The 57671-nt window shown below is 65.0% G+C and carries 50 protein-coding genes and 1 riboswitch (2 of these 51 cut by a window edge); of the genes, 27 read left to right on the forward strand and 23 right to left on the reverse strand.

Going from position 1 to position 57671, the window contains the following annotated elements; genetic code table 11:
• Together H289_RS0124335 and H289_RS0124340 are read left to right on the forward strand one after the other, a co-directional pair.
• Window positions 1-194, forward strand: the end of a protein-coding gene (locus tag H289_RS0124335; protein ID WP_081633541.1) for an acyltransferase family protein. It extends 916 nt beyond the left edge of the window; the window shows 194 of its 1110 coding nt (coding positions 917-1110); its start codon lies beyond the left edge, outside the window; the stop codon is at window positions 192-194.
• 76 nt (window positions 195-270) lie between these two features.
• Window positions 271-612, forward strand: coding sequence for a type II toxin-antitoxin system HicB family antitoxin (locus H289_RS0124340; RefSeq protein ID WP_020103455.1), 342 nt, complete (start codon window positions 271-273; stop codon window positions 610-612).
• Between the two features lie 200 nt (window positions 613-812).
• On the opposite strand, the gene H289_RS0124345 is transcribed toward H289_RS0124340, so the two are convergent.
• Window positions 813-5054 (reverse strand): alpha-(1->3)-arabinofuranosyltransferase, encoded by a 4242-nt coding sequence (locus H289_RS0124345; RefSeq protein WP_081633529.1) that lies wholly within the window; start codon window positions 5052-5054, stop codon window positions 813-815.
• Window positions 5005-5178: a DUF2613 domain-containing protein gene (locus tag H289_RS32625; RefSeq protein ID WP_020103457.1), complete on the reverse strand. Its 174-nt coding sequence runs from the start codon at window positions 5176-5178 to the stop codon at window positions 5005-5007. The genes H289_RS0124345 and H289_RS32625 overlap by 50 nt, the downstream gene beginning before the upstream one ends.
• Before the next feature lie 118 nt (window positions 5179-5296).
• Here H289_RS32625 and H289_RS0124355 point away from each other — a divergent pair, with 118 nt between their 5' ends.
• The 6 genes from H289_RS0124355 to H289_RS0124380 all read left to right on the forward strand — a co-directional run bounded on the left by H289_RS0124355 (window position 5297) and on the right by H289_RS0124380 (window position 11069).
• Window positions 5297-6484 (forward strand): glycoside hydrolase family 3 N-terminal domain-containing protein, encoded by a 1188-nt coding sequence (locus tag H289_RS0124355; RefSeq protein ID WP_020103458.1) that lies wholly within the window; start codon window positions 5297-5299, stop codon window positions 6482-6484.
• 86 nt (window positions 6485-6570) lie between these two features.
• Window positions 6571-7170, forward strand: a complete 600-nt coding sequence (locus H289_RS0124360) for a TetR/AcrR family transcriptional regulator (protein ID WP_020103459.1) — start codon at window positions 6571-6573, stop codon at window positions 7168-7170.
• A 239-nt stretch (window positions 7171-7409) separates the two neighbouring features.
• A riboswitch (cobalamin riboswitch) is annotated at window positions 7410-7595 on the forward strand.
• 67 nt (window positions 7596-7662) lie between these two features.
• Complete coding sequence (locus tag H289_RS0124365) at window positions 7663-8670, forward strand: ABC transporter substrate-binding protein (RefSeq protein ID WP_029105687.1); 1008 nt, start codon at window positions 7663-7665, stop codon at window positions 8668-8670.
• A 20-nt stretch (window positions 8671-8690) separates the two neighbouring features.
• On the forward strand, window positions 8691-9680 hold the full coding sequence (locus tag H289_RS0124370; RefSeq protein WP_051128588.1) for a FecCD family ABC transporter permease: 990 nt from the start codon (window positions 8691-8693) through the stop codon (window positions 9678-9680).
• Window positions 9677-10495: an ABC transporter ATP-binding protein gene (locus tag H289_RS31250; protein ID WP_020103462.1), complete on the forward strand. Its 819-nt coding sequence runs from the start codon at window positions 9677-9679 to the stop codon at window positions 10493-10495. Before H289_RS0124370 ends, H289_RS31250 begins: the two co-directional genes overlap by 4 nt.
• A 10-nt stretch (window positions 10496-10505) precedes the next feature.
• Window positions 10506-11069, forward strand: coding sequence for a CHAP domain-containing protein (locus tag H289_RS0124380; protein WP_020103463.1), 564 nt, complete (start codon window positions 10506-10508; stop codon window positions 11067-11069).
• 147 nt (window positions 11070-11216) lie between these two features.
• Here H289_RS0124380 and H289_RS0124385 read toward each other — a convergent pair whose 3' ends face one another.
• Together H289_RS0124385 and H289_RS0124390 are read right to left on the reverse strand one after the other, a co-directional pair.
• The gene (locus tag H289_RS0124385; RefSeq protein WP_020103464.1) at window positions 11217-12059 is read right to left on the reverse strand and encodes a MaoC/PaaZ C-terminal domain-containing protein; all 843 of its coding nucleotides are present in this window, start codon (window positions 12057-12059) and stop codon (window positions 11217-11219) included.
• A 1-nt stretch (window position 12060) separates the two neighbouring features.
• Window positions 12061-13410 (reverse strand): 3-oxoacyl-ACP reductase, encoded by a 1350-nt coding sequence (locus H289_RS0124390; protein WP_020103465.1) that lies wholly within the window; start codon window positions 13408-13410, stop codon window positions 12061-12063.
• A gap of 145 nt (window positions 13411-13555) precedes the next feature.
• Here H289_RS0124390 and H289_RS0124395 point away from each other — a divergent pair, with 145 nt between their 5' ends.
• From H289_RS0124395 to H289_RS0124405, 3 genes are all read left to right on the forward strand, one after another.
• The gene (locus tag H289_RS0124395; protein WP_020103466.1) at window positions 13556-14857 is read left to right on the forward strand and encodes an acetyl-CoA C-acetyltransferase; all 1302 of its coding nucleotides are present in this window, start codon (window positions 13556-13558) and stop codon (window positions 14855-14857) included.
• A 267-nt stretch (window positions 14858-15124) separates the two neighbouring features.
• Window positions 15125-15997 (forward strand): SDR family oxidoreductase, encoded by an 873-nt coding sequence (locus H289_RS0124400; RefSeq protein WP_020103467.1) that lies wholly within the window; start codon window positions 15125-15127, stop codon window positions 15995-15997.
• An 8-nt stretch (window positions 15998-16005) separates the two neighbouring features.
• Window positions 16006-16482: a MerR family transcriptional regulator gene (locus H289_RS0124405; RefSeq protein WP_020103468.1), complete on the forward strand. Its 477-nt coding sequence runs from the start codon at window positions 16006-16008 to the stop codon at window positions 16480-16482.
• A gap of 15 nt (window positions 16483-16497) precedes the next feature.
• Here H289_RS0124405 and H289_RS0124410 read toward each other — a convergent pair whose 3' ends face one another.
• Entirely contained in the window at window positions 16498-16821 is a 324-nt protein-coding gene (locus tag H289_RS0124410; RefSeq protein WP_020103469.1) for a DUF488 domain-containing protein, read from the reverse strand.
• On the reverse strand, window positions 16818-17933 hold the full coding sequence (locus tag H289_RS0124415; RefSeq protein ID WP_020103470.1) for a TDT family transporter: 1116 nt from the start codon (window positions 17931-17933) through the stop codon (window positions 16818-16820). Before H289_RS0124415 ends, H289_RS0124410 begins: the two co-directional genes overlap by 4 nt.
• On the opposite strand from H289_RS0124415, the gene H289_RS0124420 reads away from it, so the two are divergent.
• The 3 genes from H289_RS0124420 to H289_RS33800 all read left to right on the forward strand — a co-directional run bounded on the left by H289_RS0124420 (window position 17932) and on the right by H289_RS33800 (window position 20380).
• A complete protein-coding gene (locus H289_RS0124420; protein ID WP_020103471.1) occupies window positions 17932-18897 on the forward strand; it encodes a TIGR03564 family F420-dependent LLM class oxidoreductase in 966 nt (321 codons plus the stop codon). The genes H289_RS0124415 and H289_RS0124420 overlap by 2 nt on opposite strands.
• 61 nt (window positions 18898-18958) lie before the next feature.
• On the forward strand, window positions 18959-19672 hold the full coding sequence (locus H289_RS0124425; RefSeq protein WP_020103472.1) for a VIT1/CCC1 transporter family protein: 714 nt from the start codon (window positions 18959-18961) through the stop codon (window positions 19670-19672).
• 351 nt (window positions 19673-20023) lie between these two features.
• Window positions 20024-20380 (forward strand): hypothetical protein, encoded by a 357-nt coding sequence (locus H289_RS33800; RefSeq protein ID WP_225433808.1) that lies wholly within the window; start codon window positions 20024-20026, stop codon window positions 20378-20380.
• Between the two features lie 277 nt (window positions 20381-20657).
• Here the strand turns inward: H289_RS33800 and phaZ are convergent, their stop codons facing one another.
• From phaZ to H289_RS0124445, 3 genes are read right to left on the reverse strand one after another with little or no spacing between them, the layout of a single operon-like run.
• Window positions 20658-21473 carry a poly(3-hydroxyalkanoate) depolymerase gene (gene phaZ, locus H289_RS0124435; RefSeq protein WP_020103474.1) on the reverse strand — a complete coding sequence of 272 codons (816 nt, stop codon included), beginning with the start codon at window positions 21471-21473 and terminating at the stop codon, window positions 20658-20660.
• Complete coding sequence (locus tag H289_RS0124440; RefSeq protein ID WP_020103475.1) at window positions 21470-23164, reverse strand: PHA/PHB synthase family protein; 1695 nt, start codon at window positions 23162-23164, stop codon at window positions 21470-21472. The genes phaZ and H289_RS0124440 overlap by 4 nt, the downstream gene beginning before the upstream one ends.
• Window position 23165: 1 nt before the next feature.
• Window positions 23166-24668 carry a long-chain-fatty-acid--CoA ligase gene (locus H289_RS0124445; RefSeq protein WP_020103476.1) on the reverse strand — a complete coding sequence of 501 codons (1503 nt, stop codon included), beginning with the start codon at window positions 24666-24668 and terminating at the stop codon, window positions 23166-23168.
• 108 nt (window positions 24669-24776) lie between these two features.
• Here H289_RS0124445 and H289_RS0124450 point away from each other — a divergent pair, with 108 nt between their 5' ends.
• Both H289_RS0124450 and H289_RS31255 read left to right on the forward strand, forming a co-directional pair.
• Window positions 24777-25955 carry a PucR family transcriptional regulator gene (locus tag H289_RS0124450; RefSeq protein WP_020103477.1) on the forward strand — a complete coding sequence of 393 codons (1179 nt, stop codon included), beginning with the start codon at window positions 24777-24779 and terminating at the stop codon, window positions 25953-25955.
• Window positions 25956-26225: 270 nt separating this feature from the next.
• Window positions 26226-27122, forward strand: coding sequence for an endonuclease domain-containing protein (locus H289_RS31255; RefSeq protein ID WP_051128590.1), 897 nt, complete (start codon window positions 26226-26228; stop codon window positions 27120-27122).
• A 194-nt stretch (window positions 27123-27316) separates the two neighbouring features.
• Here H289_RS31255 and H289_RS0124460 read toward each other — a convergent pair whose 3' ends face one another.
• Complete coding sequence (locus tag H289_RS0124460) at window positions 27317-29152, reverse strand: acyl-CoA dehydrogenase (RefSeq protein WP_020103479.1); 1836 nt, start codon at window positions 29150-29152, stop codon at window positions 27317-27319.
• 396 nt (window positions 29153-29548) lie between these two features.
• On the opposite strand from H289_RS0124460, the gene H289_RS0124465 reads away from it, so the two are divergent.
• Window positions 29549-30628, forward strand: a complete 1080-nt coding sequence (locus tag H289_RS0124465; protein ID WP_029105690.1) for an NAD(P)H-dependent amine dehydrogenase family protein — start codon at window positions 29549-29551, stop codon at window positions 30626-30628.
• A gap of 4 nt (window positions 30629-30632) precedes the next feature.
• Here the strand turns inward: H289_RS0124465 and H289_RS0124470 are convergent, their stop codons facing one another.
• Window positions 30633-31145, reverse strand: coding sequence for an arsenate reductase/protein-tyrosine-phosphatase family protein (locus H289_RS0124470; protein WP_029105691.1), 513 nt, complete (start codon window positions 31143-31145; stop codon window positions 30633-30635).
• Between the two features lie 76 nt (window positions 31146-31221).
• On the opposite strand from H289_RS0124470, the gene rfbA reads away from it, so the two are divergent.
• The 4 genes from rfbA to H289_RS31265 all read left to right on the forward strand — a co-directional run bounded on the left by rfbA (window position 31222) and on the right by H289_RS31265 (window position 35704).
• Window positions 31222-32091 carry a glucose-1-phosphate thymidylyltransferase RfbA gene (gene rfbA, locus H289_RS0124475; RefSeq protein ID WP_029105692.1) on the forward strand — a complete coding sequence of 290 codons (870 nt, stop codon included), beginning with the start codon at window positions 31222-31224 and terminating at the stop codon, window positions 32089-32091.
• A 451-nt stretch (window positions 32092-32542) separates the two neighbouring features.
• A complete protein-coding gene (locus H289_RS31260) occupies window positions 32543-33739 on the forward strand; it encodes a DUF1972 domain-containing protein (RefSeq protein ID WP_081633531.1) in 1197 nt (398 codons plus the stop codon).
• A 310-nt stretch (window positions 33740-34049) separates the two neighbouring features.
• Window positions 34050-34988, forward strand: coding sequence for a class I SAM-dependent methyltransferase (locus H289_RS0124485; RefSeq protein WP_196810075.1), 939 nt, complete (start codon window positions 34050-34052; stop codon window positions 34986-34988).
• 101 nt (window positions 34989-35089) lie between these two features.
• Window positions 35090-35704, forward strand: coding sequence for an LbetaH domain-containing protein (locus H289_RS31265; protein ID WP_196810076.1), 615 nt, complete (start codon window positions 35090-35092; stop codon window positions 35702-35704).
• 30 nt (window positions 35705-35734) lie between these two features.
• On the opposite strand, the gene H289_RS0124495 is transcribed toward H289_RS31265, so the two are convergent.
• Window positions 35735-37219: an oligosaccharide flippase family protein gene (locus tag H289_RS0124495; RefSeq protein ID WP_081633533.1), complete on the reverse strand. Its 1485-nt coding sequence runs from the start codon at window positions 37217-37219 to the stop codon at window positions 35735-35737.
• Window positions 37220-37730: 511 nt separating this feature from the next.
• Here H289_RS0124495 and H289_RS0124500 point away from each other — a divergent pair.
• Together H289_RS0124500 and H289_RS32030 are read left to right on the forward strand one after the other, a co-directional pair.
• Window positions 37731-38951, forward strand: a complete 1221-nt coding sequence (locus tag H289_RS0124500) for a glycosyltransferase (RefSeq protein ID WP_020103487.1) — start codon at window positions 37731-37733, stop codon at window positions 38949-38951.
• Between the two features lie 8 nt (window positions 38952-38959).
• Window positions 38960-40126, forward strand: coding sequence for a glycosyltransferase family 4 protein (locus H289_RS32030; protein ID WP_020103488.1), 1167 nt, complete (start codon window positions 38960-38962; stop codon window positions 40124-40126).
• A gap of 4 nt (window positions 40127-40130) precedes the next feature.
• Here the strand turns inward: H289_RS32030 and H289_RS0124510 are convergent, their stop codons facing one another.
• The 5 genes from H289_RS0124510 to H289_RS0124530 all read right to left on the reverse strand — a co-directional run bounded on the left by H289_RS0124510 (window position 40131) and on the right by H289_RS0124530 (window position 44826).
• The gene (locus H289_RS0124510) at window positions 40131-41096 is read right to left on the reverse strand and encodes a glycosyltransferase family 2 protein (RefSeq protein WP_020103489.1); all 966 of its coding nucleotides are present in this window, start codon (window positions 41094-41096) and stop codon (window positions 40131-40133) included.
• The gene (locus H289_RS31275; RefSeq protein WP_029105693.1) at window positions 41096-41977 is read right to left on the reverse strand and encodes a class I SAM-dependent methyltransferase; all 882 of its coding nucleotides are present in this window, start codon (window positions 41975-41977) and stop codon (window positions 41096-41098) included. Before H289_RS31275 ends, H289_RS0124510 begins: the two co-directional genes overlap by 1 nt.
• Window positions 41978-42065: 88 nt before the next feature.
• The gene (locus tag H289_RS0124520; RefSeq protein ID WP_020103491.1) at window positions 42066-42881 is read right to left on the reverse strand and encodes a 2OG-Fe(II) oxygenase; all 816 of its coding nucleotides are present in this window, start codon (window positions 42879-42881) and stop codon (window positions 42066-42068) included.
• Window positions 42878-44227: an acyltransferase family protein gene (locus tag H289_RS31280; RefSeq protein ID WP_051128579.1), complete on the reverse strand. Its 1350-nt coding sequence runs from the start codon at window positions 44225-44227 to the stop codon at window positions 42878-42880. Before H289_RS31280 ends, H289_RS0124520 begins: the two co-directional genes overlap by 4 nt.
• Before the next feature lie 146 nt (window positions 44228-44373).
• Complete coding sequence (locus H289_RS0124530) at window positions 44374-44826, reverse strand: hypothetical protein (protein ID WP_155944251.1); 453 nt, start codon at window positions 44824-44826, stop codon at window positions 44374-44376.
• A 498-nt stretch (window positions 44827-45324) separates the two neighbouring features.
• Here H289_RS0124530 and H289_RS32035 point away from each other — a divergent pair, with 498 nt between their 5' ends.
• The gene (locus H289_RS32035) at window positions 45325-45939 is read left to right on the forward strand and encodes a class I SAM-dependent methyltransferase (protein ID WP_020103493.1); all 615 of its coding nucleotides are present in this window, start codon (window positions 45325-45327) and stop codon (window positions 45937-45939) included.
• 65 nt (window positions 45940-46004) lie between these two features.
• Here H289_RS32035 and H289_RS0124540 read toward each other — a convergent pair whose 3' ends face one another.
• Window positions 46005-46865, reverse strand: coding sequence for a sulfotransferase family protein (locus H289_RS0124540; RefSeq protein ID WP_020103494.1), 861 nt, complete (start codon window positions 46863-46865; stop codon window positions 46005-46007).
• A 599-nt stretch (window positions 46866-47464) separates the two neighbouring features.
• Here H289_RS0124540 and H289_RS0124545 point away from each other — a divergent pair.
• Window positions 47465-48898, forward strand: a complete 1434-nt coding sequence (locus tag H289_RS0124545; protein ID WP_020103495.1) for a hypothetical protein — start codon at window positions 47465-47467, stop codon at window positions 48896-48898.
• A gap of 197 nt (window positions 48899-49095) precedes the next feature.
• Window positions 49096-50067, forward strand: coding sequence for a class I SAM-dependent methyltransferase (locus H289_RS0124550; RefSeq protein ID WP_020103496.1), 972 nt, complete (start codon window positions 49096-49098; stop codon window positions 50065-50067).
• On the opposite strand, the gene H289_RS0124555 is transcribed toward H289_RS0124550, so the two are convergent.
• The 4 genes from H289_RS0124555 to H289_RS0124570 all read right to left on the reverse strand — a co-directional run bounded on the left by H289_RS0124555 (window position 50064) and on the right by H289_RS0124570 (window position 54801).
• Window positions 50064-50645: a hypothetical protein gene (locus H289_RS0124555; RefSeq protein ID WP_155944253.1), complete on the reverse strand. Its 582-nt coding sequence runs from the start codon at window positions 50643-50645 to the stop codon at window positions 50064-50066. The two genes, H289_RS0124550 and H289_RS0124555, sit on opposite strands and share 4 nt — an antisense overlap.
• 294 nt (window positions 50646-50939) lie before the next feature.
• Window positions 50940-52328, reverse strand: coding sequence for a tyrosine-protein kinase domain-containing protein (locus tag H289_RS0124560; protein ID WP_081633535.1), 1389 nt, complete (start codon window positions 52326-52328; stop codon window positions 50940-50942).
• 144 nt (window positions 52329-52472) lie between these two features.
• Window positions 52473-54329: a DUF4012 domain-containing protein gene (locus H289_RS0124565; protein ID WP_020103499.1), complete on the reverse strand. Its 1857-nt coding sequence runs from the start codon at window positions 54327-54329 to the stop codon at window positions 52473-52475.
• Window positions 54330-54375: 46 nt separating this feature from the next.
• Entirely contained in the window at window positions 54376-54801 is a 426-nt protein-coding gene (locus H289_RS0124570) for a hypothetical protein (RefSeq protein WP_029105695.1), read from the reverse strand.
• A 234-nt stretch (window positions 54802-55035) separates the two neighbouring features.
• Here H289_RS0124570 and H289_RS32635 point away from each other — a divergent pair, with 234 nt between their 5' ends.
• The gene (locus tag H289_RS32635; RefSeq protein ID WP_020103501.1) at window positions 55036-57234 is read left to right on the forward strand and encodes an acyltransferase family protein; all 2199 of its coding nucleotides are present in this window, start codon (window positions 55036-55038) and stop codon (window positions 57232-57234) included.
• A 60-nt stretch (window positions 57235-57294) separates the two neighbouring features.
• Here the strand turns inward: H289_RS32635 and H289_RS0124580 are convergent, their stop codons facing one another.
• Window positions 57295-57671, reverse strand: partial view of a type I polyketide synthase gene (locus tag H289_RS0124580; protein WP_020103502.1) — the 3' end only. The gene runs 10678 nt beyond the window's last position; the window shows 377 of its 11055 coding nt (coding positions 10679-11055); its start codon lies off the right edge, out of view — the gene reads right to left on this strand; it ends in the stop codon at window positions 57295-57297.

The raw sequence follows: 57671 nt of genomic DNA on the forward strand, positions 1-57671 counted from the left end.
AGTTCCCGTTCAACGGCCACATGCCGATCGTGCTGATCCTGACCTGGGTTTTCGGGTTCGCGATCGCGGCCGTGAGCTATGGCCTGATCGAGTCGCCCTGCCGCGAGCTGTTGCGCCGCTGGGAATCCCGGCACGCCCCGTCACCGCGGGACAGCGCGATCACGGACCTTCCGGAGCCTGCTGCGGTCGGTTAGCCGCTGCTACGCGCCGCCGCTGCGGCCACGGTCCCACGGATCGGGCCGTGTCGGTCGGGTGCGCCATGCTCGCGCCATGACGCAATACACCTACCGGGCCGAGTGGTCGCCGGAGCGTGGCCGCTATCTGGCCGGATGCCTGGAGTTCCCGCGGCTCTGGGCGACGGGCATGACCGCCGCGACCGCGATTGCCGCAATGGAACAGACGGTGGCCGACGAGGTCCGCGATCTGCTGGCGAGTGAAATGTCGCCGCCCGAATCCATCACGGACCGCAAGTACAGCGGCAAGTTCCTGTTGCGGATGCCGACGGCCATGCACGCCAAGCTCAGTGTCGAAGCGGCTGAGCAGGGCGTCTCACTGAATCAATGGGTGGTCCAGAAGCTGGCTGCCCGGCCACCGTCATTCGACGATTTCTAGCAGTGTGCGGCCGGGGGTTCGGTGTGCCGGCGTGTCGAGTTCTCAGTTGGCCCAACCGATTCCGGAACTCGGTATCGCCCGCGATACCACCTGCCAATCTGTCCTGGTCAGGCCGCGCCTGATACTGCCGGCGATACCGAGTTCCAGATGCGTGTGGCGACCGACAGATCGGTGCGTGTGATGCAGGTGTGACTCGTGAATCACTCGTCGAGCTGGCGCGTCCATCTGGCCGGTGCCTCCCACAGCGACGCCGCGAGCGCGGCCACCGAGATGAGCGCCAGGAACTGAACCCACGGTGAGTGCCCGACGTAGCCGTCCACCGACCGCCACGGGTACGCGCTGAGCACTGCACCCGCGCCGATCAGGCCGCTCGCCGAGGCGATGACGGTCCAGCCGTCCAGCCACCGCACCCGCGATCGCAACAGGTACCGGATGCCGATGGCCACCGCGATGGTCGCCAGACCCGCGAATCCCGCCACCAGGAAACCGAATCCGAAGAGGGCCGCGCCGACGAGCACGGGATGCGGCTGCCAGGTCCGGGTCGGCTCATCGTCGACACGGCGCCGCATCGGTAGCAGCGCCAACAGCGCCAGGATCGGGAGCAGCGCCAGCCCGCCGAACAGGCTGATCCGGTACGGGGTGTTCAGCGGGAACGTCAGCGTGACGATGCCCGCGGTACCGGCGGGCAGCACCCAGCCCTGCTGCCAGCCGTTGATGGTCACCGGCGTGAGGAGGGCACCGTTGGCGGTCTGGGCTGTCCAGCCGGGGTTGACGCTCTCGGGTACGACGAGCACCCGCTGCACCGGGGACGGTGTCACCTGCACCTCGCGGTGGTCGGACGTCCATTTCTTCAGCTGCGCGGGAGTCGTTGGGGCACTGTGGATATGGGCGGCGAGCGGGCCGGTTAGCCGAGCGCCGACGACGGTGAAGAACGGGCCGGGGCTGATCATCAGCTCCTGCTTTCCGGCGGGCAGTTGCAGCGGCGCGGATTGGCACGGTTGGGCTGCGATGGGCTTGCTGTCCAGCAGCGCGCCGACCGTGGTGTGTACCGAGGTCTGCAGGAACTGGCCGGCGATCGCGATGATCGGCCCGCGGCCGCACGGCAGCGTGATGGCGCGGCGCCGGTTGGTTTCGGCGTCGGCGGGGGCGATGGGCACGCCGTGGTCGTCGAGGGCGACGACCTCCGCCAAGCCAGGGGGCTTCACCTGGTCGAATCCCAGTGACGTGCGGTCGATCAGGTCGTGCCAGCCGAGGATCGACAGCTTGATGGTGTCGGTCTTCGCGGGGTTGAGCTTGATGGTCTGCGGCCCGTCGCCGATCCGTCGGACCTGCGGTCCGTTGCCCAGGTCGACGGCGACGACGGTCGGATGCGCCGGCAGCTCGGAGGTACTGGGGGTCAGTCGCAGGGCGCTGACGGTCGTCGGCGCGGGCAGGTGCACGGTCAGGTTGGCGCCGTTGCGGAACTGGACGATGCCCTGCGGGGCCACCCAGGCGGTGCGCGGGTCGCCGTCGGTCGCGGCGTAGGCCGATCCCGCGACGTCGATGACATCCGAGTCGCCCGACGCGCGGGTGGTGCCGGGCTGGCTCACGAGGTCGGCCAGGTGCGGCCCTTGCCGCGCCTGCACCCAGATCGTGGGGACGACGGACGTCGGTGCCGGCACGGTCAGCAGGCGGCTCATGTTGACGGGCTCTTCGGGTGACTGGGCCATGGTGGCGGCACAGCGGACCCCGTTCGGGCCCTCGGCGCAGCCCGGCCGGCCGAGCTGGTCGTTGCCCAGATCCCATTGCGCGACAGCCGATCCCGCCGGCGGCCCGGGTACGTCGACGGTGTGCCGCAGGCTCACGGCGTGGGCGAAGCCGGAGGCGTCGTACTGCGTCACCGAGAAGTCGGTGATGCCGAACTGCACGCCGGGGGAGCCGTCGTCGGTGCCGGTCGCGGTGAACCGGACCCAGGATGTCTCGCCGTAGGGCAGGGCCGCGGTCAGCGGCTTGCCGGGCTGGTCGAAGCGAATTGTGCTGGTGCCGTTGGCTGTTGCCACTTCGATGCGGCGCACCTGGGCGCCGACTGCGGTCGCGCTCGGCGTCAGGGTGATGGTCGCGTTGGTCACCGGATGGTCGAAGTCAACCTGAAGCCATTGCCCCACAGCGGTTTGCAGTGAGCTGGACACCCAGCTGGTCGAGGTGTCGCCGTCGATCGCGGCGGCCGGCCCGGCCGCAGTCGCCACGTTGGGCAGCGCGGTCGAATCGGACGACGAGCTCGACGTGGTGATCCGTCCGCCCGGCCACTGGCCGTAAGCGGTCGTGGCGCCCGGACTCGGGTAGTCCATGACGCGGTTGAAGGTGCGTCGTGGGTCGTCGGGCGCCCGCACCGCCGACGAGTGGTCGTCGACGCGGCCGTAGTCGGTTTCGCGGGCCAGCGGGGTGTCGGTGACGGTCACCTCGGGCGCCGGGAGTCCGGCGCGCTGCGCGTCCTGCGTCAAGATCATGGGGCCCAACGGGTTTCGTCCCATCAGGCGACGGCGCTCATCGATGCGCAGCAGGGATTCGGGCCCGCCGTCGATGCGGGGCATGGTGTCGGTGTCGGCCAGGTAGGGCTGCGTTGTCGCGGCGCCCTTGACCCGGTATATCTCGACGGCGGGGTAACGCGGCCGCAGACCACTGTCTGAGACGAAGCCGTCCAGCGTGCCGGGGCCGACCGGGTCTCCGAACTGGGCGACTTTCGTGAGGCCGGGGGAGCCCTCGATGGCCCGGTGCACCAGCAGCGGCCGAGCCGACCGCGAGTTGTCGGGGTCCAGGTCGTTGCGCACCACGACGAACGAAATGCCTTGGCGGGCCAGGGTATCGGCCAACCCGGCGGACGGCCTGCCGGTGGCGAACAGGCGTTGCACCGAGTCCAGGGCGCGGATGGTTTCGGGCGGTGTCAGCGGAATCGAGTCGCGCACCCCCCACGCGCCGCGTTCCAGGACCTGCAGTGGCTCGTCGTGCGTGTTGCCCCAGACCTGGTTGGCAAAAGGCGCGCCCGGCGCGACGAGCACGCGGCCCGGCGTCTCGGCGTTGTGCGCGTCGAGCCAGTCCGCCGTCTGGTGCCAGTACTGCGGGATGGCGCGGTAGGCACCCGGTGCGGCGAGCCGGCCCGTCCACGCCAGCGACGTCCCGGCGACCAGTGCCGTCAGCAGCACCACGGCCACGGCCATGCGCTTGTCCCGCTCGAGGTGCGCGAACGCGTTGATCCACTCACGGCGCGGTGCGGTGCCCGGCAGCGGAATGCGGCCGAGCACGTGGGCCAGGCCCAGCGCCAGCGGCAGCCGCAGCACGGGCTCGAGTTTGTGGACGTTGCGCAGCGGGGTGCCGGCGGCGTCCAGGAAGGTCTGCACGTGGTGCGCGATCGGCGAGCCCAGGCCGCCCGAGTAGGCGACCGCGAGCAGCAGCAGACCGAACAGCAGCATCGAGATGAGGCGTCCCCGGGCCGGCATGCTGCGCATCGCCAGGCCGGCCATGCCGCCGGCGGCCACGAGCGTCGTGGCCAGTACCGCGACCGATCCGGTCACCAACGACGAACCGGCCGTCGCATTCGTCGCGACGAATGCCGTCCAGCCGTAGGTGCCACGCAGCACCTCGGTCAGCGACAGCCACTGCGTCGTGACGCCCGACGATTCGATGAAGTCCAGAAACGGTGGGCTGATCCGGCCGAGCAGCAGCAGCGCCACGGCCCACCACAGGATCGCGAGCAATGTGCAGCCGAACCACCACGCCGTGAAGCGCCACCAGCGGCGGTTGGGCCGGTGCGCGGCCCACCAGATGAGCGCGGCCAGGCAGCCCGTCAGGGTGGCGACGGCGTTCACCGCGCCCATCAGCGCCACAGCGACGGCCGAGCGGGCCGCCAGCTGCCGAATCCGGGGGTCGCCGCGCAGCGCCAGGATCACCGGCAGCAGCACCCACGGCGCCAGCATCATCGGCAGCGTCTCGGACGAGATGGCGCCCAGCGTGGTCAGCGCCCGCGGGGACAGGGCGAACGCGATGGCCGCGAGGACGCGCGAGGACCGGCTGCCGATGCCGAGCGCTTCCGCTACGCGCACCAGGCCCCAGAAGCCGACGACCAGCAGCAATGCCCACCACAGCCGCTGCGTCACCCAGCCGGGCAGGCCGATGATGTCACCGGCGAGGAAGAACGTCCCGTGCGGGAACAGGTAGCCGTAGGCCTGGTTCTGTGACTGGCCGAAGGGGAGGTCGCTGCTCCACAGGTTTGCTGCCCGCGCCAGGAAGCGCGCGGGGTTGGCGGTGAGATCGAGTTTGGTGTCGGGCGAGACCCGGCCCGGTGACTGGGCGAACGTCAGGACCAGTGCGGCCGCGCTGACGACCCATAGGCAGCGCCGCGAGAGGGGCGCTACGGGATCAGCTGCGGTTGCCGTATTCGACCCGGTTGAGCACCGATGACGCTGGATCGCCCGATTGCAGCGTCGGCTTGGTGTCCTGCTCCAGCATCAGCGTGGTGCCGAAGACCGCTGCAGCGCCGAGCAACAGACCGACCACGATGCTGGCTCCGGCGGGCACGAGGAAGCGGTCCATGGGCCCCAAACTAGCATGGCGACCTGCCCGCTTCTGTGTTCGCCGGCCTGCGCGCAGGTCATCGCGGGGCCAACGTGCCCCGGCTGCGCGACTCGTCACACGGCTAGGCTCGGACCCCATGTCCTTGACCCGAACCCTCGGCGCGCTGGCACTGGTGTCCGGATTGATCGCCGGTTGCTCGTCGTCCTCCGACAAGCCTGCCGCGTCCAGCACACCCAGCCAGCCCAAGAGCACGGCGTCGTCGAGCAAGCCGATGGACGCGCCCGCACCGACCGCCCCGCCATGCGATCCGCACGCGCTGCTGAGCACGCTCACGCTGCGGCAGAAGCTGGCCCAGCTGCTCATGGTGGGCGTCAAGGACGCCGCCGACGCCCGCGCCGCGGTGACGGAACAGCAGGTCGGCGGCATCTTCATCGGTAGCTGGACGGACCTGTCGATGCTGTCGGACGGTTCGATCCCGGCGCTGCAGGCCGCATCCGGCGCGCTGCCGCTGGCGGTCAGCATCGACGAGGAGGGCGGCCGGGTGTCCCGGCTGAAGAAGCTGATCGGTCCGCAGGAGTCGGCGCGCGTGCTCGCGGCGACCAAGACCCCGGCCGAGGTTCAGGCCATCGCCAAGGACCGCGGGCAGCAGATGAAGGACAAGTTCGGCATCACCGTCGACTTCGCGCCCGACGCCGACGTCACAGAAGAGCCCGACGACGAGGTCATCGGCGACCGTTCCTTCGGCTCGGACCCGCAGAAGGTGACCGAGTACGCCGGTGCGTACGCCGCGGGCCTGCGCGAGGCGGGGCTCGTCCCAGTGCTCAAGCACTTCCCGGGACACGGGCACGGCTCGGGCGACTCGCACACCGGTGGCGTCAAGACGCCGCCGCTGGAGGCGCTGAAGGACAACGACCTGGTGCCGTACCGGACGTTGACGACGCAGGAGCCCGTCGCCGTCATGGTCGGCCACCTGCAGGTGCCGGGCCTGACGCTCGGCGACGACCCGGCCAGCCTGAGCAAGCCGGCCTACGACCTGCTGCGCAGCGGCCAGTACGGCGGCCCGCCGTTCGACGGTGTCGTGTTCACCGACGACCTGACCGGCATGGCCGCCATCACCCAGCACTTCGGCGTGGCCGACGCGGCGCTCAAGGCACTGCAGGCCGGCGCGGACGTCGCGCTGTGGATCACCACCGACGGGATCCCGGACGTGCTGGACAAGCTGGAGGCGGCCGCGAAGTCCGGGCAACTGGACCAGGCGCAGATCGACAAGTCGGTGCTGCGCGTCGCGGGCATGAAGGGGCCGGGCGCGAAATGCGTGAAGTGAGCCGCTCCTTGCCCGGCCCGATTTGCCGCACTCCTCAACGCGGCTCGTTCCTCACCGCTTGATCGTCGTCCGGCTACCCTGTTCCGATGGCAGGTGGAACCAAGCGGCTGCCGCGGGCCGTCCGCGAACAGCAGATGCTCGACGCCGCCGTGCAGATGTTCTCGGTGAACGGCTATCACGAGACCTCGATGGACGCGATCGCCGCGCAGGCCGAGATCTCCAAGCCGATGCTGTACCTCTACTACGGCTCGAAGGAAGAGCTGTTCGCGGCGTGCCTGGATCGGGAGCTGACGCGGTTCGTCGACACCGTCCGGGCGGACATCAACTTCGCCCAGAGCCCGCGCGACCTGCTGCGTAACGCGGTGCTGTCGTTCATGACGTACATCGACCGCAACCGGGCGTCGTGGATCGTGCTCTACACGCAGGCCACCAGCTCGCAGGCGTTCGCCCATACCGTGCGCGAGGGTCGCGAGAAGATCATCGACCTGGTGGCGCGGCTGCTCAGCGCGGGTACCCGAAACCCGGAGCCGGACAGCGACTTCGAGATGATGGCCGTGGCCCTCGTGGGTGCGGGTGAGGCCATCGCGTCCCGCGTCAGCGCCGGCGACACCGACGTCAACGACGCCACCGAGCTGATGATCAACCTCTTCTGGCGCGGCCTGAAGGGCAAGCGCGCCGAGTCGTAGGTTTCTCGCGCTCCCGCGGCGCCGCGACAGATCGCCCTCCCAGCGATTCTGGCGATCTGGTCGCACATTCGCGGGCCGTCAGCCCGTCCCGGGCTCTCCCCCTCGGCACCTTTCGCCCGGAGCCGTCAACTTTCCCTGACGCGTCAAGGAAAGTTGACCACTCCAAATCGCATGTGCCACAGGAGAGGACGACACGCCGCCGGCAGCGACACGCCGGCGCGGCCCCGACGCGGCGCTGGTATGGTCCGATTCGAGCCAGTCGAACCCAACGTGGTTGGGTCAGGGAATCCGGTGCGAAACCGGAACTGACGCGCAGCGGTAAGGGGGACAGGCGGAGCAACGGCCACTGGCCCCACGTGGGCTGGGAAGGCGCTCCGGCCTGGATGATCCCGAGTCCGAAGACCTGCTGGCTCGGGCTCTCGCGGCCTGGCGGCGCGAGTGCCCGCCACGCATGGACTCCGCGAACTGAGTCCCGGATCGGAAGGCGCCGCCGTGTCTCGTCGCACCATTGTCCTTGTCGCACTGGTTGTTTCGCTCGTCTGCTCATGTGGCGGCCCGCGGGCGACCGGAACTGTCAATGCCGGATCCGCCGGTTATCCCGTCACGCTGGAGAACTGCGGCCGGACGGTGACGGTGAAGGCGCCGCCGCAGCGCGCGGTTTCGATCAATCAGCCGGCCTCCGAGCTGCTCCTGGCGCTCGGGCTCGCCGACCGGATGGTCGGCACCGCGTCCTGGAGCGACGACGTCCGGCCCGACCTCGCCGCCGACAACGCCAAAGTGCCTGTGCTGAGCCGGGATTTCCCGTCGTTCGAGCGGGTGCTGAAAGAGAAACCCGACTTCGTGTACGCGACGTTCGACTGGTCGTTCACCGATCAGGGTGTCGCCCCGCGGGATCGGTTCGAGCGCCTCGGAGTGCCGACGTATCAGTCGTCCAGCGAATGCGGCGGCCAGGACGCGGCGCAACAACGCCCGCTGACGCTCGACGACATGTACGCCGAAATCGGTGATATTACGAAGGTTTTCGGTGTCGCGGAGCGTGGCGACAAGCTGGTGTCGACACTGCAGGCGCGTATGGCGACCGCGACCGCCGGACTCAAGGCCGACGACGTCTCCCTGATGTGGTGGTACGCCGGTACCAGAACGCCGTACATCGCCGGCTGCTGCGGAGCGCCGGGCATCATCACCACGGCGGTGGGGGCGCGCAATGCGTTCGCCGACAACCGGCAGCTGTGGCCCGAGATTTCGTGGGAGGCCATCCTGCAGCGTGACCCCGACGTGCTGGTCCTCGCCGATCTCACCCGCGGCAAGGACGGTGACAGCGTCGCCGACAAGATCAAGTTCCTCGAAACCGACCCGGCGGCAAGCAAGTTGAAGGCCGTGCGGGAGAAGAGGTGGATCATCTTGCCGGCCAGCGCCATGGACCCGTCGCTGCGCAACGTCGACGCCGTCGAGACCGTCGCGTCCGGACTGCGCTCGTTCGGGCTGGGCGGGAAGTCCTGACGGCGGTGCGCACGGTCGCGATGACGCTGGTCGGTCTGGTGGTCCTGGCGCTGTCGATCGCGGCGGCCATGATCATCGGACCGGCCGACCTCGGCTTCGGTGACGTGTATGCCGTCGTCGCACAACATCTTTGGGGCCGCACGGCGAATGTCGCGCCGATCGACGACGGCATCGTCTGGGAACTACGGCTGCCGCGCGCGTTGTTGGCCGCGATCTGTGGCGCGGGCCTGGGCATCTGCGGGGCGATCCTGCAGTCGCTGATGCGCAACCCGCTGGCCGACCCGTTCATGCTGGGCATCTCGTCCGGCGCGTCGACGGGAGCGGTGCTGGTCGTCGTTGCGGGCATCGGTGGTGCGCTGACGCTGTCGGGCGGTGCGTTCGTCGGTGCCGTGATCGCGTTCGTTCTGGTACTGGCCCTCGCGGCGGTGTCCGGCGGTGGACAGGACCGGGTACTGCTCGCCGGAGTCGCTGGTACCCAGCTCTTTTCGGCGGCAACGGCGTTGGTGGTGTTCTCGTCGGCCGACGCGCAACAGACCCGCGGGGTGCTGTTCTGGTTGCTCGGCTCGCTGGCCGGGGCCGCCTGGTCTCAGGTGGCGCTGTGCGGTCTTGTGTGCGCGGCCTGCCTGGCCATCTGCTGGTTGCACTCAGATGCCTTGGACGCATTCGCTTTCGGTCGCGATGCGGCCGCCGCGTTGGGTGTCTCGGTGCGGCGCGTCCGCGCCGTCTTGTTGGCGACGACGGCGCTCCTGACGGCCGTGCTGGTGAGTGCCGCGGGCGCAATCGGTTTCGTCGGATTGGTGTTGCCGCACGCCGCGCGAATGATCGTCGGGCCGTCGCACCGACGGCTGCTGCCGGTCACCGCGATCACCGGAGCCATCTTCCTGGTCTGGGTCGACGCCGCGGCCCGCACGGTGTTCGCGCCGCAGGAGTTGCCGGTCGGCGTGGTGACCGCGCTCGTCGGCGTACCGATCTTCATGTGGATTCTCGCTCGACGCAGGCGGATTCGATGACGGGCGCGTTCGCCGCCGAATCCGTCTGCTGGTCGGCCGGCGGGCGACTCGTCATCGACGGGGTGTCGCTCGCCGTGGCGGACGGCGAGACGCTGGGGCTGCTCGGGCCCAACGGCGCCGGCAAGTCGTCGCTGCTGCGGCTGCTCGCCGGATTGCGGCATCCCGAGGCCGGCGCCGTGCTGCTCGACGGACGACCGCTCGCCGATCTTCGTCGTCGTGCGGTGGCGCAACGCGTCGCGGTGGTCGAGCAGCAGGTCAGCACGGAGCTGGACCTCACTGTCGAGCAGATCGTGCGCCTGGGCCGAATTCCGCACCGCGGCATCTGGTCTGGCGACAGCGCGGCCGACCACCGTGCCGTCGAGCGTGCCCTGGAACAGACCGAGACGACGGCCATGCGCGACCGGGATTGGCGCACGTTGTCCGGCGGCGAGCAGCAGCGGGTACAGATCGCCCGCGCCCTCGCGCAGGAGCCTCGCGAACTGCTGCTCGATGAACCCACCAACCACCTCGACATCCGGCACCAGTTCGAGCTGCTGGCACTCATCCGTGCACTGCCCGTGACAGCGGTGGTGACGTTGCACGACCTGACTCTGGCGGCGTTGTTCTGCGACCGGCTCGTCGTGCTCGACAAGGGGCGGGTTGTCGCGGCCGGGACGCCCGCCGAAGTCCTCACTGCCGAACTGATTTCGGCGGTCTACGGCGTCGCGGCGCGGGTCACGGTCGACGGCACCGGCCGCCCGTCGATCCAGCTCCTCCCGCCGTCTGTCCACCAGGGCCCGAAATTGCCGACGGGTGGCACCACGTCGGTCACCTAATCTGGAAGATATGCACAAACGGGCGGGCCGCATCCTGTTGGTCGTGGCTGCCCTGGTGTTGACCGGTGTCGTCGCCCTGGCCGGGTATCGCGGCTACCGCGAGCACGCCGCCCGGCCGGACTTCCCAGTCGTGGACACCTCGAAGCTGAGCCCCGGTCGCGCGGCCGTCGTGCATGTCCTGGCTCAGGAGTACGCGGCGCAAGCAGACATGGCCAAGTACTCCGAAGGCAACGACGAGCCGTGGTGCGCGGACTTCACCAGCTGGGTTATGCGGGAATCCGGAAAACCCTTCACCAATCCCAACTCTGGGCACTGGCGCATCCCGGGTGTCATGACACTCACCGACTATCTGCATGCCGAGGGGCGCTGGGAGCCGACGGACTACTCGCCACTGCCCGGCGACATGGTGCTCTACGACAAGCCGAGCCCGAAGGGCCAGCACGTCAACATCGTGCTCGTCAATGACAACGGCACGCTCACCACGGTCGGTGGCGGTGAGGGCACCAATGTGGGCTTGTCGACGTTCAAGATCGCCGACGACCCCGGCATCCGCGGGTTCGGCCGGTACGAATGAGGGAGGCTGGCGCGCGCTCGGCCGCTGCCTACCAACATCTCTCGCCCGGAGCCGTCAACTTTCCCTGACAGTCAAGGAAAGCTGACGGCGCCAAATCGCAAGTGCCACAGGAGAGCCGACACGCCCGGGCGAGAGACGCGCGGCGGGCTACAGCTCGGTGACCGTCGCCGTCAGGTGCGGGTAACCCTTCGACAGGTTGCGCAGGGCCAGCTCCCAGCCGCCCTCGATGGGTTCGACGTACAGCCCCACCTTGGCGGGCAGCAGCACCGGCTTGCCGAACTTGACCGAATACTTAACCGCATCCGGCAACTGGCCCTCGATGTTGGCCAGAACCGCTGCGGCGCTGAACATTCCGTGCGCGATGGCCGTCGGGAAGCCGAACAGCTTGGCGCCGATCGAGCTGGTGTGGATCGGGTTGTGGTCGCCACCGACGTCGGCGTAGTGCCGAATCTGACCCGGTGTGATGCTGATGACCGCGTTGGGTGGCGGCAGCTTCGGCTGCTTCACCGGCTCCGGCTTCGGCTCACCCGACAGGCTGGTCCGCTGCTGGTGCAGGAACGTGGTGACCTGATTCCACACCAGGTCGTTTCCGACCTTGACGTCCGTGATGATGTCGACCAGCAGGCCCTTGCGGTGCTCGCGCAGGTTCTCCGCGCGCACCGCGATGTCCAGTTCGTCGGTCACCTTGATGGGCCGGTATTGCGTGATGTGGTTCTCGATGTGCACCGAACCCATTGCGGCGAACGGGAAATCGAATCCGGTGACCAACGACATCATGGTCGGGAACGTCAGCGCGAACGGGTAGGTCAGCGGCACGGTGTCGCCGAACCGCAGCCCGGTCACCGCGGCGTATTCGGCGACGTTCTTCGGGTCGATGTTCAGGCCCGACACCGTGACGGTGCGGGCCGGCAAGGTGGAACCCCGCGACACGAACGGCAGCGCACCCGCCACCGCCCGTGCCATGTTCACAAGACCGTTGGGCTGCGACATGTCAGGCTCCCAACAGTGCCTGGCCGCAGACCCGAATCGTGTTGCCGGTGACGGCATTCGACGCGGGGCTGGCGAAGTAGGCGATCAGCTCGGCGACGTCGACCGGCAGGCCGCCCTGGAACAGCGAGTTGAGGCGACGCCCCACCTCGCGGGTTGCCAGCGGAATGGCGTCGGTCATCTTGGTCTCGATGAAGCCCGGCGCGACGGCGTTGATGGTGACGCCCTTCTCGCCGAACACCTCTGCGTACGCGTCGGTCATGCCGATCATGCCGGCCTTGGTGGCGGCGTAGTTGGTCTGGCCGCGGTTACCGGCGATGCCGGCCATCGACGACAGGCCCACGATGCGACCACCCTCGCCGATGGTGCCGTTCTCGACCAGGCCCTGCGCAAGACGTTGCGGCGCAAGCAGGTTCACGGCGATCACCGAGTCCCAGCGCGCGTCATCCATGTTGGCGAGCAGCTTGTCGCGGGTGATGCCGGCGTTGTTGACGAGCACGTCGGCCTTGCCGCCGTGGTGCTCGGTCAGGTGGGCGACGATCTGGGCGACGGCGTCGTCGGCCGTCACGTCGAGGGCCAACGCGGTGCCACCGACAGCAGCGGCGGTCTCGGTGAGTGCGTCGGCGGCCTGCGGGACATCGATGGCGACGACGGACGCGCCGTCCCGCGCGAACACGCGGGCGATCTCGGCGCCGATGCCGCGGGCGGCGCCGGTCACGAGCGCGACCTTGCCGGCCAGCGGCTTGTCCCAGTCGGCCGGGGCCACGGAGTCGGCGGCACCGACATAGAACACCTGGCCGTCGACGTACGCCGACTTGCCCGACAGCAGGAAGCGGATGGTCGACTCGATGCCCGACGCGGCGGGCGACGCCGCAGACGACAGGTAGACGAGCCCGATGGTGGCGCCGCGCTGCAGTTCCTTGCCGAGCGAGCGCGTGAAGCCTTCGAGGGCACGCTGGGCTATGCGCTCGTCGATGCTGTCGGTCTCGTCGGGCGTGGTGCCGACGACGACGACGCGGCTGTTGGGGGCGAGGTTGCGCAGCACGGGCGTGAAGAACTGGTGGAGCTGCTTGAGCTGCTCGGGCTTGGTGATGCCGGTGGCGTCGAACAGCAGGCCGCCGAACGAGTCGGCCCAGCGGCCGCCGACGTTGTTGCCCACGAGGTCGTAGTCATCGGCGAGGGCCGCACGCAGCGGCTCGGCGACGCGGCCTTCGCCGCCGATCAGGAGGGGGCCGGCCAGCGCGGGCTCGCCGGCCTTGTAGCGGCGCAGCGGCTGGGGCTGGGGTACGCCGAGCTGCTTGGCCAGGAACGAACCGGGACCGGAGGTGAGGACTTGGGAGAGGACGTCAGCCATTGCGGACCTTTCTGCGGACGTGTGTCGTATAGACGGAACCGTCTTGTCAGAGACGAACTTACTCCAGAGTAAGAACGGTGGGTAATATAGGCGTCAAGCAACATCTTGCCTCAGTCCTCGAACGTCAACGAACTGGAGAAAAACCGTGGCCGAGACCAACAGCCGCCGCCGCGTGGCAGTCCTGGGTGGTAACCGCATTCCCTTCGCGCGATCCGACGGCGCGTACGCAAACGCCTCCAACCAGGACATGTTCACCGCGGCTCTGGACGGTCTGATCGACCGCTTCAACCTCAAGGGCGAGAAGCTCGACATGGTGATCGGCGGTGCCGTCCTCAAGCACAGCCGTGATTTCAATCTCATGCGCGAATGTGTGCTCGGCACCTCGCTGTCGCCCTACACGCCGGCCTTCGACCTGCAGCAGGCGTGTGGCACGGGCCTGCAGTCGGCCATCGCGGCAGCTGACGGCATCGCTGCCGGCCGCTACCAGGTGGCTGCTGCCGGTGGTGTGGACACCGCATCGGACGCGCCCATCGCCCTCGGCAACGACCTGCGCCGCGTGCTGCTGAGCCTGCGCCGCGCCAAGTCGAACGTCGACCGCCTGAAGCTCGTCGGCAAGCTGCCGGCCGCCGTCGGCGTCGAGATTCCGGTCAACAGCGAGGCCCGCACCGGGCTGTCGATGGGCGAGCACGCCGCCCAGACCGCCAAGGAGATGGGCGTCAAGCGCACCGACCAGGACGCCCTGGCCGCCGCCAGCCACCAGAACATGGCCGCCGCCTACGACCGCGGCTTCTTCGATGACCTGGTCAGCCCCTTCCTGGGCCTGTACCGCGACAACAACCTGCGGGCCGACTCGTCGACCGAGAAGCTGGCCAAGCTCAAGCCCGTCTTCGGTGTGAAGCTGGGCGACGCCACCATGACCGCCGGCAACTCGACCCCGCTGACCGATGGTGCGTCGGTGGCGCTGCTGTCGACCGACGAGTGGGCGGCCGAGCACAACATCCCGGTGCTGGCCTACTTCGTCGACTCCGAGACCGCCGCGGTCGACTACGTCAACGGCACCGACGGCCTGCTCATGGCGCCGACCTACGCCGTGCCGCGCCTGCTGGCCCGCAACGGCCTGACGCTGCAGGACTTCGACTTCTACGAGATCCACGAGGCCTTCGCCTCCGTGGTGCTGGCGACGCTGGCGGCCTGGGAGTCGCCCGAGTACTGCAAGGGTCGCCTCGGCCTGGACGCGCCCCTCGGCTCGATCGACCGGTCCAAGCTCAACGTCAACGGCTCGTCGCTGGCGGCCGGGCACCCGTTCGCCGCGACCGGCGGCCGCATCGTGGCCCAGCTGGCCAAGCAGCTCGCCGAGAAGAAGAAGGAGACCGGCAAGCCGGTGCGCGGCCTGATCTCCATCTGCGCCGCAGGCGGCCAGGGCGTCACGGCCATCCTGGAGGCCTGAGCCTCGAACGTGCCGGAAATGGCCGCTGGACCAGCGGTTTTTCGGCCATTTCCACCAATTTCGCCGGCGCTGTAACGCCTCGTGAAGCCCCAGCGATACCCCTAGTGCCTCGTGTTTCCGTCTGACCCCCGACCTGACGGAGGCACGGGGCACTCTCGTGTTTCGTGGGGATTTGTGCACGATTTTCCGCGCCGCCCGCGGAAAATCGTGCACAAATCCCTCAGCAGGCTTGCGTTCGAGCGCGCTCAAACTCCTAGCGTCAGCGCCATGACAACATCGACGCCATCACAGACCTGGCTCATCACCGGAGCCTCGAAGGGACTCGGACGCGCACTGGCCGAGGCGGTGCTTGCCGCGGGCGATCAGGTCGTCGCCGCAGTCCGCAATCCCGACAGCGTGGCGGACCTGAGCACCGCCTACGGTGACCGCTTCACCACCGTCGCATTCGACGCCCGCGACGCGAGCGCGGCCGCCCGGCCCATCGAGGCGGCCGTCGACCGTTACGGTCGCCTCGACGTTTTGGTGAACAACGCGGGGCGGGCCATCGTCGGCGCCGCCGAGGAAGTCACCGACGCGCAGCTGCGCGACTTGATGGACCTGCATCTGTTCGGTCCCGCCGCCCTGGTGCGCGCGGCGTTGCCCGTCATGCGGGCACAGGGCAGCGGGACGATCGTGCAGATGAGCAGCCAAGGCGGCCGGATGTCGTTCCCCGGCGTCTCGACATACTCGGCGTCGAAGTTTGCGCTGGAGGGCTGGTCCGAGGCCCTGGCCGGCGAGGTCGCGCCGTTCGGCATCCGGGTGATGCTGGTCGAGCCGAGCCGGTTCCGCACCGCCTTCAACGCGGCTGAGGTGCTCGATTTCACCGACAGCTCGTCGACCTACCGGGACGTCCTGGCCGCGGTGCGCGCCGACATGGCCGGCGCGGACGGGAAGCAGGAAGGCGACCCGGTCGCGGCCGCACAGATCATCGTCTCCCTGGTCCGCTCCGAGGAGGTGCCGCTGCGGCTGCCGCTCGGTGCCGAGGCCGTCGAGCGGCTCACGACCACCTACCAACGCGGCCTGGACGACGTCGCCCGGTGGACGGAGCTGGCCCGCAGCGCCGACTTCGCGGACAGCGCCGTCTCATCGCGGCCGATCTAGGATCGAGTATGTCCTCCACCGACGACCTGATGAGCAGGGCGCTTGCCGCACTCGGCGAGGTGGACGGCCCGATGTCGATCGAGGTCATCCACCGGCTCGCCGACACCGACGGGCTCGACGAGCCGATGACCATTGCCGAAGTTGCCGACCTGCTCGACGTCTCCGCACACACGCTGCGCTATTACGAACGTGCTGGGCTGGTCGAGGTCGACCGCGACAGCAGCGGCCACCGCAGGTACCAACCCGAGGCGGTACGCCGACTCGTCTTCCTGACCCGGATGCGGTTGTCGGGCATGGCCATTCGCGATCTGCAGCACTACATCGCACTCGTGGACAGCGGCGAGCAGACGGTTCCCGAACGCCTCGACATGCTGATCGAGCATCGCGACACCATCCGCCGCCAGATCCGCGAACTCACGCTCTCCCTGGCCGCCACCGAGTACAAGATCGCGACCTACGGTGGCACCACCGGCGACACCTCCTGACCGCGGACGGGAGGTCTAGAGCAGCGCGGCCAGGACCGCGACGTGGCTGATCGCGACGTCCTTGGCCGAGGTGGTCAGGGTCACCGGACCCATCGATCGCAGCTTGGCCAGCTCCGCCGAGTCCGCCAGCTCCGCCCGGTAGTCCGCGGCGAACTTGTCGAACTCGCCGGGGTGCGCGTGGTACCACTTGCGCAGTTCGTTCGACGGCGCGACGTGCGGCATCCACGTGCCGACCCGCGGGTCTTCCTTGGGAATCCCCCGTGGCCACAGTCGGTCGACGGTCACCCGGGGCGGCTGGGCGGGATCAACCGGGTCGTACACCCGTGCGGTGTCGGTCATTTCGGGTCCTTGTGGATGGCTGCCGGAGCAGGCGGCGGCGTGAACAGGCTGCCTCCGACACTGCCACGCAGCGTCCGCACCGCGACCAGTGCCCAGGTGCACAGCAGGAAGACATAGGCCACGACGGCGGCGACGCGGAACGCGGGCAGTCCGGTGTGCGCGGCGAGCTGCGACGTGCCGGTGACGAACGTGCCGACGGGGAACGTCAGGCTCCACCACGTCAGCGCAAAGGGCATGCCGCGGCGCATGGTCCGCACCGTCAGGGCGCTCGCCAAGCTGATCCACAGCACCGCGAAGCCCCACACGGGGACGCCGAACAGCACCGCGAAGATGTTCATCCCCGACGCCAGCTCCGGGCTGATGGCCGAGGCCGCCGCCGTCCCCAGCAGCCCCGCGGCGGTGATGCCCTGTCCCAGCGGACCCAGCACGATCCACAGCGTCGGGACGCGCGCCGACCCCGAGGTGCCGTAGTGCGCCAGCCGGCTCCAGATCATCGTGATGATGATCAGCGCGGCGATCAGCGACAGCCCGAACATCGCGAAGCAGCCGTAGAACATCGTGGTGCGGGCCGTGCCCGGTGGCAGGTGCGGCAGCAGCAGCGCGCCCGAGGCCGCCGACACCATCGGCGGCACGACGGGCATCAGCCAGCCACCGAACGCAGCGTCCGGACCGACCTCCAGCTGCGTGAACATGAGGAACGGGATCGTCATCGCGGTGAACAGACCGCCGATGGTGCCCGCGGTCCAGAGGATCCAGTCGAGGTCGACAGCGAAGCGCGTGCCGATCAGGTCCTTGCCGATCAGCAGAGCGCCGAGGCCGACGGTCATCAGCGCCATCGGTGCGGCGCCGTAGAAGTGCGTCATCTGCGGGTTGCGCACCTGGCTGCGCGCCACCGTGGGGTGGCGCACCCACTGCACCGACACCGCGACGATCAGCAGCACCAGCAGGGCGGTGGCGATCACCCACACGCCTTCGGCGAAGCCCCGGAGCCCTGGCAGATGGACGGGCAGCGACGCGGCCGCCGTGGCGACGATGCCCGTGCCCATGACCGACGCGAACCAGTTGGGTCCGAAATATTGCAGCCGGGCAGTCTCTGGTCCGTCGGTCGTCATGGTTCGATACAAACAGGTGACCCAAACCGGCCTCAAGGAGCATCCCGTGCAGATCAGCATTTTCGGTTCGTTGAGTGGTCTCAAATCGCCCGTCGACGACACCGTCGCGTACCTCGCCCAGCTGCGTGACGAGGGATTTCGTCGGGCCTGGTTCGCTCAGATGCCTTATGAGCCAGACCTTCTCACCGTGCTGACGGTCGGCCTGCGGGAGGTCGACGGCATCGAGGTCGGCACCGGCGTGCTGCCCATCCAGAATCAGCTTCCGATGCTGCTGGCGCAGCGGGCGCTGACCATCAGCCAGATGGCGGGTGGCCGCCTGCTGCTCGGGCTCGGCATGACGCACCAGGCCGTCACGGAGGGCATGTGGGGCATCCCGTGGGACAAGCCGGTGCGCCGGCTCAACGAATACCTGGACGGTCTGCTGCCGCTGCTGAACGGTGAGAAGGCCGACGCCACCGGTGAGACGGTCACCACGCGCGGCGCGCTGATCATCCCCGGCGCGCCGACGCCGCCCGTGTACATCGCCGCGCTCGGACCGAAGCTGCTGCAGATCGCGGGCCGACGTTCGTCGGGCACCGTCACGTGGATGACCGGGCCGAAAACCCTTGCGGGCCATGTCGGTCCGACATTGCGCCAAGCCGCTGCCGACGCCGGCCGCGCCGATGCGGTACGGGTTGTCGCGGCCATTCCGGTTGCCGTGACCGACGACGTCGACGGCGCCCGTAAGCAGGCCGCCGAGCAGTTCGCGATCTACGGTCACCTGCCGTCGTACCGGGCCATGCTCGACCGCGAGGGCTACGCCGGTCCGGAGGACATCGCGATCATCGGCGACGAGCAGACGGTGCGCGACCGGCTGGCCGAACTCGAAGCCGCCGGGGTCGACGAGTACGTCGGCGTGACGTTCGACCCGTCGGCCGAAGGCCGCGCCCGCACCCGCGCAGTGCTCAAAAAACTGGAATCCTGAGCAGGTTTGGCAAGGCTTCATTGGCTGGCGGATCGCCGCGCGCCCGCATAGCGTTGCAGGAATGGCGATCTCGTCCCATGATGCCGAGCCCCACGCGGGTTCGGTTGCGTCGAAGCTGAACTGGTTGCGCGCCGGCGTGCTCGGTGCCAATGACGGCATCGTGTCGACTGCCGGCATCGTCGTCGGTGTCGCGGCCGCGACGGCCGAGCGCGGACCGATCTTCACCGCCGGTATGGCCGGTTTGGTGGCCGGCGCGATATCGATGGCGTTGGGCGAGTACGTGTCGGTGAGCTCGCAGCGCGACACCGAACGGGCACTGCTGGCCAAAGAACGTCGTGAACTCAAGGAGGACCCGGCCGCCGAACTCGAGGAACTGGCCGGCCTGCTCGAAGGGCGTGGTCTGTCGGTGTCGACGGCCCGCGCCGCGGCGGAGGAACTGACCGACCACAACGCGTTCGCGGCGCACGCGGTCGTCGAGTTGGGCATCACCCCAGGCGAATTGGCCAACCCGTGGGCGGCCGCGTTCTCGTCGGCGGTGTCGTTCACCATCGGCGCGTTGCTGCCGTTGGTGGCGATCCTGCTGCCGCCGACGACGCTCCGCGTCCCGGTCACCATGTTCGCGGTGCTGCTGGCGTTGGCGATCACGGGCGTGGTGTCGGCCCGACTCGGCGGTGCGCCGGTCGGCAAGGCCGTGGCACGCAACGTCATCGGTGGTGCCCTCGCGCTGGGCGCAACCTATCTGGTCGGCCATCTCGTCGGCGGCGTGGTGGCCTGAGCCCGGCTGGCCCGCGCCGCCTGAGCCGGCCGCCCCGCCCGCGCCGCCTGAGCCGGCTGCCCCGCGCCGCCTGAGCCGGCTGCCCCGCCCGCCGGTCGGTCTGCCCGCCGCCTGAGTTCGGCCGACCCGCACCGCCTGCGACCGGCCGCCCTTGCTTGCGTCGTCGGCGCGTCGGCCCGCGGCGTGTCAGCTCTCCTGCGGCACATGTGATTTGGGGCGGTCAACTTTCCTTGACGGTCAAGGAAAGCTGACCGGCCCAGATCGAACATGCCCCGGAGGACAGGTCCTAGTCCACAGAAGTTGTCGGTGCCCGGTCGCATACTTCCCCAATATCTCTGGGGAGGGACAAGCATGGGTGGACCGAGTGATGACCCGTACATGCGTGAGCTGGGTCGTCGTGCGCTGGTGAATCTCCTGGGCGAGGAGGGTGCCTACCGTGCCCTCAATGGCCTGGATGACGACTTGCCCGACGATGACGTGTTCGAGGAGCGCGAACCCGAACCCGATCCGGTGTTGGCGGATTTCTACAGTGGAAACAGCTTGCGCGCGTTAGCCGAAGCGCGCGACGGGTTGGAGGCCGCGAAGGAGCGCTACGACCAGGCCGTCTTTCAAGCTCGAGCTGCTGGGTGGACGTGGCCCGAGATAGCGAGGGTTCTCGGCGTTTCCAAGCAGGCGCTGCACAGCCGGTTCCGTGCCCGGGCCGGATGAACGGGGGCTGGGCCCGGTCGAACTGCCTCTCTACACAACTCTCACAGGGACCGGTCAACTTGCCTTGACCGTCAAGGCAAGTTGACCGCTCCAGATCGCATGTGCCAAGGGAGAGAGGCGTCCGCCGGGCGACCCGCTCCGCTGACACCCGGGCGACCCGCCCCGCTGAAACCCGGGCGACCCGATCCGCTGAAACCCGGGCGACCCGCTCCACGGAACCCGGGCGAGCGCGATGGGCGCCATCCCCGTCGCCCTCGTCGCCTGACCCTGCTCCCGATCACGCGCGTTCCCCCGGCTCATTGAGGAACCGCGCGATCACCGGCGCCAACTCGCCGGCGTTGGTGATGAGGTCGACGTGTCCGCCGGAATGCAGATGCAGATGCGAGTGCGGCAGTAGGAAATTCATGATGCGTGCGTTGGCCACCGGGATGATCGGGTCGTCGGTGCCCGCCACGATCAGGGTCTCCTGCCGGACCGCCGGCAGCGCGTGGATGCTCGTCCACACCGCGCCGGCCATCAATTGATGAAGGTAACCGATTTTCGAACCGGCATGCAGCTGCTGCAGGAACAGCTTGGCGACGTCGTCGCCGTGCTGCCGGACGGTACCGCCGTAGAGTTCCCCGGCGATCGAGGCGGCGTACGAGGTGTTCGAGAACCGTTTCGGCGTCACCATTTTCGCCAGCACCCGCGGATGTCCGGGCACCATCACTGCCCCCGTCCCGGTGGCCACGAGGACCAGCCGCCGGCAGCGCCGGGGGTTCTGGAAGGCGAACTGCTGAGCCAGCGCCCCACCCCAGGAGAGGCCCAGGATGTCGACGACCGTGAACCCCAGCTTGTTCAGCAGCCGGCCCAGAACCCAGGCCAGGTAGGGAAAGCCGTAGGGCGCGAACGAGGTTGGTGATCCGCCGGTGCCGGGGACGTCGAACCGGATCACGGTGCCCGGCAGGTGCTCGACGAAGGGGTCGAGCACTTCGAGGCTGGCGCCGATGCCGTTGCACAGCACCAGCGGAACCACGCTCGGGTCGGTGCCATGGTCGATCCGGACCCGAAGTCGCTGGCCGCCGACCGACAGGTAGCGCTCGGTGACCGTCATTTCTGCAGCACGTACGTGCCGGGCGCCGGGCCGGTGGCGATGAAGCCCTCGGCGCCCAGCGTCTTCGGGGCGTCGACGTCGTCGCCGCTGCGCTCGGCCAGCCACGCGACGTAGTCGGGCCACCAAGAGTCACTGGACTTTTCGGCCTCGGTCAGCCATTCCTCCGGAGTTCCGTCGGTCACCTGGGCGATCCGGTACGACGCCTTCGGGTTCCCCGGCGGGTTGACCAGCGCGGCGATGTGGCCACTGGTGGACAACACGTAGCGATTGTCCTTGCTGCCCAACAACTTCGCGCTGCGGTAGGTGGCCTGCCACGGTGAGATGTGATCGGCGATGCCGCCGATGACGTAGGCGTCGCACGTGATCTTGGACAGGTCGACGGGCGTGCCGAGCATGCTCACCGCGCCGGGCGTGACGAGCGAATTGTTCAGGCCCATCAGCACCATGTCGCGGTGCAGCGCGGCCGCCATGCGGGTGGTGTCGGCGTTCCAGAACAAGACGTCGAACGCCGCCGGGCTGCGGCCCTGCACGTAGTTGTTCACCCAGTAGCGCCACACCAGATCGGTCGGGCGCAGCCACGCGAACATCTCGGCCATGGCCTTGCCGTCCAGATAGCCCTTCTTTGCGGAGGTCGCGATCGCGGCCTGGGCGGCCCGGTCACTCATTGCGGCAGAGGCGAATCCGGCGCGGTCTTGATCCAGCACCGTCACCGCGAGGGTGAGGCTGGCGACCTTGTCGCCGTCACCGGTCTCGGCCAGGTGCGCCGCGGTCATGGCCGTGATGATGCCGCCCGAGCAACTCGCCATGAGGTGGGCGCCCGCTGCGCCGGTGATGGCCCGCACCGCGTCGATGGCTTCGATGATCGCCGCCCCGTAGGCGTTGATGTCCCAATCCTTGTGCCGGGCTTGTGGATTGCGCCACGAGATGGCGAACACCTGCTGACCCTGCTGCACGAAGTACTCGATCATGCTGCGGCCGGGGGCGATGTCCATGATGTAGTACTTGTTGATCACCGGCGGCACCATCAACAGCGGCACCGCATGCACCGTCGGGGTCTGCGGCGCGTACTGGATCAGCTCGAACATCCGGGTCTGCAGCACCACCGCGCCTTTGGTGACGGCGACCGTCTCGCCGACGGTGTAGGCGTCCGGCTCGACCATTGCCGGCACCCGTGGTGACGACATGATGTCGCGGGCAAAGGCTTTCAGGCCGCGGACGGCGCTGAGGCCACCGGTGTCGATCATCGCTTTCCAGCCCAGCGGGCTGATCAACGGGTTGTTGGTGGGGGCCAGACCTTCGATGGCGTTGTCGAACACGAACCGCATCTGTGCTTCGTCGCGCCAGTCCAGGTCGGCGTCGGCGAAGAGCTTCTCGGCGGTGTCCGACGCGGCCAGGTAGCCCTGCATGATCCGGTGCAGTAGCGGATTCTGTTGCCACGCAGTGTCACTGAAGCGTTTGTCGGCGCGCTGCGGGGCCCGGTCGGAGTCGCCGGTGGCGATGTCGCCGAGCTCGTGGGCCAGTTCCTTGCCACGGTCGAGCACGGTGCCGGGCTGCTTGGCCAGGCTGACGGCCATCCGGGCCCAGGCCTGGTTCGGCATCATGCGGCGGGCGAACGGCTTGGTGGCGCTGGTCAGCAGCAGGTCCAGGGGTGCGGCGAGTTCGGAGGGTTGCAGCGTAGATGTGTGAGCCATCTCAGTCCTTTGAATCGTTTGTGGGGATGGTGATTTCGCGACGGAGGAGCTTCCCGGTCGGGCCCTTGGGCAGGTCGTCGAGGAACCAGATGCGTCGCGGGTACTTGTAGGCGGCCACCTGGCTCTTGACGAACTCGCGGAGTTCGTCGGCGGCGACCTCGAGGCCCGGCTTGAGGCTGACGGCGGCGCCGACCTCCTCGCCGAGCGAGTCGTGCGGGATGCCCACGACGGCCGCCTCGGCGACGGCGGGGTGGGTGTAGAGCACCTCTTCGATCTCGCGGGGGTAGACGTTGAAACCGCCGCGGATGATGAGCGCCTTCTTACGGTCGACGATGTAGTAGTAGCCGTCCTCATCGGTCCGGGCGATGTCGCCGGTGGCGAACCAGCCGTCGGCGTTGATGGCTTCGGCGGTGGCCGCAGGCAGGTTCCAGTAGCCCTTCATGACGTTGTGCCCGCGGATCTGGATTTCACCGGGCTCGCCCGGCGCCACCTCGGCGCCGTCGTTGTCGACGACGCGCATCTCGACGCCCTCGACCGGGGTACCGATCGACCCGGGCTTGCGCGGGCGGTCCGGATGGTTGAACGCCGCCACCGGCGAGGTCTCGGACAGTCCGTAGCCCTCCAAGACCGGGCAGTCGAAGGTCTTCTCGAAGTCCTGCAGCACCTGCACCGGAATCGCGGCGCCGCCCGAGACGGCGATCCGCAGCGTGTCCGTCGACGCCGTACCGGCCGCGGCCAGGAGCGCCGAGTACATCGTCGGGACGCCCTCGAAGATGGTGACGCCGTCACGCTCGATCAGATCCAGGGTCCGGGCCGGATCGAAGCGGGGCAGCAGGCTCAGGGTGGCGCCGGCCAGCACCGCCGAGTTCAGGCCGCAGGTGAGGCCGAACACGTGGAACAGCGGCAGGCAGCCCATCACGACGTCGTCGGGCCCGATGTTCAGCAGCGTCCGCACGCAGACGTCGGCGTTGCGGCCCAGGCCGCCGTGGGTCAGTTCGGCGCCCTTGGGCTTGCCCGTCGTACCCGACGTATGGAGGACGACGGCGGTGTCGTCGTCCGCGCGGTTGACCGGGACCGGTTGTGCCGCGAGCCCGTCGATCAGCGCCACCAACCCGGCGTCGTCGACCACCCAGCAGCCCGCGCCCGCTGCCTCGGCGCCGGCCTGCGCCTCACCGGCGAAGGCCGGGGGTGCGAACAGCGCCCTGGCCGTCGTGTTGGAGAGGTAGAACTCGATCTCCGGGGCCTTGAGCAGCGGGTTCATCGGCACCGCGACAGCGCCGGCGTACAGGATTCCGTAGAACGCGGCGGCGAAGGCCGGACCGTTCGGCAGCATGACGCCCACCCGGTCACCCGGTTCGATGCCGGACTGCCGCAGCAGCGTGGCGACGCGGGCGGCGGCGTCGTCGAACTGGGCGTAGGTGTAGGTCTGGTCGTCGCAGCGGAGGGCGACGCTGTCGGGGCGACGGGTCCGGCTGGCGACGAGGTTCTGGGCGAGGTTGGTCATGCCTTCAAGCGTGATTCGGCGCGGCTCCGGAGGCGATGGTGGCGGGAACAACAGTGACCACTGCCAAATGTGACCGGCCACAATCGGCACCTCACCTAAGGTTGGCTGATGGCCGGGGTCGACGAGCACATGCGGGAACTCAGCCAGATCATGCTGACGCGTGTGGAGGCGCTCGGCGAGCAACTGGCCGACCGCATCTACAGCCGCATCGACGGCTACCGCGCCACGCCCGCGGCGCGCGAGAACGTGCGCGAAAGTTGCGTCGCCAACATGACTTTCGTGTTCCACACCCTCTGCAACGACGGCGAGGCGGACCTGTCGCCGGCGGAAGCGACCGGCCGGCAGCGGGCCGTCGAGGGCATACCGCTGGCCGCGGTGATGACGGCCTATCGCATCGGGTTCCGGTACATGTGGGAGAGCAGCGTCGCCGCCGCGCGGGAGGCCGGCATCCCGACCGAGTCCATCCTGGAGGCCAGTGCGCGCATCTTCCTCAGCCAGGACGAGTTCACCCAGGCGATGACCGGCGCCTACCGGGAGGAGCTCACCAGCCAGATCATGGACCGGGAAGAGGAACGGTCGGCTCTGGTCGAGGCGGTGCTGCTCGGCCGCATCACCGACAACCAGAGTCTGTGGGAGGCGGCCGATCTGCTGGGCCTGCCGACGACGGGCCCGTATGTGGTTGCGGCGGCCGAGATTCCGGCCATCGGCAAGTTGGGGTTACCCGAGATCGCGAGCAAGCTCGCGGCCCGTGACATCCGGTCGGCCTGGCGCCTGCTGCTCGATCTGCAGGTCGGCGTCGTGCACCTGCGGCAGGACGCGACGTATGACGTGCTGGTCGAGGTGCTGCGCAAGATCGCGACGGCGCGGGTCGGCCTCAGCCCGGCCTTCGCGAGCCTGGCGGAGACCGGCGAGGGTCTGCGCCTGGCCCGGCTGGCGGTGGCCGGCAGGCCGAGCCGTGACGGCTTCGTCTGCGTCTTCGACGACGCGCCGCTGGCGTTCGCCGCCGTCAGTGCGCCGGAGGTGATGAACCGCATCGAGGAGTCGGTGCTCGGCGGGCTCCGTGGGCTGCCCTCCGAGGAACGGGCGATCCTCTCTCAGACCTTCCAGGCGTGGCTCGACGCCGGCGGATCCGCCAACGAGGCGGCGGCCGCAATCTTCTGTCACCCCAACACAATTCGGCACCGGCTGCACCGCATCGAGGAGCGAACGGGCCGGTCCCTGTCGCGTCCGCGCGACGTCGCCGAGCTGTGTCTGGCCTTCGAGATCAGCCAGCGCCTGCCTGACTAGCTGGGGCTCGCGGGGCCGGGCTGGGCGGGGCTCGGGTCGCGGCTCGGCTCGCGGGGCGCCGGGGCGTTGATCGTGCGGCTTGGCAGACGGCTACTCGCAGAGATTCTGCTGTGGCGCACAGTCAACCGGTGCAGAGATGGCCGGGGATTGAGTGTGCGTCCGGCATCACGCGGGCGCAGGCTATCCACAGTTCGCGATCCGTCCACAAGCGCCGCCTCCGGTATGGCTGACACTGCAGTGGATGTCTGCGGCGGCGGAGACGCTGTCGCTATGACCGAACCATTCGTCGGCAGCGAGGCCCTGGCCACCGGCATGCTCAACCGCTACGAGCTCAGCCGCTATTACCGGCTGCTCATGCCGAAGATCTACGTGGACAAGCGGACAGAGCTGTCGCTCCAGCAGCGCACGACAGCCGCGTGGTTGTGGTCGGGTCGGGAAGGCGTCGTCGCGGGAGCCGCTGCGTCAGCTCTTCATGGCGCGAGTTGGGTGGCCGACGACATTCCCATCGAACTGATCAGCGCCAAAATCCGCGCACCTCGCGGCGTGGTCACTCGTCGCGATCTGGTCTACGACGACGAGGTCACCCGCGTCCACGGGTTGCTCGTCACCAGCGTGGAGCGGACGGCGTTCGACCTTGGCCGTCGGGAGCTGATCGGATCTGCAGTGGCGCGCCTCGATGCCCTGGCTCGAGTTACCGGATTCACGGCCGACGATGTTCTGGCGCTGGCCACGCGCCACCCTCATGTCAGGGGCTTGAGGCAACTGGAGCCAGCGCTGGGCTTGTTCGACCCCGGCGGGCATTCGCCGCAGGAAACTCGATTGCGATTGACGTTGATCGGCGCGGGGTTTCCCAAGCCTCAGACTCAGATACCGGTACCTGGGCCCGACGGCAACCCGAAGTATTTCCTCGACATGGGCTGGGAGGACCTGATGCTTGCGGTCGAGTACGACGGTGCGCAACATGCTGAGTCGCTGGCCTACGACATCGAGCGTGCTGACTACATCGCGCAAGTCGGGTGGACCCATGTCAGGGTTGCCGCAGGGCATCGCAAGGCGTCCGTGATTGGGCGGGTGGAGCGCGAGTGGAATCGCCTCTGGCGGCCAGGACTTGGAGTTGCCGGGCGCACGCCGCCCCTTCCAGGGCCTCCGCTGGATCTCATGCATTGACTGTGCGTCTTGGCAGACGGCTACTCGTCGAAGTTCTGCTGTGGCGCACGGTCAATGAGCCCGGGAGTTCACTGTGCGTCGGAGCAGACGACCACTCGCAGGAAGTCGGCTGTGGCGCACAGTCAAAGTACGGGGGCGGTCAACGCAAAAGAAAACGGCCCCCGCCGAAGCGGGGGCCGTTCACTTTGCCCGGATCAGAAGGACGCTTCGTCCAGCTCCATGGTCTCGTTGTCGATGGACTCGATGACACCGCGGACGCTGGTGAGCAGCGGCAGCATGTTCTTCGCGAAGAACGAGGCCGACGCGATCTTGCCCTCGTAGAACGCACGGTCGTCGCCGGTGGCGCCCTCGTCGAGCGCCTTGATGGCGACCGCGGCCTGCTTCAGCAGCAGCCAGCCGATGACCAGGTCACCGACGGCCAGCAGGAAGCGGACCGAGCCCAGGCCGACCTTGTAGATCGACTTCGGGTCTTCCTGAGCGGCCATCAGGTAGCCGGTCAGGGTGGCAGCCATGCCCTGGACGTCGCCCAGAGCGGTGGCGAGCAGCTCGCGCTCGGCCTTCAGGCGGCCGTTGCCGTCCTGGTTCTTGATCAGCTGCTCGATCTCGCCGGCGACGAAGGCCAGGGCCTGGCCCTTGTCGCGGATGATCTTGCGGAAGAAGAAGTCCTGCGCCTGGATGGCGGTGGTGCCTTCGTACAGCGAGTCGATCTTGGCGTCACGGATGTACTGCTCGACCGGGTAGTCCTGCAGGAAGCCGGAACCACCGAAGGTCTGCAGCGACTCGGTCAACTTCTCGTAGGCGCGCTCGGAGCCGACACCCTTGACGATCGGGAGCATCAGGTCGTTGACCTTGAAGGCCAGCTCGGCGTCCACACCGTGGACGGCCTTGGCGACCTCGGCGTCCTGGAACGACGCGGTGTACAGGTACACGGCGCGCAGGCCCTCGGCGTAGGACTTCTGGGTCAGCAGCGCCCGGCGAACGTCCGGGTGGTGCATGATCGTGACGCGCGGAGCGGTCTTGTCCATCATCTGGGTCAGGTCAGCACCCTGGATGCGGGTCTTGGCGTACTCGAGAGCGTTCAGGTAGCCGGTCGACAGGGTCGCGATGGCCTTGGTGCCGACCATCATGCGGGCCTGCTCGATGACGTCGAACATCTGCGCAATGCCGTTGTGGACCTCGCCGACGAGCCAACCGACGGCGGGGATGCCGTGCTGGCCGAGGGTCAGCTCACAGGTGGCCGAAACCTTCAGGCCCATCTTGTGCTCGACGTTGGTGACGAAGGCGCCGTTGCGCTCGCCGGGCTCGCCGGTCTCGGGGTCGAAGTGGAACTTCGGCACGAAGAACAGCGACAGACCCTTGGTGCCCGGGCCGGCGCCCTCGGGGCGGGCCAGGACCAGGTGCATGATGTTTTCGAATAGGTCGTCCGAGTCGGCCGAGGTGATGAATCGCTTCACACCGTCGATGTGCCAGGTGCCGTCGGCCTGCTGGGTGGCCTTGGTGCGGCCGGCGCCCACGTCAGAACCGGCGTCGGGCTCGGTCAGCACCATGGTGGCGCCCCAGCCGCGCTCGGCAGCCAGAACGGCCCACTTCTTCTGCTCGTCGGTGCCGTTGTTGTAGAAGATTTCGCACATGCCCGAGCCCATGGCGTACATGTAGGCGGCCGGGTTGGCGCCGAGGACGTGCTCGATGAGGGCCCACTGCAGCGCGCGGGGCATCGGCATGCCGCCGAGCTCTTCTTTCAGGCCGACCTTGTCCCAGCCGCCGTCGAGCAGGGCACGCATCGACTTCTTGAAGGGCTCGGGAAGCTTGACGGTGTGGGTCGCGGGGTCGAAGACCGGCGGGTTGCGGTCGCCGTCGGCGAACGAATCGGCGATCGGGCCCTCGGCCAGGCGCGCGATCTCGTTGAGCATTTCACCGGCGGTGTCGGCGTCCAGGTCGGCGAACTTGCCTTCACCCATCGCCTTGTCTACGCCGAAGACCTCGAACAGGTTGAACACCTGGTCACGGACGTTGCTCTTGTAGTGGCCCACGATTTCTCCTCGATGAGATGGACTGTAGGGGTTGGGTACTCAGGGCTAAGTTACCCACCAGTAACTGGGGCTAACTATACCGCCGGGTAACTTCATCGCAAAGCAGTCAAGAGCAAATTTTTCGCAGCTAACCAACCCAGTGGTTGAACGGGGTGGTTTCGCGACCGGTTTATGGCCGCTGACCTGCAGTTTAGTCCGAATGTGATGTCCGCCACCGGAAACTTCCGGAACTGAGGATGACGTGTCAGTTGGGGCCAATGGGAGCCCTGTTGTGGCGTCTTCGCGGTGGATGCGAAGGCTTACGCCCGCCGTGATCTCAGCCCGGATCGGCGCGGCCCGGCGGCAATCCTGGGGGGTGGCTGTGAGGCGGGTCACCATGCCGTGGTTATGTGAGGTATGCGTCGGGTAGCGGTGTGGGGTACAGGCAATATGGGGGCGACGGCGATCCGATCGGCGGTCGCGTTCCCGGGGCTTGAGCTGACGGCGGTCATCACCTCGAGTGAGGACAAGGCCGGCCGCGACGCGGCGACATTCGCCAAGCTGGACACCGCGACTGGGAAGGTCGCCACCACAGACATCGACGCGGCTCTCGCCGACTGCGACGCCGTGGCCTACATGTCTTCCGGAGATATTCGCCCGGAGGAGGCCATCGCCGACATCGAGCGCTGTCTGCGGGCCGGCCGGCACGTCGTGACGCCGTCGCTGTACTCCCTGTATGACCCGGCTTCGGCCCCGGTCGAATGGGTCGAGCGGCTCGCCGACGCGGCGGCCACCGGTAACGCCTCGCTGCTGGTATCGGGTGTCGATCCCGGATGGGGCAATGACGCGCTCGCCGTGACGGCCGCCGGGCTGTGCACCCGGATCAAGACCATCCGGTGCCAGGAGATCTTCGACTACTCGACCTACAACCAGCCTGAAGCGGTCCGCGTGCGCTGCGGTTTCGGCGGTTCGATGGACGAGACGCCGCTGATGCTGATCCCGACCATCCCGACCATGGTGTGGGGCGGCAACGTCCGGCTGATCGGCCGCGGGCTGGGCATCGAGATCGACGAGATCACCGAGACCTGCGAGCGCCTGCCATTGGCCGAGGCCGTCGAGAACGTCATGGGCCGCTTCGAAGCCGGTACCCAGGGCGCCTTCCGGCTGGAGGTCATCGGCTGGTCCCAGGGTGTGCAGCGCGTGATCATCGAGCACATCACCCGCATCGACCCGTCCTGCGCGCCGGATTGGCCGCAGCCTGACGAGGGCGTGGGGGATCACCGCGTGATCATCGACGGCGATCCGCAACTCACGATCGTGGTGCGGGCCGACGTTCCCGGAGGCACCCGCGCCGACGGCGGCAACACCACCGCGGCCAACCGGCTCCTCGGTGCGATCGAGTGGCTCGCGACCCAGAAGCCGGGCATCTACGACGGTCTTGATGTGCCGCTGCACGCACCGCTGCCGGCCGAGGTCGAGGCGACGCGCTGGGCCTGAAGGCCTAGGGGCTGAGTGAGAGGACGGCGGGTAGCAGCGCCGCGATCTGTTCACCCACCGCTTCGAAGGCGTCGAGGTCCCGACCGATCGGATCGGCGATCTCCACCGGCTGGTGTTCGTGCAGGCGGAGGCGCAACGGCGCGAGGTCGGCCACCGTGCGCACGCCATAGGTCGAAGCCAGTAGGGATGCCTCGCCGAGTGTGAACGTCCGCCGAAGTTGACGCGGCGCGAGTTCGAGCACAGCGATGCGCTGTGCCGATGTCATCGTCAGGACCAGATCGGCGTCAGCGGCAATGCGCGGAGTCAGCTGTCGCGCAGCGAAGTTCGCGGGATCACCGCCCAGCCCGATCAACACCTCTGCAGCGAAGCGATGGATCGGATGCCCGATCACGGCGTGGATTCCCGCGCTGGCGGTGGTGAAGTCACGGATGCCCATCTGCGCGGCCAATCCCGCGGAAAGTCGTTCTGCGGTAGGCGATCTACAGATGTTGCCGGTACAGACGAACAGGATGCGCAGACCGACCTCCTAGACGTGCCGTAACGCAAACGTCAATAACCGCATGCGCATGATCTGTCCGTGCCACGATATGCCCGTGAAGGGCATCATCCTAGCGGGCGGATCGGGCACCAGGCTCCATCCGATCACGTTGGGTGTGTCCAAGCAGCTGATTCCGGTTTATGACAAGCCGATGGTCTATTACCCGCTATCGACACTGCTGTTGGCGCGAATTCGCGACATCCTGGTGATCACAACGCCTTTCGATGCGCCTAGTTTTGAACGGCTCCTGGGCGACGGGTCGCGGTTCGGAGTATCGATCACTTATGCGCGACAACCATCTCCGGACGGGTTGGCGCAAGCATTCTCCATCGGCGCAGACTTCATCGGCACCGACAAAGTGGTCCTCATACTGGGCGACAACCTGTTGCACGGTCCGGGTTTGGGTACCCGATTACAGAATTTCAATGCGGTCGATGGTGGCGCGATTTTTGCGTATTGGGTGGCGGAGCCGAGTGATTATGGCGTCATTGAATTCGATGCCAATGGATTGGCGGTTTCTCTTGAGGAAAAGCCTAAGGTTCCCAAAAGCAATTACGCTGTTCCTGGCTTGTATTTCTACGACAATGACGTGGTATCGATCGCGCGGGATTTGAAACCGAGCGATCGTGGCGAGTACGAGATCACCGACGTCAACCGCCGGTACCTCGAGCGAGGGCAACTGCACGTGCAGGTACTGCCCCGCGGCACTGTCTGGCTGGACACCGGGACGGTCGACCATATGACCGATGCGGCCGAGTTCGTCCGCACGATGGAGCGACGAACGGGACTCAAGATCGGCGTCCCCGAAGAGGTCGCATGGCGGCAGGGCTTTCTCACGGACGACGAACTCCGCGAGCGCGCTGAGCGGCTCGTACGGTCCGGCTACGGCTCCTACCTGCTCGATCTTCTGGATAGTGGTTGGTAGTGGCCATTCGGCCGGCCGCTCGGGCACTGTGCGCGATGCGACGTATCCCGAAGTTGCTGAGCTCCGGAGCGGCTACGCTGCGGGATTTGTAGCCGAGGGGTGGGTCAGCCGCGCGGAGGCCGGCGGTGCCAGGTGTCGCGGGGCTCTGACCTGCAATTATTTAACACGTAGGTAAGTTTAGGTCGACCTTGACTCGGCGGACGGGCGGCGACGGCTCCATTTGCCGATGCAAATACCCAAACGGTAGCTGGCCTGAAAATCGATAAAACAGGCTAACAAAAAGCAATAAACCGATATTGACGTTTTAGCAAAAAACTTTACGAAAGAGCTTCCTGAGGGTCCGCTGTGGTCGTAGCATCGCCCTCGTATCGGGCCTTCGTGTGGGTTCCATCAGATTCTCATTAGAAGCCCGCTTCCTCACCATTGGAGCTTGGTCTAGATCGGGGGCCTGATGTCTTCAGTAGCAATAATCGGAACGCGCGGATACCCGAGCTATTACGGGGGATTTGAGACGGCCGTCCGAAAACTTGCACCCGATCTAGCGGATATGGGCTGGGATGTCACGGTATATGGCCGGCACGGCGCCACGAAGCCGGACGATCCCACCTTGGATCCGCGTATCAAGCGACGGACCACGTGGGGCATGGAGACACAGAAGCTGAGCACGTTGTCGCATGGCCTGACAGCGTGTTTGGACGCCGCGGCGCGCAAGCCCGATGTCGCATTGATCATGAATTGCGCGAATGGCTATTTTCTTCCGATTCTGCGGGCGCGCGGCATCCCGACGTTGGTGAATGTCGATGGGCTGGAATGGGAGCGCGACAAGTGGAGTCCGCTTGCCAAGAAGGTCTTCCGGAAAGCCGCGGAGTGTACGGCGCAGTGGGCGGACGGGCTGGTGTTCGACGCGCGCAGGATCGCGCAATACTGGAAAGAGACCTTCCACGCCGATGGAACATTCATTCCGTACGGAGGTGACGTCACAGGCGAATTACCGGTGCCGAAGGGTCTGACGCATCGTGAATATGTTTTGGTCGTAACACGATTCGTTCCCGAGAACACGGTGGCGCAGTTCTTTGAAGCAGTGCCGGCAATAGCCGAGCAGTACCCGGTGGTGATCGTCGGCAGCTCGGGGTACGGCGGTGAATTGGATGACACCGCGCGCCGTCTGTCTGCCCGCCCTTCGGTCACATGGCTGGGGCATGTGCACGATGACGAGTTACTGCTGGCGCTGTGGCAGCACGCTGGTCTGTACTTCCACGGGCACAGCGTCGGTGGTACGAACCCCGCTTTGGTGCAGGCAATGGCCGCCGGTGCGCCGATCTTGGCGCGTGACACCGACTACAACCGCGAGGTGCTCGGTTCTGCGGGTGAGTTCGTCTCAGACGACCCCGAACTGATCGCCAAGACCGTGCTGCATCTGATGGACAATCGCGCTGCGCGGGAAGAGGAATCGCACGCAGGCATCCTGCGTGCCGCCCAGCATTACTCCTGGAAACAGGTTGCCCGCAGCTACGACGGAGCAATGCGCGCCGTGATGGAGGCACATGGTATCTCTGCGCATGCTGAAGTCCATCCCATCATGAGTCGTGCTGCGGCGCTGAACATTCCAGTCCCAAGTCCTGTCGGATCCCAGCGGCTCGCCATGTAGCGCGCCTGACGTCCCGAGTGATTCAGGGTCCGGGCTCGGTGTGGCGTATGGACATGATGCGCAATCGATTCGAATTGCCCTGACGGTAGCCACTCAATCGATAGTCCAGGTGGGACTCGCGTGCCTACTCTGGGCTTCCGCTCGAAAACTGCTAGGCCCCTGTGGTATTCGCTTTCAGTAGGTACCCAGATGTCGCTCCTCGCTGAATTGCCGAGCGGATTGCCAACGTCCGGCACGTCAGCGGTAAAGAATCTCGGAGCGGCCCGACAAAACGCATTTCTGAAGAATATGAACGTGACATACTTCGACAGTGAGCATTGAAGGAACGGCCGAAAGGCTGCCGCTCGTGAGTCCGATCGCCTGCCCTGAGTGTCATGGAAGCTTGGACCGTCACGAGGCGGGCGCCATCTGCCGGTACTGCTCGGTTACCTATCCACTTCTTGAGGGTGGCTATCTCAATTTGATGCCACATTCGTCGACCATTGCGCTTGTGCCGTCTGATGACTATTTGGCTGAGCAGATAGATTGCGGCGCAGCCGATCGCGCCGAACGATGGCTGCTCCGCCATTTGCGACCGGAGGACCGCACCGCGCTCGACATCGGGTGCGGTACCGGCTCCATCGGAAAGACCATTGTCGAATCGTGCCCGACGATCGATGCGTGGGGAGTCGACCTACCGGGCAACCTGCCCGGCTGGCAGAGTGCGGAGGCGAGCCCCGATCGCGTGGTGTCCGGCTCCGCGCTGGACCTTCCCTTCGAGTCCGACATGTTCGACCTGGTGTGGTCCTTCGGGGTCATCGAACACATCGGGGAGCCAGATCCGCCGGCAGCACGAGAATCTGACCGCCAGCGCTACATCAGTGAAATGATGCGGGTCCTGAAACCGGGCGGGCGAGCAATCATCGTCGCGCCAAACAAGTTGTTCCCGTTGGATCCAGCGCATGACTGGTCGACGAGCACGTTCGGTCACCGTCTCTTCGAGCGCACGCACCTCTGTCTCCACCCAACGTGGGGGCCGCACCCGTTGATGTCGTTCGCCGAGGTTCGTCGGATGGCCCGTGCGGCCGGTGCAAGCAAGATTCGTTCTCTCAACATGGCGAACTATTTCCAATTCGTGCGTGTCGGTTCAGCGCGTGCAGGGTGGTTGGTGCCGGCGGCTCGCTTCTATCTGAATCACTTGCCTGGCTGGTTGGGCGCAACGCCATTGGCGCCCTTCCTGGCTGTCGAATTGACTTGCGGGGAGCGTTGAGGCCGGGTGCGGACACGGCGCTCTCGGCGCTGCAGACATCGCCCGACCGGCTGGATTCAGATGGCGCCACCGGCCGCATCAGGTCTACTAGAATTCGACGCATGGGGCGTAGCGTTCGGATGCGGCTGGTGCCACTCATGCGTATCTGGACGTTACCACTCTGGTTGGGCGTCAACAGATCTGAAGCCGCGGCGACAGTTGCCGCGGATGTCGATTGGTGGGTGCGCTGCCTTGGAGACACCGAACTTGAAGCCCTCGGTCGGTACTCTCGATTCGCGTATCTGAGTAGCTCGCTGCCGGAGTTCCGGACGCTGGTGCACTACCGGCTACGGTGTGCGCCGTTGCCGGTCCGCTTGATCCTGTACGCGATGTATCGCCCGCCTGCGTACCCGAAGCTAGTTGCCGATCGCATCGGTCCAGCTCTGTTCATTCAGCATGGGGTGGGCACGATCGTGAGTGCCGAGTCGATCGGAAGCCATTGCTGGATCAACCATCAGGTGAGTATTGGCTACAACGCAAAGGGCCGGCCGACGCTGGGCGACCGAGTCTGGGTCGCGGCCGGCGCTATCGTCCTGGGACCGATCACCCTCCATGACGGCGCGACAGTCGGGGCCAACGCAACGGTGATGCATGATGTCGCGGCCGGTGAGACTGTCGTGGCACCGCTTGCCGTACGTCTCGACAGAGGGCGGCACGACAGCGATCGGCCGAACTAGAACGACGCCGCGGCCGCTGATGTGACCGAATTACTGCCGGCTTCGACCGGGTAGTTCTATTCCCTTGATGGCACGCAATTTCGACGGGAGCGGCACCTCGGGTAGGTATCCACGCTTCCAGCTGATGAACAAGTAAGTCGCGAAGAACACGCCGGCTGCTGCGCAGAACGGCAAGATGGCCGACCTGCGGTCGTCGGTCTCCGCGATGAAATTGAAAGGCAGAGCAGCCGCGGCCGCCACCGCGGCGGCGGTGAAGGGCCCCACGACACCGCGGGTGTAGAGCTTCAATGGGATATCGAGCTTCATATGTGCATAGCGAAGACCGAGAAACTTCGCGGCGGGAACACAGATTGCAAGTGCCGCAGCGAGTCCCGTGAATCCCCAGAAGTAGGTAGCGGCTACCGCGGCGATCGTTTGAATGATGCCGGTGACCACGGAGACCTGCGCGATCACCGCCGGCCTGCCGATTGCCGACAGCGTGCATGAACATATTGCCGTCGACAGATTGACGGCGATTCCGGCAAGTAGGGCGAGCAACACGATGGTGACCTGCTGGCGATCGTGGCCGAGCCACACGGTGATAGCCGAAACAGCGGTAGCCACCATGGCAAAGGGGAAGATCAGTGCGACCGACGTGTTGCGTCGCGTCAGGTGCTCGTACTGGCGGAGTACGCCATCCATTCCGCCGGTGATGTAGCTCTGGGTCAGATGCGGAGTCAGGGTGGATGCGGAGGCGCTTCCCAAGACTTGCGCGCCCATCGCAAGTCGGTTGGCAAGTTCGTAGACGCCTGCGGCGGACGGGCCGATCATGAGGCCCGCGATGATCTTCCCCGATTGCAGCACCAACGTGTCGGCGGCGGCCGCAACCTGCGATGTCAGTGCGTAGCCGAAGTATTCGCGCATGAACGCTGGTGTCGGCATTGCAAACGGTATGCGCCGTTCGCCCGCAAGCTTGATGACGAGCACCACGGCACAACCGAGCGCCGAGCCCGCGACGGACCCGTAGGCGAACGCCCGCAATGTCGGATCCAATGCCAGCGCCGCGACGCCTCCGGACGCTTGGAGTACCGACAAGATGGCCAGACCGACGGTTGTCGGAACGACCCGGCCAATGCCGATCGATGCGGCTGTCAGCACCCAGCCGAGGATGCCCAAGATCAAGATCGAAATCGAACTCAGAAACAGGCAGCGTGTCAACGACGGATCGTCCAAGCCGAGCACGCGGGTCATGGGCTCCGCAGCCAATATCGCTGCGCCACTGAGGATTGCCCATATCGCCAGCAGCATCCCGAAGCACATGGTGAGGACACTGCCCTGACCCTTGACATCACCCTTGGTGTGGAACAGAGCGACATACCGGACGGTCGCTCGTGCCGCGCCCAGGTCGAGGAGTGCGCCGTACTGCACGATTGCTCCGGTGACCGCCCAGACTCCGAAGTCGTGCAAGCCCAGTCGCGCGACGACATACGGCGTGCAGACAATCTGAACGCTGTAGCCGGCCACGATTGGAAGCATCTGAACCGCGGAGCCCAGTTTGAGTGAGGTTGCGCCCCTCGTCGGCCGTGCTTCCTTGGATTCTGTCAACGCGATCCAACCCCACTTCCGACAAGCGCCTGTGCGCCGGCGTCTGCGGGACGCATATCGACCGACCCTTCTCGGGTGGCCTCACTGTGGGTCCAGGTGTCGCTGAGTCGTGGCGCGGTGCAGAAGTCGTGAGCACATCGTGGGAGTGGTGGTGACACCAATTCCGATGTGCTCAAGGCATCCAACGTCTTTCCCATGACGGTCAGCTGATTCTGGATCCCGCTGAAAGACCGAGTAATTACTGTGAAGTTAGGCCAACTGAATCTGCGTACAACACTACAGTTGCAACAGTGCGCTCGTGCCAAGAAAACCCGAAGCGAAGTGCTTGCGGGGGAGCGGATCAGCGTCGACATCGGGGAGGCCGCTACAAGATGGACCTGACCATCACGACGGTGATTCGCGCGGAGTCGCCGGCGGGCACCCGTGACACACCGGATCGGCAGTGAGTGGCGTGCTCGAGCCCGGTAGTCGCATCTTGCTCCTGCACCCCGCAGACGAAGCCTACGGATCTGACCGGGTGCTGTTGTCGGTGGCGAAGTACCTGTGCGAGGCGCAGGCTCAGGTCTACGTGCTGCTGCCTGACGACGCACGCCCTGGGTGGCTTACCGATCGTCTGACGGAAATCGGCGTCGACGTCCGACATGGACCGTTGGGTACGGCCAGGCGCCGATATCTGACCAAGAGCAACCTGCTGAAATACCTTGCCGGCCTCGTGCAGGCCCGCTGGTTCTTGCGCCGGCAGATCAGGACGTTCGATCCGGAGATCGTTTACGTCAATACGTCGGCGTTGATCATCGGCGCGTTCCTGGGCCGGAGGCGTCGCTGGAGCCTCATCTGGCATGTCCACGAGATCATCGAGCATCCGCGCTTGCTGGCGTGGCTCTTTCGAAAGTTGCCGCTCACCGCCGACCAAGTGATCGCTGTGTCGGGGGCCGTATTTCGGCACCTGTGCGGCAACACCGACGCGGCGCCTCACGTCACGTTGCTGCGCAATGGAATCGCGCCCCGTGCGCTTGTCGCAAAGCCTGGCGTGGCGCCGCTCCGGGTCTGCTTTGCCGGGCGGTTGAGCGAGTGGAAAGGCTATGGCGTGTTCCTCGACGCGGCAATCGAACTCGCTTCGCAGGGGGCACCGATCGAGTTCGTCATCGCCGGCGAACCTGTGCCGAACGAGCTGTGGCGGACCGGTGAGATCGAATCGGCCATCAACCGTCGCGGCCTGTCCGGCCAAATACGGCTGATCGGCTTCCATCCGGACGTTCCAGCTCTTTTCGACTCGATGCACGTTGTCGTGGTTCCATCGATACTGCCTGATCCGTTGCCCACCGTCGTGCTGGAGGGGATGCGTAGCGGATGCGTGGTCATTGCGACGCGGCACGGCGGCGCGGTGGAGATGATCGAGGACGGAGTGTCCGGCTTTCTGGTCGCGCCGGGCGACCCAGTGGGCTTGCAACAGGCGATCCTGCGGGTACTTGCCGAGCCCGGTCTCATAGACGAAATCGGGCTCGCCGCCTGGACTCGGGTCGAGGCCGAATTCACGACAGAGGTGTTCTGGCGGAATCTTTCGCCGGTATTTGCTCGGGCAACCGACCTTGCGACGAAGCGCCGCAGGCGAACTGGGTGGAATCATCGCACGGCTGTGCCCACCGGCATGCCGGGCGTTTAGGGCCGGAGATGGAACCCTGCACCCCCAAGCCAAACGAAGCCGGAGATGCCACCGAGCTGCGGGTGCTGATGATCGCGGACTGGTTTGTCTACTATCTTGCGCCGATGGCGCTTGCGCTGAGCGACACGGCCAACGTGAGATGTGTTCTCAAGGACCATGGTTCAGAACTGGGGCTGCCGGGCAAGGCGGTCCGTGAGAAGACAGCGATGTTTGATCCGCTCGATGTCGAATTCGTTCCAGGCAAACAGTTCGACCTGCGCAGTCTGGGAGCGCTCGTACGAGTCATCAGGAATGCCAGGGCTTTTCGGCCCGATGTCATTCATTCACAGTGGCATTCGGATTGGCGGCTGCTGCTGCTTTCGCTCGCCGTGCCGCGCTCGACGCGGATCCTGACGGTGCACGACGTGACGCCCCACCCTGGCCGTCAGTTCCACACGAGCTATTTAAAGCGACTGGTGAGGTGGGCCCTGTACAAAACCACCGATGGGTTCGTCGTCCATGGCGAGCGGCTGGTACCGAAGCTTCGCGAGGACCCGCGGGTCCCGGCGTCGGCCTACGTCGGAGTTGTGCCCCACGGTGCGTTGGCTCAACCGTCAGGGACATACCCGATGCCGCCGGGTCGGTCCCTGCTGTTCTTCGGATGGTGGGAGTACTACAAGGGCCTGGACCTGCTGATCCAGGCGACGGAAGCCGCCGCGAAGGTTCTCGGCGATGTCCGGCTCATCATTGCCGGCCACGGGTCAGAGGGATCAAGAGCTCGCGAACTCGTGCGGAATCCCGAATTGTTCGATTGGCGAGAGGGTTTTGTCCCGGACGACGATCTGCCCAAGTTGTTCGGGTCTGTCAGCGCGGTGGTTCTGCCGTATCGGGAAGCGAGTCAGAGCGGTGTGGTGCCTTTGGCATTCGCGAATGGCCGCCCCGTCGTCGCAACCGACGTTGGTGCCCTCGGCGAGGCTGTCGACGACGGGGTGAACGGCCTTCTCGTGGCATCTCCGACAGTCGAGGCGCTCCGAGATGCCATCGTTCGACTGTTCACCGAGCCCGGCCTGCTCGCTACGTTGGCCGACGGCGCGCAGAGGACGGCTGACGAATCGCTCCGGCCGGAAACCATCGCCCGTCGGCATGAGGCGGTTTATGCCGCGGCCGCGGCTGCGAAAGAGCTTCGTCGCCGTTGACCGCTCAGCGGGAAGGCGCTGTGGGACGCATCGGGGAGCTGGGCGGCGGGTCTGCCGTCCGGCGGCGTGCGCCGCAGATCAAACCGGCAGCTGCCGTGCGGTACCAAATTCGGCCTCGCTCGGACCGCCAGCCGATTCGCTTGCGGAGAGGCGTCAGGACCGCCATCAACTGCAGCACAACCCACAGGGTGAAGATCGTCGGGAGCGCAACGAGTTTGCGCCGGAACAGGATCAGCGACAACGCCAGCGAGCGGAAGTACTGGCCCGCGGAGAATTCCGGGAACTGCGAGGTGGAGCGTCCGACGAGGTGGGTGACGACAGCGCTGGGCTCAAGGCGGTTCTTCACTCCAACGTCCAGTAAGCGCCGAGCCAGCACTTCTTCTTCCTGGTACAGGAAAAAGCGCTCATCGAACCCGCCCACGCGCCAGAAGTTCACCGTGCTCACGGCCATACACGACCCTTGGACGAATGGGACATCTCCACCTTCGGTGTACACGGGGTCGGTCGGCGGAATGTCGCGGAGCAGTCGGCCGACGATCAGCGCATTTGGCGCAAAGACGTCCACTATGTCGGCAACCGGCCACGACCAATATCGCGCCCGGGTCCGATCGGCGCCGCAGGAATCGAGGATTCTGGGCCCCGCGACGACGTTGTTCTGCGCCGCGCTCTCAGAGAGGATCTTCACGGATTCGGGCGACTGAAATGCTGCGTCGGGGTTTAAGAAGATGAGGACGTCCGACGTCGCGTTGGCCGCACCGAGGTTGCATCCCGCACCGAAGCCTCGGTTCGCGCCGGCCCGGATCAGCTTGGCGCCGGGCCGGTGATCCAGCGCAGTTTGCACCGACGAGTCCGACGACTGCTGATCGACGACGATGACCTCGTACTCCGCCGGGATCGACGTCATGCAGTCGGCCAGCGTCGGCGCAGAGTTGAACGTGACAACGACGATCGAAGCGGGAGGGTTGCTCATCACGCGGACTTGCGATAGGCCGCGAGCCAGATGTTCCTAGACACCCCAACTTTGCTCAACAGTGCCCGGAGGATTCGCTTCGACCTGGTGCGCGTGATCGTTCGATCTTCAATCCTGTCCAGCAGGCGCAGCAGACGTAGACCGACGCCAGTTTGGATCACACCACCGGGAAACGCGATGACAGCCTTTACCTTGTCGAAGCCGGCGGCCTTCAGAGCGCACGCGAGTTCGTCGTGCGTGTACTCCTTCAGGTGCATGAATTGTGCACGGTCGTAATCGAATACGCGAGACAGGTCGTGCGGGCCCGAACTGCGGTGCGGAGTGTCGAACAGGTAGCGGCCGCCGGGTCGAAGGATGCGGCGAGCGTTGGCGAAGTGTGCCGGCAGGTCGTCAGGGTGGAAGTGCTCGATGACCTGTGTCGAGATGACGACATCGAACGACTCGTCGGGTTCGAATGATGCGAGGTGGATGCCATCGGTGATGTGCCACTGGAGTCCGTCGGACTCCGCGAGATGTTTCGATCCTCGCTCTGGGGAAATCTCGGTGGCGACACACCGGTGTCCGGATCGAACGAGGTCTCGCAGGAGTGCTGCTCGACCGCTTCCTATCTCGATTACGTCGGATCGCGCCGGCACCAGCTTGCGCCATGTCGCCATCCACCACTCGGGTCTCGAGTCGTCAGTTGCGTTCAGCCAGGGCAGGGATTCGTACAGTTCGGTATACGCCGCGCTGAAGACCGCCCAGCGCAACTCGGGCGTGGAAGCGAGCAGCTCGCGAGTCAGCCGGGCCTCGAGCTGCTCATGGGCTTGGACCTGTTCGATCCCGATATCGTCGCCCAGGCCATAGTTTCGGCGGTATCTCGACACAACATCCGATACCAAGACCGCCCACCTCCCAACTGAATGGCGCCTCTGTGAAATGGTAATCGCATCGCGGTGGCTGATCGAGCAAGTGCCGAAATCTACTCGCTCACTGCCGATTCCGAAGTTTTTGCACTCCCTCGATGGCCGCGGGCGGCACCCAGCGCTTCAGCTTCTGCTTCAACGTGGAGTTCATCGATTCACCCGGCCGCGCGCGAAACAGTGTTGAGTGTTCGCTCGACGACTTCTCCTCGTCTGGGCGGCCATTGGTGTAGTAGTAGAGCGCCATCGACCTGCGTGAACGATGCGGTGGGCAAGTCAGGGGATCTGGATGGCCGTGATATGAGAAGTCGGTCGTCGCGAAGAGCAGGAAGCGGTTGAAGATGGGCAGCGTCTTTTGTACGCAGTGCTGCATGTCGCGATCCCACAATTGAATGTGACCACCCCAGGATTCCTCCCAGTCCTTGTTGAGATAGAGCAGCCCGTTGAGTCTTCGGTCCAGATTCAGTCGGCGATGGCGATTGAAGTCAGCATGGACCTTGAGGAAGCCGCCGGTGCGGATTTGATGCAGTCCACCACCGAAGAAGTGTGGATCGGGGACGATCCCTTCGATCCCGGTCAGCCGTTCGATGAAGTCGACAAATGGGGCAGAGTTGAACTGCGCCAACAGGTGTTGGGTCGCGGGTCCCATCCGCTCTGAATCTGCGAGCGCGAGCTTCACTTCGCGGCCGTTGTCGTACTGCTGCCATTCGGTGTCGCCGGGCTCGGGGAATTCGCTCAAAACGGGGCCGAGTACTTCGGGGGGAAGAAAGTTGTCAATGACGATGTGCGGGAACGGGTCCGCGTTCTGGAACTTCTCCCGATGCGCATCGGCGATGGGGAACAGTTCCTCCCGACTGAACGTGAAATTGATTGTCTCAATCATCGGTGTGAGGTGCCGCCTTCCTTCTGGTCCTGGTTCGGGTCGGCTGTGTACGGCGACACTGGGTGGGGAGTGCGGCCGGCGAGGAGGGTCTGGGTCGCTAGATTCTGGACCGTTTGCGCAGGTGTCTGAGGTGAACGTAGCGGGTTCGGCGATTGTGAAGGCGATTGAACCGGCATCGCTTCCCGCGGTTGCCAGCGTATACCCGGGCTCGGCGAAGGAACGAGTTTTCGTGTGACGTGTGCGGGGCCTTGGATCGGAATTCGATCCTTCGCCTTGAGGAATGGGCTTTCGATGAATCGCCAAGACAAGATTGCGGCGGCAAATGTCAAGGGAACTCCGATCAGCCCGGCCGCCACCGGATGGGTGATGCCGAATCCGAACATAATGAACATGAAGATCGGGAAGTGCCAGATATAGAGTCCGTAGCAGATGCGGCCGAGGAACACCAACGGCGGAGATCGGAATACCTGGTGGGGAATCGTCTGCTCGGGCAGCACCAGCGCGGCTATCAGGCACGCGGATGCCAACGTGAAGAACAACGAGATTCCGGCGTACATCGCGCGGTTGTGTTGATCCATCGTGAACCCGCCGACGAGTAGTGCGATCAGCGATGGCGCTGCCAGCATCTTCGCGGTCCGCTGCAGGGTTACGTTGTTGCGTACCTGCGGCATTGCCAATGCAATACCCAGCGCGCAGCCGATCAGGAGTGCGTCGGCTCGCACATCGGTCCCGTTGTAGAGGCGTTCCATGGATGCTCCGTGGAAGGTGAGCCAACTCCGCCAGCCGGCGGATCCGAGTGCCAGGACTGCCAGCAGCGCAACAAGGCGCATTCGGAGTCCGATGGCCCTCAGTAGGAAAGTGAGCAGCACTGGCCAGAGCAGATAGAACTGTTCTTCGACGGCGAGCGACCAAGTGTGGCTTAAGAATCCAGGTATCGGAGCTTCGAACGCTCGGGTCCAGTTTGAAGTGTAGGTAGCCGCTGCGGCCGCTTCGATGACGTGCCAAATGAAATCGTCGTCGAGCACCAGGTATGCGGCAACGACAAAGCAAAGGATCATCGCGTAGTTCGCGGGGAAAAGCCGAAGTACTCGGCGAGTATAGAACGCGCCGAATCCGACGCTCCCAGTCTTCGTCCACCGTTTGAGAAGGAGCGAAGTAATCAGATACGCGCTCATCACAAAGAACATGTCCATGTAGAGGAATGCGCCGGGGCACCAGGTGGGACTCAAATGTGCTGCCAGTACCGAGAGTGTCGCGGTGCCGCGCAGACCGTCGAGCCCGGGGTTGTAGCCGAGCGGATAGCGACTCGGGTCGTATCGGAACCACTCAGACAGTCGCGTGATCATCTGTCCATCCGAAAACGGTGCGGGTTCGAAAGACAAAGACTGGCGGTGACGGCCGGTACGTGGGTTCCGGCGGTGCGACCGATCGTCGCTCCGCCGGACATCTCACCGTGACCTCCGATCTCGTGCGCAGGACCCAAATGACCGGCCTAATCGAGGCTTTCACACCCTTCTACCGGTTGCTTGAACCATTCGGGATGAGACTGCTTCATGGTCCGGCAGTAGTCGGGGTTCTCCCGTAGCCACTTGACTTGGGCCTCGTGCTTGAGGGCGTTACGCCCCTCTGGGGTTCCCATTGACCGGCCGGGTTGGCCTGCCGTCGCGTAGGCGCCGTCACAGTAGAGCGATAGCAGGTACGTTCCGGTCTTCTTTTCTTTTCTGGAGGAAGACACGATGCATTCATCGCGCTTCAGCTGGTCTCCGACAACAGCAATGACTTCTGATTTGCCGTTCCATGACTTGAGAGACTCGACGACTTTGTCGTAGCGCATTCCGGCGAAGGGGTCGACCGCGGATGCGACTCCGCCGCCGACGCCCGCCGCGATGGTCAGCGCGAGTGTTCCTCCGGCGATGGCTGCTATGCGTCTGGCGAAACTGGTCACGGTGGTCACCTCTCAGCCCGATGTGTGAGAGCTTACGACGATGTTGACGCTGACGTCAGTAAATGGCCAAGCGTGCGCAATATGCAACCGGCCGGACTCGGCGCTGTTCGTGGGGCGGTCATTCACTGAGGTCTTCGCCGCCGGCTGAGGTGGTTCTGGCCTGCGGATTCGCTGCCAATTTCGGCAATCCGGCGGGCCCAGGCGGGTTTGGACGTGGTCGGTCGGTGGCCTGCGGGACCGGAGCGGAGCGAACGGTGCGTGTCCGCTCTGGACGGTGCTCGTGGCGCGCTCTGGCCACGGGTCACGGTCCCTGTCGGTGGGCTCCTGCGGATGCGGTGCGTCGCGGGAAGCAGGGGTCGAGCGGATGCTGGGACCGGTGATTTGGGGAATGAAGTTTCGAACCTCTGGCGGCACTTCTTGGGGTACGTTGACCACTGCTGCGAACTGCGACCCAATTGGCACCTGTGTGGAGAATTGTCAGAGAGCGGGGGTGGGCACGTGCCGTTGGCGGAACTCATCGGGAAAGCCGTCCGCCGGGCAGTCCTCAAGTACAGCCTTTACAACCGGCAGAAGAAGACTCACTTCATTCTCGGTTTCATGGCTGAGCAGGGCATCAGGGACGTGCTGCTGGTAGGGGCGACGGGCGACGAACACTGTGATGACCCGAATTTGGCGAATTCCGGTGTCATTGAACGGAGTATCGCGGCGCGCTATCCGGTGCGGATGGGCATCAACATCGAGCATGCCGCGACCACGTATCCGTTCATGATTGCTGATGCGCGCGCTCTGCCCTTCGCTGACAACTACGTCGACTTTGCGTTGGCGAACGCCATCATTGAGCACGTCGGGCAGGAAAGCGACCAGCGTCGAATGGTCGAGGAGATGACCAGGGTGGCGCGTACCTGGATCATCACTACACCGAACAAGTGGTTTCCTGTCGAGTCGCACACCTCAACTCTGTTCCTCCATTGGATTCCGAGCTGGCGACAGCGCCACGAGAAGGACTTCACGCGGTTGCTGTCGAGGCGTGAATTTCGCGCACTGCTGCCGCGCACCGCCAAGGTGTCCGGTGGACCATTCAGCCCGACGTTCACTGCATGTTACGTACGCTGAGCCCGGGCGCTTCTCGGTGATCATGCTGTTGCGCAACATAAATCGTGTGACGGGCGGGCTGACGGTCAGAGCAGGTTAGCCAGCATGACGTACTTCGGCCTCATGGTGAATGTCGCACGGATGCGCGCCGCCATCCGTGGATTCTGCACCGAGTCGATGAGCCGCTGGGTACCAGGTGATTCGTCCGGAAGTGAAACTGGTTGAAAGTTCTCATGGGGACCGTCCAGGCTGCAGATGAGGTCGGCAAGCTCGGATTGCTGTGAAGTCGGCTTCTTCTCTATGGCGGGTCGTTCGATTCGGCGGATACGTGCACCGAAATCGATGTCGGCATCGGTGACTTTCAGCCCAGATGCCACGCAGAACTCGAAGAATTGACGAAACCAGGCTTCGGGCCGCTCGGTAAGTTGACAGTAGTCGCTGAACAGAACGGGGCGATGTGTCACCGACGTGAGCATTTGACGCGAATGGCGTTCCCATATCGCAAGGGCCACATCAAGATTGACATTGTCGCGTCGCGCGATGCTCGCTGCTACCGCGACCGGGTCTCGATACGGGGCCAATGCTGGTTGTATGCCGAGTACGCGATCCCAGAACGGGAGCAGCATGGGTAATCGAGGGTCCTTCCACACCCACCCCGGCCTGTTCCCGAACGAGGTGTGGAATGCCTTCATGGCACGGCGTACGCAGCGGTACTCCGTTACGGAGTTGCGGTCGGTGCGGCGCGGTTTCAGCCAGGTCTGCCCGCTGGCTGCCAGCAGCCGATCATTGAAGTGGATGAGGCTGCTGCTTTCGAGGTACCCGTCGGGGTTCCACTGATCGGCGGGCAGGACATCGTGGGGCAGGCGTAGGCCGGCGAACTCGGCGAATGCCGTTGCTGTGGAAGTGCCGCTGCGGCCAACTCCAACGATGGTCAGCCCGTCTGCCATGTACGCACCTCGTTACTCTCTCGGTAGCGAAATTGCTTGAAGTTGATGTGCCCGGTACTAGGCCTGGACCGCTGCCCGCGGCTTTCGGGCCCCTCGATGGCGGGAGTCGGGCATCATCTGAAATCTGCTGTAATCACACGGGTATTCACGTGCCTCAACAATTGCGACTGCCGACATCGGACCCCGTTCCCGATCACACCCTAGGCTGGAGAATCAATTGGCTTTTGGCGCCGGTCCATCACCCTGGCCCGGCCCTCGGTATGTCGCAGATGCTACGTCCACAGGTGTCGTACAGGCTGCGCTTTGTCGAAGTTTTTTCCCCATACGTCAATATCGTCCGATGGTGCCTCGCCCGGTGGTGAGACGCCTGTGGTCGCTGCGGGGCCGCAGGTGGCCGGCGGCGTCGATCGCGACCGGCAACGTACGGCGATGCGCTCGGGCAACGCGGGCTGGGGAAGACGACATCAACGGGGGCGGCAGCGGGTGAGGAGCGTCCCCGCGAGTGGTCAACTTCGGCTGCCGAGAAGGACATTCGCTCGACCGAACGGATGCGTCAATATTCGAAGTGATCCACGCTGTGCTGGGCTAGCATCTGTTGGATGCAGACGGTGGCCATCGTCGCCTTCATCGCGGTCTTTGTCACGATCGCGGCTTTGCGCGCACCTCAATGGTGGATAGGCGCCGTCGTCATCGTCACATTCTCGAGCTTCCCGGCGTTCATCCCTTCGCAGATACGCATTTTCGGATCCGGTATCTATTTGCACGAGATTCCGTTGATCATCACTGCGCTGTACCTGCTGATCTGCCGCCCGTCGAACCGCAACACGGACCTGTGTGCAGCCGGCATCGGAGTGATCACCGCCCTGGGCATCGCCCACGGTCTATGGAATGGCCACGGGGTGCCGACCACGGTGAACGATGGCCGGAGCATCTTGATGATGGCTTTGTACGTGTTCATCGTCGGACGGATTGCATCGACTCCGGAGGTCTATGCGGCGCTCCGCGCGGTGAAGATCACGTTGTGGATGTCATTTGTCCTGATCCTCCTGAGTACCTGGAACCTCGTGAACCTGAACGCCCGCATCGAGGACGCGGCGCTTTTCGGTACTACCGTCCACGCTCGCGCGGATGTGGAGCGAGTACTCGGACCGACGACGCACCTGGCGAGCGCCACTCTGGCGATAGTGATCGCATTGTGGGCGATCAGGCCTGATTTGATTCGGCGAACGATTGGCTACTTGATTCCGGCATTGGGCATCACCGCTATCGGTTTTTCGCGAAACGCGATCGTCCTGGTTGTCGTCACGCTGTTGTTGACGCCGCTGTTTTATCGGAGCGACAATGCGCTGGACCGAAACACGAATCATAGTGGGGCATTGCGCGCAGTATTCATCGCAGTTGGCGGTGTCGCGTTGTTTGAGCTGATGGGATTGTTCCTGTCCGCGACGGCAGGTATTCCGGGGTTGAACTATATCGGCTCGATTTACAACGCGTACTCGGCTCGAGTGCTGGAGGGATTCAGCAGTACTGCGCAGCAGTTCGACTACTCACTGTTGTACCGGCAGAGTGAAGTCCGATGGCTCAAGAGTGGCATCGTGGATCATGAACTGCTGGGCAATGGCTTGGGATTTCTCTACCGACCACCTGTGGGCCGGGGTTTTACGGCGACGTCGGGAACCTACTACGCCCACCACTTCTATTGGTGGGCTATTGCAAAGGTCGGTTGGCTGGGGCTTTGCGCCTACATGGTCACATTCATTGTGCCAGTTCTGCATGCGATGTTCGGGCGCGGTGGATTTGCATTGCGATCAGCAGCTGCGGCGGCGGCCGTCGGGTACATGATCACCATGGTGGTAACTCCAATTCCCGAGGACGCCTTCGGTGCGCCGGCATTTGGCATCTTGCTGGGGATCGCCCTCCTGGTCCGCGGCCCCCAGGAGGCCACCGACAGCAGCGACGCGGGGATGAGTGTGGCTCAGACGCGTTCCGGACAGCAGGCAGGCGACCGCAGATTTGCGGTCCGGCGGATGTGACATCGGGGTGCCGCAGCCATCCCCCGTAGTCCTGAAGCGATAGAGGTAGCGGGCCACTTCGACTGCGTTAATGCGATCCAAGGGAGGTCATCGAATTTGATTGGTAGTGGTGCGGAATGTGGTTTGATTTGACCGTGGCTGTGCCTGGATTTGCCGGCATCGGCCCGGGCTGACAGCGTCGCGTGTTCTCAGAAGGGATGACCGTGGGCAGACTGACGCAAGCTCTGGCGCCACTGATCGATGTCATCTTCGTTCCGATCGTCTTCGTCGCGTCGCTCGTAATGAAACTCGTTCGCCGATTCGGAATTGAGAGGTTGCCGCGAACCCGGTGGCTGTTCAGGACAGTGGGGATATTTCCGATCCGGAATCATTACTATGAGCCGCTGTTCGACACGAGTGTTCTGACGCGGCCGCTGGAAGAGGATCGTGTACTACCTGGACTGGACTTGAATATCAGTCAGCAGCTGGATCTACTCACGAAGTTCTCGTACGGCAACGAACTGCTCAAATTTCCGATGGAAAGCCAGTCGGAGTCGAGTTTCTATTACGACAATCACGTCTTCGGTCCTGCTGATGCTGAGTTCCTGTACAGCATGATCCGTTACGCGAGGCCAAAGCGGATCATCGAAATCGGCAGCGGCCAGTCAACGCTCATGGCGCGTCACGCCATCGCCGCCAATCGAGCTGAAGAATCTGCCTACTCATGCCGCCATATCTGCATAGAGCCGTACGAGGCAGGCTGGCTGAATGAATTGGATGTCGAACTCATTCGCACTCCTGTCGAGCAGATCGACCTGGATGTTTTCGGGGAACTCGAAGAGGGCGACATTCTGTTCATCGATTCGTCGCATATGATCCGGCCGCAGGGCGATGTACTGTTCGAGTATTTGCAGATATTGCCGATACTCCAATCGGGTGTATTCGTGCATATTCATGATATCCGCACGCCGAAGGATTACCAGCCGGGATGGCTCAGCCGTGAAGTCCGTTTCTGGAACGAGCAGTATCTGGTAGAGGCATTTCTCAGCTTCAATCATGAATACAAGATCGTCGGTGCGCTGAATTTCTTGAAGCACCACTACCCGCAGGAGCTTTCTAATTCCTGCCCCGTGTTCGGTGAGCGGGCCGATCATTGGGAACCCGGTTCCCTATGGATTCAGCGATCCTAGTTTCCCTCGGTACCGCTCGAAGGTGCGACCGGCTCAGCCGGCAGGCCGTCTTCGAGAGCCCAAACTCTGTCGAAATCGAAGATTCCGCCCGCTGATGGTCGATCTGGATACTCGCGCCAGAAGCCGTACACGTTGAGTGGGAGGGGCGACGGTACCGGCTTGGTTACATCGAGGCTCGGACCGGTGATCCTGACCTGTCCGTCGGATATGCGGAGCAGGAATCGGTAGTTGCGGCCCAATTCCAGGGGATGGGCATACTGACCGCTTGCTATGGCCTTGAGCTTGCTGCTGGCAACCTGGTTTCGCAGATGCACGCCCCAGGCGGTCCGGCTGGACGTGAATATGACCATGTTCGTTTGAATATTGCTGTCCTCGGCGGTGCCGAACATCATGATGGTGTCCGCGGTGGATCCGCCGCGTCTGACGAATTGTCCGTCTGCGCCGAGGCTTAGGATCGGGGCACGAAACTGGCGTATCGCAATTACGTCGCTCTTTCCTGCGTAGCTGAAGTGTCCGTCCTTGAGGAATCCGTCAGTCGCCGGCCGCAGAGATGGTTCGCCGCTCTGCGCGGTACGCATGTCCCAGCCTTCACCCAATCCGTCTGTCGTATCCGGTCGGTCGAAAGCGTCGACGAACGATGCTTCTATGGGTAGTGAATCAGATTGTGTAGCATCGGGTTTCGCTGTTGGGCGGGCCGCGCTGGAAGGCGAGACGTTCCTCGACTCATACGGTGGGGGTTCAGGGGTGCACGCGGCCAGTGTGGATGCGACGCTGATCAGGCACAAACCTTTGATGGTCGCGCGCCTCGCGCGATTCCAAGTTACGCTGTCGCACGCGGCGCCAATAGTCTGGAGGGTCATTGCTCGAATGGCTCAGGCCTGGCCGTGACGTCCAACACTGCGGCTCTTGCCGTGATAATAGTAGTAATAGGAATCGGCATAAGGTGAGCGGTTGCGCGGAGGCGTCATCGAAAATACCGTGCCAAGCAGCGTAGCGCCCACATTCTCAAGGGCATCTGATGCATGTGCCAGCTGATCGCGCCTGGTCTTCCCGTATCGGGCGAGCAACAACGCTCCATCGGCATTGGCTGCCAACAAGGTGGCGTCGGTAACAGCCAAGAGCGGGCATGAATCGACGATCACATAGTCGAATTGTCCGCGTAGCTCGGCGAGTAGTTTCTTGGCGGCTTGGGATGCCAACAGCTCACTGGGATTCGGCGGTATCGTGCCGGCGGCCAGAACTGTCAGCCCATCGAACTGCGTTTCTTGCAATGCATCTGGCAGAGATACCGCACCGCTGAGGACGGTGCTCAGGCCTACCGCGCCATCGAGTTTCAGATACTGATGCACCATCGGTCGGCGCATGTCGCCATCGACTACGAGTACCTTGTTCTCGGCCTCCGCCAGTGCGAGAGCGATGTTTATCGCCGTCGTGGATTTTCCCTCGTTGGGAATCGAGCTCGTGATCACAATTACGCGTGGGGGATTGTCGACTGCCAGGAAGCTCAGATTGGTGCGCAGCTTTCGAAACGATTCGGCGATCCGGGAATTGTCGTTGTTGAACGTGATGGCCGGTGCTGTACGGCGTGGTTTGTCGACGGGAATCTCCCCAACGACACTCACGCCGGTGATGCCTTCGAGGTCCTCGCGTTTCTTGACGGTGCTGTCGATCACGTCGAGCACGACAGCAAGTGCGACGCCGAGGAACAGACCGGCGACCAGGCCTAACACGAGGTTCCGTACCAACTTCGGCACAGCCGGAGAACTGGATACCGATGCGGGCTGCTCGACCACCACCCGTGTATCGGGAAGGTTGCCGTCGCCGGAAGTCTCGAGTTCCTTCACCATCGCGACGAATTCATTCGAGAGCGTATTGGCGATATCGCGGGCGCGCACCGGAGACGGATCGAGAACATCCACGTCGATCAGGACCGTACCGGCCTTGGACCGAGCGGTGACTTCCTTACGCAGTGCCTGTGGTGACATATCGAGATGCAGTGCATCCACAGTGCGCTTCGCGAGTACTTCGCCGGTGAGTAGAACCGTGTACGAATTGATTCGTTCCTGAGAGAAGAGATTGCCTTGGTATGCGTCGGTCAGCGAAGTGCCGGCGTACGTGGAGACGAAAAGCCGCGTCGATGATTTATACAGCGGAGTTGTTGTGGCAGTGATTATTACGGTGCCGAGCAGGGCCACGACAACGGTGGCTACAACGGGTATCCATCTTGTTCGGAGAATTCGCAAAATGTTCTGGAGATTCACTGCAGTCCACTCCTTCTGGTGGCCCGGCGCGGTCGATCTCACACGTGTACGGCTGAAGGTTGCGGCCAACCTCCACGTCCCTCAACGCGGCGATGTCGGTATCCAATGTAGGTCAACGCCAACGTCAATTAGGCGGAACCGGGATTATTTCTGCGTGCATACGGGAACCGCGACCGTCGGGGCCGCGGTGTCGATGAGAGGTTGCGCGGGCACTCGTGCCGCACCCGGCGCGGTCGGCTCGGACAGTCGGAAGACCAGTTCGCCAGATTGCCTCGGGGGGATCGCCACCTGGATCTCGAACGTCGGATGGCCGCGGTCCGTCCCGGTGAACACCGGTATCTGTTGACCATTGGAGAATGCCCCGACCAGTGCCGCTCCCTTGGTCGCGACCAGTCGGACCGACGTCAGCATCGAGCCGCTCGGCAAAGTGATCGGTACGTTGCGGCTGAGGCCGAGAGAGCCGGCTACATATTCCGGCAGAGGCACGTCCGGCACGGTGCTTGTCAGCCTGACGGTCACGGTCGAGTTCCGGGTGGCGCCGGTGCAGCCCTCCGCCTGGTAGGTGACCTGCTCCCGCAGGTAGTAGTCAACTTTGTTGCCTGCGAGATTGTTGAGGATGACCGCGGCGTAAGGCGAGGCGTCATCGGGGATCGAGTGGGCGAGTGGCGTCTGCTCGAGCAGCTTCTCCGCTTCGGGTGATGCGCTCCAGATGGCGATTCGGCGTTCGCCGGCGGCTCTGCCGAGTGCGTCGAGCAACTTGCGCGGTGACTCGACGGCGGTGGTCATCTTTCTGACAACGGCGTTTGCGATGTCCTGGAGGTACTGCTTGCGCGCGGCCTGATCATCGGGAAACCTCCGGTACGCAGTCGATTCGGTCAGCTCGACCACGTTCTCCGCTGTGATCAGTTCGCCGTCGTGCATGGCGACCGGTCCGGTTGCTCCGAGCACGTAGCTCAAGGCGACCGGGTCGAGCGCGATGGCTCCGTCGACTTCCTGGCCCGTTTGCTGAGCCCACATCGAGCGCCATATCTGTGCCGCGTACGGAAAATGCGAACTGAGATTGCTGTTCCGGAAATCAGTGGTCGGATTTGTGTAGCCGTACTCTTGACCGAACTCGAGTCCGAGGTCGAGCGGTTTGAACGGCCCAGCCAGTTCGGTGTTGGGGCCCAACGCATTTACGGTCGGTGTGCCGTTGTCGAACCGGAGTATCCCGAATCCGCCGAGTATTCCTCCTGTCCCCCTGACTTCCGCATTCGTCTGAAATCCCATGAAGTAAGTCCGGGGGCCGTCCGCGCCCATCAGCAACGGTGCGAGCTTGGCCGTGAGCGCGGCCTTGTCGAGGAGGTTGGTGACCTTCGCGGTTTGCGCTCGCAGCTCTGAAAGCGCGTTTCGAAGAGTGGCAAGGTAACTCGGGTCCTCGATCCCGTCCGCATCCGCCTGCAGGCGCCGCGCATCGTCGGCGATCTTGACCAGGCCCGGCTCTTTCTCTCGTAGCGCCTGAACGTCGATATGGGAACCTTTGATCAGGTGTGTTGGGGAGAGCGCCGTGCCCAACTCGGCGGCGGGTTTCAACACGTCCGACGCGAGTCCGAGGACGACTTGAGAGATCTGCTGAGCGGACCTGAACGGACTTCCCAACCACGGGACGTGCGCCACGACAGTCCACGGTATCGACCGCACCGCACCGTTCGCGTGCTCGGCGTTTGCTTCTGCCGCGGCGGCGGCACGTACGGCCGCGTCGACATCGCCGGCGGACAGCGCTTCCTTTGCGTGCTGTGCGCTGGCGCGTGCGCGTTCCAGGTCAGATTTGGCCGCATAGCCTTCGAACCCCAGCCAGCACAGGAATCCGGCGGTAGCGAGAAGCACGATCAACATGGCGACGCGGAAATGACGGCGACGCAAGGGCTTTCGCGGCCGCGTGGTGTCGCCGTCGTTTTCTTCTTCGTCTGTGTCGTTGTCGGTCGGTTCGTCGGCCGTCGGGCCTTGAGAATGCTTACTCACTCAGGAACGTTCCGCCTGCCCAGCACTACGAAATCGTCTGCGCGGCCTAGCAGCCCCGGGTCAATGAAACGGTGATCGTGCCGTACGGGCCGATCTTGGCACCTGCCCCGAAGACGCAGACCGAGAAATTGATGTTCTGCGTCAGGCGCTTCCACGGTTCCTGGAGGAAGCCGGGAATGATGGACAACGGCGTGAACGTCCCGACCAGGATGGGCGCTCCCGGACTCGGGTTTGATCCGGGGCCGAACCACCACCAGGGATCGTTCTGCCACCATGTGGCCTCAGCCAGGAAATGCGGCGCCTGGGCGACGTTGTCCATCACCTGGGTGATCGGAGCCAGGGGGGCCGGCGCGGCGATGTCTGCCTGGGCCATCGCGGGAGTGAGGATGGCGGCGCCGGCGACGGCGCAGGCGGCCGCGCCTGCCTGCAACTTGGCTTTGGTGTTCGAGACATGCATCGCGAGAACAGACATTGTCCGAGCCTTCCGCCGATGAGATCGCTCCTCATAGGAGCCTGACAGAAATTGTGGCCGGCGTCAATACGCAAACAGTGCAGGTGGCGGTACGTTCTGGGCGCTCGCCCGAGCCCGTCGAAGCGGGTCACATCCGTCGTGGAGGCGGTCTGCCAGTTACCAACCGAAAATATTGACTTGGTCGTAAGCTCGCGTTTCGGTGGGCGAAGCACCCTGCCGATACGGAGGCGGTCCATGGAGTCATCTGGGCATACGAAGGGGCGGCGACGCCGGCGCACGAAGGGCGCCAACCAGCGGCTGGACATCCAAGGTTTGCGGATGGTCAGCATGGTCACCGTCTTCGCCTATCACCTTTGGGGGTGGCCCAGAGGTGGCGTTGCCGCCATCGATGTGTTCTTCGTGATTTCCGGTTTTCTCATTACTGGCAACCTCATGCGTGCCGCGGAGAAGACCGGCACGGTCTCCTTCAAGCAGTTCTATTGGAACCGCATCCGGCGTATTGTCCCGGCCGCCACGGTCGTCCTGGTGCTTACCTATCTGGCATCGACGCTGGTGTTCCGCGGATTTCGCTCTCACGAGATCGGAGTCGACGCACTGTGGGCATTCGTCTTCTGGTCGAACTGGCACTTTCTGAGCATCGGTACGGATTACTTCCACTCGATGGCATCGACCGTGTCACCTATTCAGCACTACTGGACACTGTCAGTCGAAGAACAATTCTATTTTGTCTGGCCCGCAGTGATTTTCGCGGTGAGCGTCGTCATTGTCCGCAAGAGTTGGTCGCATTCACGGCGAATGGCAATCGCCGGTGGAGTCATGGGTGTCATCGTCGTGGGGTCGTTGTTGTGGGCCCTGCGTGAAACCGCGGACTCACCGCCAACCGCGTACTTCGATACTTTTGCCCGCGTATGGGAGCTGGGCATCGGGGCGGTTCTGGCGACCGCAGTTGGTCTGCTGGCTCGGATTCCGCGAGTTCTCAAGCCCATCCTGTCGTGGGGCGGACTTCTGGTCATCGCAGTCAGCTTCGCGTTGATCAGCGAAACCGAGGCCGGTTTTCCGGCGCCGTGGACAGTACTTCCAGCACTCGGCGCCGCCCTGGTAATCATGGCCGGTGTAGGGCGGGAGCCCGATTACCAGCCGTTCTTGCGCAATCGGCTGTCCACCTATATCGGCAACATTTCCTACTCCCTGTACTTGGTGCATTGGCCGGTGATCGTCCTTCTCGGCGCAATCATGGGCGTGAGCGGCTCGTACTACGTGGCAGTTGTGGCATTGGCCTTCGGCCTTGCGATCGCCTCGTACCACCTGATCGAAGATCCGTTGCGGCGGGCCAGTTTTGCCGAGCTTGCTGATCTGAAGCGGAAGATCCAGCGGCGCAAGTACTCTCCTGCCAGGTCCACTCAGTACGCCGCACTCGCCGCCGCCACACTGGTCGTCGTCGCCGGTACTGCGTGGTTGGCCCGGCCGGTCACGCCGTCCGACACGGTCGAGGTGGGGGATGCGGCAATTGACCTGACGCGCGAAAAGGTGGATTCGGCCCTTCCTGCGATCACTCTGGGCCCGCGAGCCAGCGCTCTCGAAGCCGAGATTTCGGCGGCTCTGAAGGCGAGCGAGTGGCCGGTTCTGGACCCGACGATGGAATCGCTGTTCAGCAGGGGAGACGTCGCTCAGCTCGTTACGCCCGAGGTGGCCAAATGCTCTGCGTCTGCGATCGCACCGCCGGACTCTTGCATATACGGGCCACCAACTGCGCCGCTGAAGGTGGTTCTCGTCGGCGATTCCGTTGCGCTGGGCTATTCGGAAATCTGGCGCCAGCTCGCATTGACTTCGAATGGCGCGTTGCAAGTGTTCAATCAGGCGATGGGTTCCTGCGTCTTCACACAGGACAGCATCGACAGGACAACGGTGAGCCCGGAGTGCGCCGGCCGTAAGGACAGCGCCGTCGAGGTCATCAATACCGTCAAGCCCGATGTCGTCGTGATATCGAACGCCTATGCGCGCGACCGCGTTGTCGATTCACGGCGCGAGATGTCGATGCAAGCCTGGTCGGACTCGCTCAATCACATCATCGATCGGTTCCGGGAAAGCACCAAGAAAGTGGTGCTGGTCGCGCCGCCGCCGAGTGACAAGTCGATCAAGGAGTGCGTCAGCAAGGTATCCAGCACACCGTCGAGCTGCGTCGGGACCATCCCGTCCATTTGGTACGCGAAGGCCAAGGCAGAGCAGAAATTGGCCGTCGAACAAGGTGGAGTATGGGTCGACTCGCGGCCCTGGTTCTGCAACCAGAGTCAGCGGTGTCCGAGTTTTGTGGGCACTACGCCCGCACGAGTCGACTGGGCGCATATGGCGCCCCCGTACGCAGGCAAGATAGCCCCGGTCTACGCGGAAAGTCTTACGGAGGCCGGGGTTCCGCTGGCGGATAACCAGTCGTGAATGTGAGGACTGTGCACCTATCAGTGTCGATACGCGTGCACAGCCCTCACATTCGTGGGGTCACTCCTGTGCGGCAGGTGCCTCGGGCCCAGCTTCGCCGGAAGCCTCCCCGGCAGGTGCCTCGACCGACTCGGTAGCCGGCGCCTCAGCCCCGGCGGCCTCCTCAACCGGCGCAACCGGCGCCTCCGGCGCATCCGACGGCGGCAGCTGCGACGCCAGATGCCCGGCGAGTTCGCCGAGGGTCGGGTAGTCGAAGATCGCCGTCGGGCTGATGTCGAACTTGCCGCCGAACTGACCGAACAACCGGTTGCGAAGCTCGACCGCCATCAGCGAGTCGGTTCCCAGGTCGAGGAACCGGCTCGTGGCCGCGGGCGGCTGCGCCAGGCGCAGGAAGCCCTGCACCTCCTTCTGCAGGAACTCGGTGATGAAGCCGGCGC

Origin of the sequence: Mycobacterium sp. 360MFTsu5.1, from assembly GCF_000383495.1 — a bacterium.
Lineage (GTDB): Bacteria > Actinomycetota > Actinomycetes > Mycobacteriales > Mycobacteriaceae > Mycobacterium > Mycobacterium mucogenicum_B.

Bases quoted from the DNA above. Each gene is read 5' to 3' on its own strand.
- H289_RS0124340 (WP_020103455.1), top strand. From the start codon at position 271: ATGACGCAATACACCTACCGGGCCGAGTGGTCGCCGGAGCGTGGCCGC.
- H289_RS32625 (WP_020103457.1), bottom strand. From the start codon at position 5,178: ATGGACCGCTTCCTCGTGCCCGCCGGAGCCAGCATCGTGGTCGGTCTG.
- H289_RS0124355 (WP_020103458.1), top strand. From the start codon at position 5,297: ATGTCCTTGACCCGAACCCTCGGCGCGCTGGCACTGGTGTCCGGATTG.
- H289_RS0124360 (WP_020103459.1), top strand. From the start codon at position 6,571: ATGGCAGGTGGAACCAAGCGGCTGCCGCGGGCCGTCCGCGAACAGCAG.
- H289_RS0124370 (WP_051128588.1), top strand. From the start codon at position 8,691: ATGACGCTGGTCGGTCTGGTGGTCCTGGCGCTGTCGATCGCGGCGGCC.
- H289_RS31250 (WP_020103462.1), top strand. From the start codon at position 9,677: ATGACGGGCGCGTTCGCCGCCGAATCCGTCTGCTGGTCGGCCGGCGGG.
- H289_RS0124380 (WP_020103463.1), top strand. From the start codon at position 10,506: ATGCACAAACGGGCGGGCCGCATCCTGTTGGTCGTGGCTGCCCTGGTG.
- H289_RS0124385 (WP_020103464.1), bottom strand. From the start codon at position 12,059: ATGTCGCAGCCCAACGGTCTTGTGAACATGGCACGGGCGGTGGCGGGT.
- H289_RS0124390 (WP_020103465.1), bottom strand. From the start codon at position 13,410: ATGGCTGACGTCCTCTCCCAAGTCCTCACCTCCGGTCCCGGTTCGTTC.
- H289_RS0124400 (WP_020103467.1), top strand. From the start codon at position 15,125: ATGACAACATCGACGCCATCACAGACCTGGCTCATCACCGGAGCCTCG.
- H289_RS0124405 (WP_020103468.1), top strand. From the start codon at position 16,006: ATGTCCTCCACCGACGACCTGATGAGCAGGGCGCTTGCCGCACTCGGC.
- H289_RS0124410 (WP_020103469.1), bottom strand. From the start codon at position 16,821: ATGACCGACACCGCACGGGTGTACGACCCGGTTGATCCCGCCCAGCCG.
- H289_RS0124420 (WP_020103471.1), top strand. From the start codon at position 17,932: ATGGTTCGATACAAACAGGTGACCCAAACCGGCCTCAAGGAGCATCCC.
- H289_RS0124415 (WP_020103470.1), bottom strand. From the start codon at position 17,933: ATGACGACCGACGGACCAGAGACTGCCCGGCTGCAATATTTCGGACCC.
- H289_RS0124425 (WP_020103472.1), top strand. From the start codon at position 18,959: ATGGCGATCTCGTCCCATGATGCCGAGCCCCACGCGGGTTCGGTTGCG.
- H289_RS33800 (WP_225433808.1), top strand. From the start codon at position 20,024: ATGGGTGGACCGAGTGATGACCCGTACATGCGTGAGCTGGGTCGTCGT.
- phaZ (WP_020103474.1), bottom strand. From the start codon at position 21,473: ATGACGGTCACCGAGCGCTACCTGTCGGTCGGCGGCCAGCGACTTCGG.
- H289_RS0124440 (WP_020103475.1), bottom strand. From the start codon at position 23,164: ATGGCTCACACATCTACGCTGCAACCCTCCGAACTCGCCGCACCCCTG.
- H289_RS0124445 (WP_020103476.1), bottom strand. From the start codon at position 24,668: ATGACCAACCTCGCCCAGAACCTCGTCGCCAGCCGGACCCGTCGCCCC.
- H289_RS0124450 (WP_020103477.1), top strand. From the start codon at position 24,777: ATGGCCGGGGTCGACGAGCACATGCGGGAACTCAGCCAGATCATGCTG.
- H289_RS31255 (WP_051128590.1), top strand. From the start codon at position 26,226: ATGACCGAACCATTCGTCGGCAGCGAGGCCCTGGCCACCGGCATGCTC.
- H289_RS0124465 (WP_029105690.1), top strand. From the start codon at position 29,549: ATGCGTCGGGTAGCGGTGTGGGGTACAGGCAATATGGGGGCGACGGCG.
- H289_RS31260 (WP_081633531.1), top strand. From the start codon at position 32,543: ATGTCTTCAGTAGCAATAATCGGAACGCGCGGATACCCGAGCTATTAC.
- H289_RS31265 (WP_196810076.1), top strand. From the start codon at position 35,090: ATGGGGCGTAGCGTTCGGATGCGGCTGGTGCCACTCATGCGTATCTGG.
- H289_RS0124495 (WP_081633533.1), bottom strand. From the start codon at position 37,219: ATGCTTCCAATCGTGGCCGGCTACAGCGTTCAGATTGTCTGCACGCCG.
- H289_RS32030 (WP_020103488.1), top strand. From the start codon at position 38,960: ATGGAACCCTGCACCCCCAAGCCAAACGAAGCCGGAGATGCCACCGAG.
- H289_RS0124510 (WP_020103489.1), bottom strand. From the start codon at position 41,096: ATGAGCAACCCTCCCGCTTCGATCGTCGTTGTCACGTTCAACTCTGCG.
- H289_RS0124520 (WP_020103491.1), bottom strand. From the start codon at position 42,881: ATGATTGAGACAATCAATTTCACGTTCAGTCGGGAGGAACTGTTCCCC.
- H289_RS31280 (WP_051128579.1), bottom strand. From the start codon at position 44,227: ATGATCACGCGACTGTCTGAGTGGTTCCGATACGACCCGAGTCGCTAT.
- H289_RS0124540 (WP_020103494.1), bottom strand. From the start codon at position 46,865: ATGGCAGACGGGCTGACCATCGTTGGAGTTGGCCGCAGCGGCACTTCC.
- H289_RS0124545 (WP_020103495.1), top strand. From the start codon at position 47,465: ATGCAGACGGTGGCCATCGTCGCCTTCATCGCGGTCTTTGTCACGATC.
- H289_RS0124550 (WP_020103496.1), top strand. From the start codon at position 49,096: ATGACCGTGGGCAGACTGACGCAAGCTCTGGCGCCACTGATCGATGTC.
- H289_RS0124555 (WP_155944253.1), bottom strand. From the start codon at position 50,645: ATGCGTACCGCGCAGAGCGGCGAACCATCTCTGCGGCCGGCGACTGAC.
- H289_RS0124570 (WP_029105695.1), bottom strand. From the start codon at position 54,801: ATGTCTGTTCTCGCGATGCATGTCTCGAACACCAAAGCCAAGTTGCAG.
- H289_RS32635 (WP_020103501.1), top strand. From the start codon at position 55,036: ATGGAGTCATCTGGGCATACGAAGGGGCGGCGACGCCGGCGCACGAAG.